Annotated in this window: 49 protein-coding genes and 1 tRNA gene (1 of these 50 running past the window's edge); 18 read left to right on the top strand and 32 right to left on the bottom strand. The window is 41.1% G+C overall.

Annotated features, from left to right (window positions below; genetic code table 11):
- The 3 genes from recJ to xerD form a co-directional block, all read right to left on the bottom strand.
- Positions 1 to 1,362, bottom strand: partial view of a single-stranded-DNA-specific exonuclease RecJ gene (recJ, locus tag BIZ38_RS10495; protein ID WP_054551250.1) — the 5' portion only. Its footprint begins 360 nt before the window's first position; the window shows 1,362 of its 1,722 coding nt (coding positions 1-1,362); the start codon lies at positions 1,360 to 1,362; its stop codon lies beyond the left edge, outside the window.
- Between the two features lie 77 nt (positions 1,363 to 1,439).
- Positions 1,440 to 2,174 (bottom strand): bifunctional protein-disulfide isomerase/oxidoreductase DsbC, encoded by a 735-nt coding sequence (gene dsbC, locus BIZ38_RS10490; RefSeq protein ID WP_054551249.1) that lies wholly within the window; start codon positions 2,172 to 2,174, stop codon positions 1,440 to 1,442.
- Positions 2,175 to 2,233: 59 nt separating this feature from the next.
- Positions 2,234 to 3,121: a site-specific tyrosine recombinase XerD gene (xerD, locus tag BIZ38_RS10485; protein ID WP_229677541.1), complete on the bottom strand. Its 888-nt coding sequence runs from the start codon at positions 3,119 to 3,121 to the stop codon at positions 2,234 to 2,236.
- A 128-nt stretch (positions 3,122 to 3,249) separates the two neighbouring features.
- Between xerD and fldB the strand changes: the two genes are divergently transcribed.
- The gene (fldB, locus tag BIZ38_RS10480) at positions 3,250 to 3,771 is read left to right on the top strand and encodes a flavodoxin FldB (protein ID WP_054551247.1); all 522 of its coding nucleotides are present in this window, start codon (positions 3,250 to 3,252) and stop codon (positions 3,769 to 3,771) included.
- 43 nt (positions 3,772 to 3,814) lie between these two features.
- On the opposite strand, the gene BIZ38_RS10475 is transcribed toward fldB, so the two are convergent.
- Positions 3,815 to 4,243 (bottom strand): DUF2147 domain-containing protein, encoded by a 429-nt coding sequence (locus BIZ38_RS10475; RefSeq protein WP_138619817.1) that lies wholly within the window; start codon positions 4,241 to 4,243, stop codon positions 3,815 to 3,817.
- Between the two features lie 104 nt (positions 4,244 to 4,347).
- Between BIZ38_RS10475 and BIZ38_RS10470 the strand changes: the two genes are divergently transcribed.
- On the top strand, positions 4,348 to 4,782 hold the full coding sequence (locus BIZ38_RS10470; protein ID WP_138619818.1) for a hypothetical protein: 435 nt from the start codon (positions 4,348 to 4,350) through the stop codon (positions 4,780 to 4,782).
- 57 nt (positions 4,783 to 4,839) lie between these two features.
- Entirely contained in the window at positions 4,840 to 5,523 is a 684-nt protein-coding gene (locus BIZ38_RS10465) for a hypothetical protein (RefSeq protein ID WP_187490238.1), read from the top strand.
- A gap of 3 nt (positions 5,524 to 5,526) precedes the next feature.
- Here the strand turns inward: BIZ38_RS10465 and BIZ38_RS10460 are convergent, their stop codons facing one another.
- The gene (locus BIZ38_RS10460; RefSeq protein ID WP_166340642.1) at positions 5,527 to 6,225 is read right to left on the bottom strand and encodes a tRNA1(Val) (adenine(37)-N6)-methyltransferase; all 699 of its coding nucleotides are present in this window, start codon (positions 6,223 to 6,225) and stop codon (positions 5,527 to 5,529) included.
- A gap of 76 nt (positions 6,226 to 6,301) precedes the next feature.
- Between BIZ38_RS10460 and srmB the strand changes: the two genes are divergently transcribed.
- Together srmB and BIZ38_RS10450 are read left to right on the top strand one after the other, a co-directional pair.
- The gene (gene srmB / locus BIZ38_RS10455) at positions 6,302 to 7,534 is read left to right on the top strand and encodes an ATP-dependent RNA helicase SrmB (RefSeq protein ID WP_055198154.1); all 1,233 of its coding nucleotides are present in this window, start codon (positions 6,302 to 6,304) and stop codon (positions 7,532 to 7,534) included.
- 221 nt (positions 7,535 to 7,755) lie between these two features.
- A complete protein-coding gene (locus tag BIZ38_RS10450) occupies positions 7,756 to 8,094 on the top strand; it encodes a BON domain-containing protein (protein ID WP_054551241.1) in 339 nt (112 codons plus the stop codon).
- Positions 8,095 to 8,115: 21 nt separating this feature from the next.
- On the opposite strand, the gene BIZ38_RS10445 is transcribed toward BIZ38_RS10450, so the two are convergent.
- Positions 8,116 to 9,048, bottom strand: a complete 933-nt coding sequence (locus BIZ38_RS10445) for a hypothetical protein (protein ID WP_138619821.1) — start codon at positions 9,046 to 9,048, stop codon at positions 8,116 to 8,118.
- 41 nt (positions 9,049 to 9,089) lie between these two features.
- A complete protein-coding gene (gene radA / locus BIZ38_RS10440) occupies positions 9,090 to 10,475 on the bottom strand; it encodes a DNA repair protein RadA (protein ID WP_054551239.1) in 1,386 nt (461 codons plus the stop codon).
- A 326-nt stretch (positions 10,476 to 10,801) separates the two neighbouring features.
- Here radA and BIZ38_RS10435 point away from each other — a divergent pair, with 326 nt between their 5' ends.
- Positions 10,802 to 13,282: a PilZ domain-containing protein gene (locus tag BIZ38_RS10435; RefSeq protein ID WP_187490237.1), complete on the top strand. Its 2,481-nt coding sequence runs from the start codon at positions 10,802 to 10,804 to the stop codon at positions 13,280 to 13,282.
- Here BIZ38_RS10435 and serB read toward each other — a convergent pair.
- Positions 13,265 to 14,284 carry a phosphoserine phosphatase SerB gene (gene serB / locus BIZ38_RS10430; RefSeq protein WP_054551237.1) on the bottom strand — a complete coding sequence of 340 codons (1,020 nt, stop codon included), beginning with the start codon at positions 14,282 to 14,284 and terminating at the stop codon, positions 13,265 to 13,267. The two genes, BIZ38_RS10435 and serB, sit on opposite strands and share 18 nt — an antisense overlap.
- Positions 14,285 to 14,409: 125 nt before the next feature.
- Here serB and BIZ38_RS10425 point away from each other — a divergent pair, with 125 nt between their 5' ends.
- Positions 14,410 to 15,030, top strand: coding sequence for an AhpA/YtjB family protein (locus tag BIZ38_RS10425; protein ID WP_054551236.1), 621 nt, complete (start codon positions 14,410 to 14,412; stop codon positions 15,028 to 15,030).
- Here the strand turns inward: BIZ38_RS10425 and BIZ38_RS10420 are convergent.
- From BIZ38_RS10420 to prfC, 4 genes are all read right to left on the bottom strand, one after another.
- Positions 14,997 to 15,770 carry a TatD family hydrolase gene (locus BIZ38_RS10420; protein ID WP_138619825.1) on the bottom strand — a complete coding sequence of 258 codons (774 nt, stop codon included), beginning with the start codon at positions 15,768 to 15,770 and terminating at the stop codon, positions 14,997 to 14,999. The genes BIZ38_RS10425 and BIZ38_RS10420 overlap by 34 nt on opposite strands.
- Positions 15,771 to 16,409 (bottom strand): pyridoxamine 5'-phosphate oxidase, encoded by a 639-nt coding sequence (gene pdxH, locus BIZ38_RS10415; RefSeq protein WP_055020972.1) that lies wholly within the window; start codon positions 16,407 to 16,409, stop codon positions 15,771 to 15,773.
- Between the two features lie 429 nt (positions 16,410 to 16,838).
- Positions 16,839 to 18,581, bottom strand: a complete 1,743-nt coding sequence (gene argS, locus BIZ38_RS10410; RefSeq protein WP_138616318.1) for an arginine--tRNA ligase — start codon at positions 18,579 to 18,581, stop codon at positions 16,839 to 16,841.
- A gap of 61 nt (positions 18,582 to 18,642) precedes the next feature.
- A complete protein-coding gene (gene prfC, locus BIZ38_RS10405) occupies positions 18,643 to 20,226 on the bottom strand; it encodes a peptide chain release factor 3 (RefSeq protein WP_054551232.1) in 1,584 nt (527 codons plus the stop codon).
- A 251-nt stretch (positions 20,227 to 20,477) separates the two neighbouring features.
- Here prfC and BIZ38_RS10400 point away from each other — a divergent pair, with 251 nt between their 5' ends.
- A complete protein-coding gene (locus BIZ38_RS10400) occupies positions 20,478 to 23,132 on the top strand; it encodes a hybrid sensor histidine kinase/response regulator (protein ID WP_054551231.1) in 2,655 nt (884 codons plus the stop codon).
- On the opposite strand, the gene rimI is transcribed toward BIZ38_RS10400, so the two are convergent.
- From rimI to BIZ38_RS10380, 4 genes are all read right to left on the bottom strand, one after another.
- Positions 23,129 to 23,575 carry a ribosomal protein S18-alanine N-acetyltransferase gene (rimI, locus tag BIZ38_RS10395; RefSeq protein WP_187490236.1) on the bottom strand — a complete coding sequence of 149 codons (447 nt, stop codon included), beginning with the start codon at positions 23,573 to 23,575 and terminating at the stop codon, positions 23,129 to 23,131. The genes BIZ38_RS10400 and rimI overlap by 4 nt on opposite strands.
- On the bottom strand, positions 23,562 to 23,864 hold the full coding sequence (locus BIZ38_RS10390) for a hypothetical protein (protein ID WP_175080297.1): 303 nt from the start codon (positions 23,862 to 23,864) through the stop codon (positions 23,562 to 23,564). Before BIZ38_RS10390 ends, rimI begins: the two co-directional genes overlap by 14 nt.
- Positions 23,865 to 23,932: 68 nt before the next feature.
- A tRNA-Trp gene (locus BIZ38_RS10385) sits at positions 23,933 to 24,009 on the bottom strand.
- 186 nt (positions 24,010 to 24,195) lie between these two features.
- Complete coding sequence (locus BIZ38_RS10380; RefSeq protein ID WP_187490235.1) at positions 24,196 to 25,098, bottom strand: LysR family transcriptional regulator; 903 nt, start codon at positions 25,096 to 25,098, stop codon at positions 24,196 to 24,198.
- 101 nt (positions 25,099 to 25,199) lie between these two features.
- Between BIZ38_RS10380 and BIZ38_RS10375 the strand changes: the two genes are divergently transcribed.
- Complete coding sequence (locus BIZ38_RS10375) at positions 25,200 to 26,324, top strand: FAD-dependent oxidoreductase (RefSeq protein WP_187490234.1); 1,125 nt, start codon at positions 25,200 to 25,202, stop codon at positions 26,322 to 26,324.
- 89 nt (positions 26,325 to 26,413) lie between these two features.
- Here BIZ38_RS10375 and guaA read toward each other — a convergent pair whose 3' ends face one another.
- Both guaA and guaB read right to left on the bottom strand, forming a co-directional pair.
- A complete protein-coding gene (gene guaA, locus BIZ38_RS10370) occupies positions 26,414 to 27,991 on the bottom strand; it encodes a glutamine-hydrolyzing GMP synthase (protein WP_054551226.1) in 1,578 nt (525 codons plus the stop codon).
- 100 nt (positions 27,992 to 28,091) lie between these two features.
- Positions 28,092 to 29,561, bottom strand: coding sequence for an IMP dehydrogenase (gene guaB / locus BIZ38_RS10365; RefSeq protein WP_054551225.1), 1,470 nt, complete (start codon positions 29,559 to 29,561; stop codon positions 28,092 to 28,094).
- A 134-nt stretch (positions 29,562 to 29,695) separates the two neighbouring features.
- Here guaB and xseA point away from each other — a divergent pair, with 134 nt between their 5' ends.
- Positions 29,696 to 31,030 (top strand): exodeoxyribonuclease VII large subunit, encoded by a 1,335-nt coding sequence (gene xseA / locus BIZ38_RS10360; protein WP_187490233.1) that lies wholly within the window; start codon positions 29,696 to 29,698, stop codon positions 31,028 to 31,030.
- A gap of 2 nt (positions 31,031 to 31,032) precedes the next feature.
- On the opposite strand, the gene BIZ38_RS10355 is transcribed toward xseA, so the two are convergent.
- Both BIZ38_RS10355 and cysE read right to left on the bottom strand, forming a co-directional pair.
- Positions 31,033 to 31,689: a hypothetical protein gene (locus tag BIZ38_RS10355; protein ID WP_187490232.1), complete on the bottom strand. Its 657-nt coding sequence runs from the start codon at positions 31,687 to 31,689 to the stop codon at positions 31,033 to 31,035.
- 20 nt (positions 31,690 to 31,709) lie between these two features.
- A complete protein-coding gene (gene cysE, locus BIZ38_RS10350) occupies positions 31,710 to 32,534 on the bottom strand; it encodes a serine O-acetyltransferase (protein WP_138599624.1) in 825 nt (274 codons plus the stop codon).
- Between the two features lie 341 nt (positions 32,535 to 32,875).
- On the opposite strand from cysE, the gene BIZ38_RS10345 reads away from it, so the two are divergent.
- Entirely contained in the window at positions 32,876 to 33,277 is a 402-nt protein-coding gene (locus BIZ38_RS10345; protein WP_187490231.1) for a hypothetical protein, read from the top strand.
- A gap of 3 nt (positions 33,278 to 33,280) precedes the next feature.
- Complete coding sequence (locus BIZ38_RS10340; RefSeq protein WP_187490230.1) at positions 33,281 to 33,598, top strand: helix-turn-helix transcriptional regulator; 318 nt, start codon at positions 33,281 to 33,283, stop codon at positions 33,596 to 33,598.
- A 159-nt stretch (positions 33,599 to 33,757) separates the two neighbouring features.
- Here BIZ38_RS10340 and BIZ38_RS10335 read toward each other — a convergent pair whose 3' ends face one another.
- The gene (locus BIZ38_RS10335) at positions 33,758 to 33,949 is read right to left on the bottom strand and encodes a hypothetical protein (protein WP_187490229.1); all 192 of its coding nucleotides are present in this window, start codon (positions 33,947 to 33,949) and stop codon (positions 33,758 to 33,760) included.
- A gap of 116 nt (positions 33,950 to 34,065) precedes the next feature.
- Here BIZ38_RS10335 and BIZ38_RS10330 point away from each other — a divergent pair, with 116 nt between their 5' ends.
- Positions 34,066 to 35,007 carry a diguanylate cyclase gene (locus BIZ38_RS10330; RefSeq protein WP_166340633.1) on the top strand — a complete coding sequence of 314 codons (942 nt, stop codon included), beginning with the start codon at positions 34,066 to 34,068 and terminating at the stop codon, positions 35,005 to 35,007.
- A 35-nt stretch (positions 35,008 to 35,042) separates the two neighbouring features.
- Here BIZ38_RS10330 and BIZ38_RS10325 read toward each other — a convergent pair whose 3' ends face one another.
- Positions 35,043 to 37,928, bottom strand: a complete 2,886-nt coding sequence (locus BIZ38_RS10325) for a M16 family metallopeptidase (RefSeq protein WP_187490228.1) — start codon at positions 37,926 to 37,928, stop codon at positions 35,043 to 35,045.
- Positions 37,929 to 38,175: 247 nt separating this feature from the next.
- On the opposite strand from BIZ38_RS10325, the gene BIZ38_RS10320 reads away from it, so the two are divergent.
- Positions 38,176 to 39,132, top strand: a complete 957-nt coding sequence (locus tag BIZ38_RS10320) for a methylenetetrahydrofolate reductase (RefSeq protein WP_054551213.1) — start codon at positions 38,176 to 38,178, stop codon at positions 39,130 to 39,132.
- On the opposite strand, the gene BIZ38_RS10315 is transcribed toward BIZ38_RS10320, so the two are convergent.
- The 3 genes from BIZ38_RS10315 to BIZ38_RS10305 all read right to left on the bottom strand — a co-directional run bounded on the left by BIZ38_RS10315 (position 39,129) and on the right by BIZ38_RS10305 (position 42,177).
- Positions 39,129 to 40,097, bottom strand: a complete 969-nt coding sequence (locus tag BIZ38_RS10315; protein WP_138599617.1) for a sensor domain-containing diguanylate cyclase — start codon at positions 40,095 to 40,097, stop codon at positions 39,129 to 39,131. The genes BIZ38_RS10320 and BIZ38_RS10315 overlap by 4 nt on opposite strands.
- A gap of 41 nt (positions 40,098 to 40,138) precedes the next feature.
- A complete protein-coding gene (locus BIZ38_RS10310) occupies positions 40,139 to 41,380 on the bottom strand; it encodes a DEAD/DEAH box helicase (protein WP_187490227.1) in 1,242 nt (413 codons plus the stop codon).
- Positions 41,381 to 41,475: 95 nt separating this feature from the next.
- Positions 41,476 to 42,177, bottom strand: coding sequence for a DUF3581 domain-containing protein (locus BIZ38_RS10305; RefSeq protein ID WP_138599615.1), 702 nt, complete (start codon positions 42,175 to 42,177; stop codon positions 41,476 to 41,478).
- Between the two features lie 522 nt (positions 42,178 to 42,699).
- Here BIZ38_RS10305 and BIZ38_RS10300 point away from each other — a divergent pair.
- From BIZ38_RS10300 to BIZ38_RS10290, 3 genes are read left to right on the top strand one after another with little or no spacing between them, the layout of a single operon-like run.
- Positions 42,700 to 43,095, top strand: a complete 396-nt coding sequence (locus tag BIZ38_RS10300) for a DUF3019 domain-containing protein (protein ID WP_054551209.1) — start codon at positions 42,700 to 42,702, stop codon at positions 43,093 to 43,095.
- Positions 43,092 to 43,784 carry a response regulator transcription factor gene (locus BIZ38_RS10295; protein ID WP_138616348.1) on the top strand — a complete coding sequence of 231 codons (693 nt, stop codon included), beginning with the start codon at positions 43,092 to 43,094 and terminating at the stop codon, positions 43,782 to 43,784. Before BIZ38_RS10300 ends, BIZ38_RS10295 begins: the two co-directional genes overlap by 4 nt.
- Positions 43,781 to 44,971: an ATP-binding protein gene (locus tag BIZ38_RS10290; protein WP_187490226.1), complete on the top strand. Its 1,191-nt coding sequence runs from the start codon at positions 43,781 to 43,783 to the stop codon at positions 44,969 to 44,971. The genes BIZ38_RS10295 and BIZ38_RS10290 overlap by 4 nt, the downstream gene beginning before the upstream one ends.
- Here the strand turns inward: BIZ38_RS10290 and BIZ38_RS10285 are convergent.
- Both BIZ38_RS10285 and BIZ38_RS10280 read right to left on the bottom strand, forming a co-directional pair.
- Complete coding sequence (locus BIZ38_RS10285) at positions 44,955 to 45,797, bottom strand: MipA/OmpV family protein (protein WP_138599612.1); 843 nt, start codon at positions 45,795 to 45,797, stop codon at positions 44,955 to 44,957. The two genes, BIZ38_RS10290 and BIZ38_RS10285, sit on opposite strands and share 17 nt — an antisense overlap.
- Positions 45,798 to 46,114: 317 nt before the next feature.
- Positions 46,115 to 51,187: a S8 family serine peptidase gene (locus tag BIZ38_RS10280; RefSeq protein ID WP_187490225.1), complete on the bottom strand. Its 5,073-nt coding sequence runs from the start codon at positions 51,185 to 51,187 to the stop codon at positions 46,115 to 46,117.
- A gap of 281 nt (positions 51,188 to 51,468) precedes the next feature.
- Here BIZ38_RS10280 and BIZ38_RS10275 point away from each other — a divergent pair, with 281 nt between their 5' ends.
- Complete coding sequence (locus tag BIZ38_RS10275; RefSeq protein WP_187490224.1) at positions 51,469 to 51,609, top strand: hypothetical protein; 141 nt, start codon at positions 51,469 to 51,471, stop codon at positions 51,607 to 51,609.
- On the opposite strand, the gene BIZ38_RS10270 is transcribed toward BIZ38_RS10275, so the two are convergent.
- The 5 genes from BIZ38_RS10270 to proB all read right to left on the bottom strand — a co-directional run bounded on the left by BIZ38_RS10270 (position 51,606) and on the right by proB (position 57,475).
- Positions 51,606 to 53,132, bottom strand: coding sequence for an arylsulfatase (locus BIZ38_RS10270; RefSeq protein ID WP_187490223.1), 1,527 nt, complete (start codon positions 53,130 to 53,132; stop codon positions 51,606 to 51,608). The two genes, BIZ38_RS10275 and BIZ38_RS10270, sit on opposite strands and share 4 nt — an antisense overlap.
- A 221-nt stretch (positions 53,133 to 53,353) precedes the next feature.
- Positions 53,354 to 54,838, bottom strand: coding sequence for a glutamate--tRNA ligase (gene gltX, locus BIZ38_RS10265; RefSeq protein WP_187490222.1), 1,485 nt, complete (start codon positions 54,836 to 54,838; stop codon positions 53,354 to 53,356).
- A gap of 80 nt (positions 54,839 to 54,918) precedes the next feature.
- A complete protein-coding gene (locus BIZ38_RS10260; RefSeq protein ID WP_187490221.1) occupies positions 54,919 to 55,278 on the bottom strand; it encodes a glutaredoxin domain-containing protein in 360 nt (119 codons plus the stop codon).
- A gap of 67 nt (positions 55,279 to 55,345) precedes the next feature.
- On the bottom strand, positions 55,346 to 56,308 hold the full coding sequence (locus BIZ38_RS10255; RefSeq protein WP_054551201.1) for a GGDEF domain-containing protein: 963 nt from the start codon (positions 56,306 to 56,308) through the stop codon (positions 55,346 to 55,348).
- Positions 56,309 to 56,371: 63 nt separating this feature from the next.
- Positions 56,372 to 57,475: a glutamate 5-kinase gene (gene proB, locus BIZ38_RS10250; RefSeq protein ID WP_054551200.1), complete on the bottom strand. Its 1,104-nt coding sequence runs from the start codon at positions 57,473 to 57,475 to the stop codon at positions 56,372 to 56,374.
- Positions 57,476 to 57,671 lie beyond the last annotated feature (196 nt).

Genomic DNA, 57,671 nt, shown 5'->3' with positions numbered 1-57,671 from the left:
AGTGAGTGTGTCTGTCACCATTTGCTCAAACACGGTTTTAAATTCAGTAAAACACTGCTCATTGATACTCAGCCCCGCTGCCATGGCATGGCCACCAAATTTACTGATCAAATGCGGGTAGAGTGTATTTACTCGCTCAAGCAAATCACGCATATGTAGCCCTTCAATAGAGCGGCAAGAGCCTTTTATTTCGCCGTTATCGCCAGCTGCAAAAATAATCGTCGGGCGGTGATACTTTTCTTTTAAGCGGCCAGCCAAAATACCAATCACACCTTGGTGCCAATCAGCTTGGTATAAACAAATGGCATCAGGCACTGACTCGGTTTTAAATGCTAAACGATCAAGCACCGCTTGTGCTTCAGTTTGCATACCCTGCTCTATTTCACGGCGCTCATGATTGAGGCTGTCGAGCTCACTGGCAATACGGCGAGCTTGGTTTATATCGCTTGATAACAAACAGGCTATACCTAAACTCATATCATCTAAACGCCCAGCTGCATTTAAGCGTGGTGCCAATGAAAAGCCAAAGTCACTGGCACTTAAACGGGCCGCATTGCGATTTGCCACTTCAATGAGAGCACTAATACCAGGGCGTGTTTTACCACTGCGAATACGTGCTAAACCTTGATGAACTAAGGTTCGGTTATTGGCATCAAGCGCGACCACATCGGCAACGGTACCAAGGGCTACAATATCAAGTAACTCAGCCAAATTTGGCATTGGATTTTGCTGAAAGTACCCTTGTTCACGTAAGTGGCTACGTAAAGCAATGAGCAGATAAAAAGCCACCCCAACGCCTGCTATCGATTTCGATGGAAACTGACAGTCATGGCGATTCGGATTCACGATAGCATCTGCATTTGGTAGGGCTTCACCTTGTAAATGATGATCAGTTACCAGCACCTTAATACCTGCTTGCTTTACAATGGCAATGCCATCGATACATGAAATACCGTTATCAACGGTGATCACAAGCTCGGGTTGCATGGTTACTATTTGCTCAGCAAGTGCGGGGCTTAGGCCATAACCTAGGCTGAATCTGTCTGGTACCAAGTAATCAAGGTTCTTTAAGCCGAACATAGCAAGACCTTGCATTAAGGTTGCTGTGCTGGTTGCACCGTCGGCATCAAAGTCACCGACGATTAACACGCGACTTTGATCCGCGAGGGCTTGTTGTAATAGCACAACAGCTTTGTCGATATCTTTAAACAGCTTAAAGTCATGTAATGTTGCAGCGCTATTATCGAGTTCAGTGGCACTTTGCACCTGCCGAGTCGCATATATTTGCTTAATTACAGGATGTAAATGGTGTGGTAAATGCGAATCATCAACATGAGGACGAGCTTGAATTATTTTTTCCATGTCGGAAATGGTACTTCTTTGCTTAAGACAAATAAAAAAGGCCTACGACAAATAGGCCTTTTCGTTAAAAAAATCAGTTATGAAGATGTTTTTGGTAAAGCATCAAGCGCTTGGCTAATTTGCGCAGCTGATTGATAACCAGGGATCATGGTACCATCTTCTAAAATAATTGCCGGTGTGCCCGACATTCCAAAGCTTTGACCTAGTTGGTAGTGCTCTGCAATTGGTGCGTTACAACCAGGCACGACAGCGACTTCTGCACCCGCTTTTGCTTCTGTTAATGCTTCAGCAGGGTCTTTAGCACACCATACATTCATTAAATCTTGGTAACCTTTACCACGTAAACCACCACGTGGGAAAGCAAGGTATTTAACCGTGATACCCGCATCTAAGAAGTCATCAAGTTCACGGTGTAATTTACGACAATAACCACAGGTGATATCGGTAAAGACTGTGATCGAATGCTTTTCGTCTTTCGCTTTGTAAACGATCATTGAGTCTTCGTACTCAGCAACACCTTCTTTACGAACGTCACTTAGAGCATGCTCTGTTAAATTAACTCGATTATTAAGGTCAATCAGTGTTCCTTGCATTAGAAATTGACCGTCAGGGCTTGCGTACAACACACCTTTGTCAGTAATTAGTTCTTTAAGACCTGCCACTGGGCTTGGGTTGATTTGCTTAACGGTTACGCCTAATTCAGCAAACTTAGCAATGATAGGGGCATCAGCAGCGTCTGTTGTTGATACGCCATTGGCAAACACATTTAAGCTTGTGCCTAGTAGTGCTGTGGCTAAAACTAACTTTTTCATAAATATCCTATATCCTGATCATTTTTTATATAGACCGGTACATCTTTAAAAATCTTGCACTAAGCACGTGGATGATGTTGCTCGTGTACCGACTTCAATCTTTCATTCGCTACATGGGTATAAATTTGTGTTGTTGATAAGTCACTGTGACCTAACATCATTTGCACGACTCTAAGGTCCGCCCCATGATTAAGCAAATGCGTTGCAAACGCGTGTCTGAGCGTATGCGGTGATAACGGCGATTCAACTGATGCCAAAATAGCATAGTGTTTGATGCGATGCCAAAAAGTTTGTCGTGTCATGCCAATCCCGCGCTTTGATGGGAACACAAAGTCAGTGGCATGTTTAATCATTTGCGAACGACCCACTTTTAAAAACTGCTCAAGCCAGTACATTGCTTCTTCGCCTAAGGGAACTAAACGCTCTTTATTACCCTTACCTTTTACAAAGACCACCGCTTGGCGCAAATTAATTTGCTCCATTCTGAGTCCTACTAGCTCTGTAACACGAAGCCCAGTAGCATATAACAGCTCAAGCATAGCTTTATCACGAAGCCCCATTGCATCTTCTATGTCTGGGGCTGCAAGCAAAGCTTCGACTTCGGCTTCTGACAGTGTTTTTGGTAATGACTGCCCAGCTTTTGGCTGAGCAATATTGACCATCGGCGAATCGGCAATGGCTTTTTCGCGTACAAAATACTGATAAAAACGCTTAAGTGCACTGATGCTTCGCGCTGTACTGCGCGACTTCAGTCCTAAATCAACACGGTATGCTAAATACGCTTCAATATCATCTGAGCGGACAGCCAGTAGGTCTTTATCTTTTAAAAATTGGCAAAACTTTTCAAGGTCACTGCGATAAGCGGCGAGTGTATTTTCGCTGACTCCCTGCTCAAGATACAGCGTATCTAAAAATAACTCTAAATGTTCGGCGTTATTTGCTGTTATTACACCTTTTTGGGCTTGTGAATTATTATCAGCCACGCGTACTCTCATCCTTATCAAGGTATCAATTGATTATACCTTACGGTAAACTTACGCCTATCATATCAGGCAAATACACAGTGATAAATACGATGCAGATTGGTTTATTTTATGGTTCTACAACCTGCTACACAGAAATAGCGGCAGAGAAAATTCGCGATATTATTGGTCACGACATCGTGAGCCTTCACAATATCAAAGATGAGCCATTAAAAAATGCAGAGCAATTTGATTTCGTGATCTTCGGCATTTCAACTTGGGATTTTGGTGAGTTGCAAGAAGATTGGGAATCAATCTGGGACGACATTAAAGATGTTAACCTAAACGGCAAAACCGTGGCTCTGTTTGGTATGGGCGATCAACAAGGTTATGGTCAGTGGTTCCAAGATGCACTTGGCATGTTACACGATGAAATTTGTGATCAAAGCATTACCTTGTTAGGCAAATGGCCTAACGATGCAAGTTATGAATTTGAGGCTTCAAAAGCACTCACTGAAGATGGCAAACAATTTGTTGGCTTAGCCCTTGATGAGGACAGTCAATACGAGCTTAGCGATGAGCGTATCGCAAGCTGGGTTGAACAAGTCATGACTGAGTACAGCGAAAGCTTGTAAGTCATGAATAAAAAAGCCAAGCATTGCTTGGCTTTTTTAATGGTTATTCAACACGTTGCCAATATTGATTACGATAGAAAAATGCAATATATCCGCGTACTTCAAGCACCTTACCTTGTTCTTTTGGAGTCAGTTTAAGGGTATAGGTTTTACCATTGTTTGGGTCTAGGATTTCCCCCTCTTGCCAGCTACCATCACCGGCATCTTTAGCACCTTCTATAATTTGTAACCCTAAAATTGGCTGATTTTTCTTATCACCTTTACACTCTTCGCAGATTGCATCTTGCTTGGCTGGGTTAAGGATTTTTTCAACACTACCAACCAATACACCATCTTGCTCACTAATACGTACTAAAGATTTCGCTTCATTCGTTTCTTCGTCAATGGTTTTCCAAAGACCCACTGGCGTCAATGCGGCAAAGCTCAACTGAGAAAATAATAAGGTAGATAAAACAATTGATAAACGGAACATAAAAAACTCGTATAAAACTTAAGACTTTGGCACTATATCAGGGCTTAAGCAAACACACCATTTTGCTTAGCTCTGAAATCGACACAACATTGCGAGGGAACACAATGAGTCAATTCACATTAATTACCGGTGATATTGTCAGTTACGACAGTAATCAGGTTGCTACAATTAACGCCACGGGCGAAATAAAAATAAATCGCTTTGCTGAGCCATTATTTATTCCTGATAGCGCTAAAGCCGCCATTGAGCTGGGTCGGCTCGATGATAACTTGTTTAATTTAAAAAAGTTATTACGCTCAGGCTATGCCGATCCCTGCCCTACGACCCGCGTGCTAATTGAAACCACACATCCTTTACCTGACATCGAAGGTCTGCTGGTCAAACGTCGCTTTAGCATTATTGATTTTTGCAGCGCCGAAATAGAAAAGTCGCACAGTAAAGCTGTATTAGATACCCTATTAAAGCTTGAATATGTTCAGCAAATTCAGCTTGATGAAGTCATGCAATTACAACCACCGGTACAATTTAACAATCAATAAAGGTACAATAACTTATAAGTATGCTAAACAGCTCCTTCATTTGTAAAAGGAATAACAATGAAAAGTGCGCTACCAATAATAGCTGCCGCAAGCATTTTGCTCGCAGGGTGTGATGAATTAGAAGTTGAAGAAACTCATAACTTTGGCGACGAAATGTATGAGAACAATTACACGCTCGTAAATACCACTGATTTAGAAGTGGATTATTACATGGCGAACACTGATTTATTTGGTGATGCTCAAGAAGTTAAAGACTCTGAATACTATGTTGATATGCTTGCATCGCAATCACCTCCCGTTGATGTAATACATGCTCACAATGAACGCAGTCGTATTTCCTTTTATGTAGTCGATCACAGCGACACAAGTAACTCAGCCACACAGATGTATCAGGTAGCTCAAGATCAACCTTATCATTTTGTGGCTTGGCAAAATGAAGAAAAGCTCCGTTTAACACTCGTCAAAAAAGCCAATGATAATAAAGATGACTTTTTTGCGATTCGTATTCTCGCAACTGAAAACCTTCGCTTAAAAGTCGAAAAACAACTCGTTAATTTATATCAGAATCAATTAAGTTACTGGTACCACATTGATGACTGCGCTGATGACTTGAAAATATCAAGAATTAACGATGAGGATAAGCGAGTCTATGAACCCGTCTCAATCTGCGACGCATCATATGGGCAGTCATATACCTTGCTCTTAAGTGAAGATGGCCTTGAAGCGAGCATTGCTGAATAACCATTACATCTTTAGGTAAAAAGCTTTACATAGCTCCTTATAATCTTGGCTGTAGCTGCCATCAGCTGCATGTATGGTTAACGACGTTGTTTCGCATTCACCGTTGTTTTGGCTGAATAGCATCAGGCTTCTGCTCGCTTGCTTTTTGTCGGTGGTGCGAACCAAGCAATGGCGGTTTAAGTACCAGCCAGCTTGCTCGGCAACAGCAATGAATTGTTGTGCCTCTACGCAAGGCAAGATCACATTCAAGCGTGTTTTACTGTGACTCAGTCTAGAACATGATGCTATTAATTCGCTGAAGCTAAGGCCATCAGTATGGCGGGCAGTATTTCGAGCATGATTATCACCTTTTAGGCTCGCATTAAAATAAGGTGGGTTAGTGATGATCGCATCAAAAGGCTCTGCTGCACTAAATGACTGCACAGCTCCTTCGAAAAGGTTTATATCAGGCCAAGGGCTAGCCGCAAAGTTGTCTCGAGCATCATTACAGGCATCAGAATCAATTTCAATGGCACTTACTTTTGCATCAGGCATTCTTTGTTTTGCCATTAACGCCAACAACCCTGTGCCTGTACCAATGTCTAAAATGTGCTTAGCACCACTCACATCAGCCCACGCCCCTAACAAAATACCATCGGTCGATACTTTCATCGCTGCGCGCGTTTGCGTTACCGTAAATTGTTTAAACACAAAGCCTGACATTTTTTCACCTTTTCATTCACCACAGCCGCGTTAACGCGTATAATTAGGCTCAATTGTCCTCTATTTATGTCACTCTATGCAATTTTCTGAATTTGATATCGATAACAAGCTGTTAAATGCCATTAATAAAATGGGTTTTGATACGCCAACCAGTATTCAACAACAAGCGATCCCTGAAGCACTTCAAGGTCGTGATATTTTGGCATCTGCCCCTACTGGTACGGGTAAAACAGCCGCGTTTTTGATCCCTGCAATTCAATACTTGCTTGATTTCCCGCGTCGCGATCCTGGCTTTGCACGCGTATTGATCATGACACCAACCCGTGAGCTTGCTTACCAAATTCATGAGCAATGTGAATTACTCGCAGCACAAACTCATCTTAAAATTGGGGTTGTGACAGGTGGTATAAACTACGGGACACACAGAGAAATTTTCGAAAGCAATAACGATATTCTCATTGCCACACCAGGGCGTTTAATGGAGTACCTCGAAACAGAGAACTTCCATGCTGAAAACGTTGAAATGCTTATTCTTGATGAAGCTGACCGCATGCTAGACATGGGTTTTCGTAAAGAAATGCTACGCATTTGTGATGAAGCACGTAACCGCCGTCAATGTTTCTTATTCTCAGCCACCCTTGAAGGTGACAGCGTTGAGTTATTTGCAGAGCGAATCTTAAACGATCCGGCACTGCTTGAAGCCGAATCTTCACGTAAAGAAAAAGGCAAAATCCATCAATGGGTTCACCTTGCGGATGACTACGACCACAAGCTAAAAATGTTGGTTGAAACGTTAAATGGTGACGACATTCATAAAGCAATTGTGTTTGTTAAAACTCGTGAACGCCTTGAGACACTGGTTGGCGAGCTAAATAACGAAGGTCTTCGTGTTGCTTGGTTACGCGGTGAAATGCCACAAGATAAGCGCATGAAAGCGATGGAAAACTTTCACTCTGGCCGCAACAATATCCTAGTTGCAACAGATGTTGCTGCTCGTGGTATTGATGTTGCTGATATCAGCCATGTTATCAACTTTGATATGCCACGCACCGCAGACGTATATGTACACCGTATAGGACGTACTGGCCGTGCTGGTAAAAAAGGCATTGCGATATCATTTATTGAAGCTCATGATGTGGCAATTGTTGGTAAAGTTGAGCGCTACATTGAGCAAAAGCTTAAACGCCGCGTAATTAAAGGGCTTGAGCCACAGCACAAAGAAGCGAAGATCCCATCTAAGAAGAAAAAAGATCCAGTAAAAATGAAGGCAAAGAAAAAAGCCAAAGCTAAAACGAAGAAGAAAAAGTAGTTTTAACTTTAACATCATAAAAGTAAAAATGCCGAGCTTGCCTCGGCATTTTTGTACCCTACCCTTTTTACTTATTTAGTGTGTAATTAGTTCACACTTTCTTACCCATACAGACCGGCAAAAATAGAAAATCAATTAAATTCAAAAACTTAAAAAATGGAATAATAATTGTAACTGGTTCAGCAATAGTTCACAGCAGACTAGAACAACGAGGGAATTGTATGAGCCGCTTCAAATTAACCATAGTAATTACTTTATTAAGCTGTATTTTTTTACTTGCTTGCGCAACGAATGTGAGTGCCAATACTAGCGTGCTAACAACCAGCACATCGGCACAACCTCGCCTACAACAAATGGCCCTGAAAAAGTTAACAAATAATCCGAATTTTAAGATTAAGCATCTTCAGGTGATTATCGATGGCAATACTGTTGAATTAAAAGGAATTGCAGAAACAGGATTTCAACGTGCTTTAGCGCAGAAATTTTTGGAGCACAGTCATGGTGTAACCCAGATCAGAAATAACCTTAAAGTGAACGCATTAAACAACCCGACACTTTAAGGTTAATAATTTAACAGAGGTTTATTTACCGCTTGCTTGTAAATTAATGTAGCTAGCTAATTCTTCTGGCTGCCCCATTAACGCCATAATCTGTTGGTTTATCTCCATCATGGTTTTTCCTTCAGGTAAGCTTGCTGACACAGTCAATTCAGACAATCCACTTACGAAGTTTGTGATAGCAGCTGCTAGCTCTTCACTTACTGGCGCCTGTTGTAACTGCATGGCAACAGTCTGTTGGAACTGCTCGTGGCTCATACCTTGTGCTTCTAAGAAACTATCAACAACTGCTTTAAGCTCACCTTCGTCGGCGATCGACATATTAATGCTACGTGGCTCAAGTTGAGTCATTGCAGCCATCATTTTTGATTGCTGTTGCAGTTGTTGCTCTAAAGTCAGCTCTGCACCTTGCGCTTCATTTTGCATTTTACTTATTGCCATTGATGCTTCCATTAATGGCGTTGAGTTGGCAAGGCCTAAGTTAAAACGCACATCAGCAACTTGGTTTGCAATAACGTTTAAAGCAAAATCACTGCTACCAGTGTCTTTATCATAATCTAGCGATGAATTTACGTCATAGCTTGCAGATGCTAACTTATTGTTCGCATTTTCAGGAAGTTGCGCTAAAAAGTCATCACTAAAACGAAAGCTCTTCATTACAAAACCAGTGTGAGGCGGCACTGCATCGACTTCATATCCTGTCACTTCAATATTGTCGATTGTGGCAATCATCTCATCACCAGTATAGCTTTGTACCTTAATCCCTGAAAGCTGCATGCTGCTAGCAAATACATTTGCTGAAATATCATTGTAAGTAATATCTACACCACTTTGCGCTGATAATGCACTTATTTGCTGATCAACGACCTTTTTTACTTCCTGTGTAGCTGCGTAGTTTGCGTAAAACGCACCGCCAACAGCCGCAGCAACAACCGCTGCTATAATTAACTTTTTCATTTTATTTCCTTTAATTGGTGTAAATTTTTAGCAGTGTATCATTAGTTGATTAACGACAATAGTTCATGCACGGTTTTCACTGGCGTGATCTTAGCGCCAAGCCCTTCCATTGATTTATGGTAATTGCGATGCGGAATAAAAATCTCTGTAAAGCCGTGTTGCGCAGCCTCCTTCACTCGAGGTACGCCGCTGTCGATTGGCCTTACATCACCATTTAAACTAAGTTCGCCCATAATACAGGTGGTGCGTGGTACAACAAATTCGTTCAAGCTGCTTAATAACGCTGCAACCAATGCTAAATCGATACAAGTCTCTGACTCATCGATTTTTAAGCCACCGACAATATTAAAAAAGGTGTCGTGAAAGATTTTTGTCTTTGTGTGTTTACGTAAAATTCCCGTGAGCATCTTAATACGGTTCATGTTCAAACCAACACATACCCGCTGTGGAAACTCAGCTTCGGTTTCTGTAGTTAAACATTGAATTTCGAGTAGTAAGTTACGGTTACCTTTACGTATACAGGTAATAGCTGAGCCTGGGGATTCTGTGCTTGAACCTGATAAAAAGATTTCGCTCGGATTATCAACGCTCAGCATTCCGCGTTCACACATTCTGAAAATACCCACTGTGTCGATATCACCAAAACGGTTTTTATTGGCACGCAATGTTCTGACTTGCCCATCGTTAGTATCAATATGCAGTAAGGCATCAACTATATGTACCAGTGTTTGCGGCCCAGCAATTTCGTTATTTTTGTTTACATGGGCAATGATGAACATAGTTACATCGTTTTGCTTACAGTATTGCGTTAATGCCTGAGCTGCACTTTTTACCTGTGACGGTGAACCTGGACTACCATTTGCCGTTTCTGTCACCACTGCCTGAATTGAATCGATAACTGCAAATTTAATTTTGTTTTTATCGAGTTCTTCAATGATTGCTTCAACACTGGTTTCAGAAAGCAAATAAAGCTCATCTTCGTTATAATCTAAGCGCAAGCGATTCACTCGGTTTTTAAACTGAGATAAAGACTCTTCCGCTGTACAGTATAAAGACGGCATCAGCTTTGACATACGTGCAACTAAATCAGACAACAAAGTCGTTTTACCGGCACCAGGGTCGCCTGAGATAATGTTGACGGAACCTGTCGTTACACCACCGCTTAATACTCTGTCTAACTCACCGATTTCAGTAAGGCGTTTTTCTGCCTCGGTGGTTGCAACTTCGTTGATTTTCTTTGAGCCACCGCTTGCGATACCGGCATAGCCTGCCACTGCAGCACGACTTGCCGCTTGCTTTGATTGCCCTGCCGATGGTTTAAATTCTGCAAGTGTATTCCATGCACCGCACTTACACTGCCCTTGCCAGCGCTGATAGTTCATGCCGCACTCAGTGCAAACAAATTCGATTTTTGCTGATTTTGCCATTCGGCCTTACCTATTGAATTATTCTATTTTGACTAATTAGTAACTTAAAAAACTGACTAGCTAAATATTTCATGTATAGTAGTTTTATGAGCTGAAGCCTTTGAACTTAAATCTGTTCGGCTTTTTTACACAGCTATAAGCGCAATAAAAAGTGCTTTAAGGCACATTTTTTGCTTATAAATAAAACTTTACAAATCTTGCCATTTATTTGGCAGGTACTTATAACAATAACTAATACAATAAAAAAGTAGCGATTACTCAAGTTTTAATAATGTACTGCCTGCAAGTATACCTACTTTTTTAGATAGACGGTGATGGTTTTATAAATGGCTGAAGACATTTTGCTTAAATATGAGAGCCTAGTTGAAGAGCTAAAGGCGCATTTAGGCACTCCTAAGTTTGACAAATTATTTAAATCAAAGACAGCTAGCTTAACGAAGCCAGAGCAGTTTTTGATTAAAATGGAAATGTCACGCTTATCTCAGCCAGTAGCTCGCTTTATTGATTTACGTGGTCAAGTAACTGGTCAAGTCAAACCCTACGAATATGATGGCAAACAACACTTTATGGACGATACCGCCATTGAAGTGTTCGAAGATGCTATAAAACGCCACGGTGGTTATACTCTTGCTGTTTACGAAGCGGTAATGAACACCGAAAACAATCACCGGGTAATGCAGAAAAAAGCCGCTGAGCAAGCTTTAGCTGACGATAGTGCCGCTACAGAGCAGCCAGCTAAGGTTATTAAGTTTGCATCATACGAGAGTCGCCGCGAAGAGCGGATGAATTACTCAATTAAAATCACCGTTGAACTCGATAAAGACAACAAAGTTGCAGCATCAACGTCTGATATTTCTCTGAGCGGCGCTAAAATAAAACTAGCTCCACGTTATCAAGTTAAAAAAGGTCAGTTAATAGGTCTTCGCTTAGTTGGCTTAGAGCAAGATTTTGAGCTTGGTTTAAAAAACGGTATTCAATATGAAATCGTAGCGGTAGAGAAAGTTTCTCGTGAATATAACCATATACGCCTAAAGCGTACCTTTATTGAAAATAACGAAAAATTTGATGAGTTTCTAGAAAGCTTTATCCATGGCAATAAACGTCGCTATAAGGTTAATCTCGACAACACCTTAGATGCTGTTGTTTCAAAAGGCTACGAGCAATACTATATCCCTCGTGTTACCTCACTTTATACCTTTTTAAGCCTACAGGGTGATAAGCTATATCCTAGCCTTGCGCTAACCACAGAAAATAATATTTTTATTCAACGCTATTTTTGTGATGAGCGTAAGTTGTCTTGCCTGTACAGCATCATCAATCAACAACGATTGGGAGACTTACTAAGCTCTCCAGAAGCTGTTAAAGAAGAGTATTTATATACTTTTACTCATACCGTTGCCGGGAAAATTTATTATTATTCTGCAACTCGATCTGAGCTTGATAGCCAACCAAACTTAAAAAATTTATTTTTGGGATTTGGTAGCCAGAAAGATAGCTGGCAATGCTTTAAGCTTCAGTTGATGCCAAGCCATCCGGAAGATTCGTATATTCCACTGTCGCTACCAAGCAGTGCTGGTAAAAACATCGAAAAACTAAATAAGCCACCGACACCTCGTGTGCAAGGGTTGATCAAAGATGTTAAATATCTACTTATTTTGACCTCAATCGGTACTAAGTTTGAACAACAAACGTACCAACAGCTTGATTACAATAAAGATGCGGTAAACCAACTTAAACAGTTTGGTCACAGTAAGCATAAAACGCCCCCTCATTTAGAGCCTGTGGCGCTTGAGTATGTGAACCTTCGTGCTCATAAACGCTATTTATACAAAACAGCTGTAAGTGTAGAACACCATGAGCAAACTATTACAGGCCATACCCGTGACTTATCTGTGATGGGCTTACAAATTGAGTTCGACCAGCCTGTTGAGTTCAAAAAAGGCGATATCATTAAATTAAACTTGCCTGAATTGCAAAAAATCACCAAAAAGCATGATTTAACAAACCTTGCTTATGAAGTCATGGCGGTGAGTAAGTCACTGACGACCGTGAATTTAAAAGTGCATCGAATTACTGACTTACCGCATATGGCAATTAAGTTTTTCACGGTATTAATTGATAACAACAAAGACAAGCTACGTGTTTGTGAAGAATCCCCTAAAATTCCAGGGCTATCAACTGCACTAAGAAATATGGTGACTAAAAGCGTATGCCAGTTTCCGTTTTATTTACATAAAGAAGCAGCGCATTTTAAAACCGGCGCTATTGGCCAAGGCTTATACCCAAGCCCACTGCATGTTTTATTACAAAATTTTGGATTGTTAAATGAAACAACTAGTATCGATGGTTTCTTATCGACAGATCAAATTACAGAAGTGATCACACCGCTGATCAAAGACCGTAGTCGCCAAGACCCACCGTTACCATTCACTTTATTTGTTCGCTTTGACCCACGTAAAACTGTTATAAGAGATGCCATTACTAGTCGTTGTATTAGTGAAGATGACTATAAACCACAAACCTTGTTTGTAAAAAAAGCACTAAAAAGCGATTTAGTATATATTTTCAGGCTGTACATTTCTCGCACAGGGCGGCCTGATATTGATTATTTGGCGAATGAATTGAAATATATTAGCCAGTACGCATTACATAAAGCAAAAGATCTTGAAGAAGCGCTATGGGCAGTAGCTGGCGTAGGCGATATAATTGATATTACCGACGAAGCGCTTACCCATTTTGATATTGACCAAAGGTTGATCAATGAAATGAGTAAACGCAAAGCAACATGGTTAAAGCGAGTAATCTAATGGTAGGCCAAGCAAGTAGGCAACTTGTAGTAATGAGCCTTCATTAATTGCTGTTTGTGCTTGCTCAACTACTTTCTGTTTACCGTGCACAGCAACACCAAGCCCTGCAGCAGCCATCATTTTTAAGTCGTTTGCTCCATCACCCATGGCAACAGTTTGGCGGTTATTTAAGGTAAGCCTTTGTTCGATTCGTTTAAGTACACGGGCTTTTTCCTCAGCATCAACTATCGTGCCTATGACCTTGCCTGTTAAACGATTATCTTTGAACTCAAGGGTATTCGCATGCACTTCATCTAAATCAAGCAGTGACTGCACTTGCTCTGCAAAAGGCACAAAGCCACCTGATGCGATTGCTAAATGCCAATTATGCGCTTTTAGGTATTGGCATAATTCACTCACCCCCGGCATCAGCGGTAAACGCGCTTTCAAGGCATCAATTAAGTCACCATCGATACCTTCAAGCTTAGCAACACGCTGCTTTAAGCTTTGTGCAAAATCTAGTTGACCAGCCATAGCTTGCGCGGTTACCGCTGCAACTTCGTCATAAACATCGGCTAGGCGCGCAATTTCGTCGATACATTCAATAGTAATAGCTGTTGAGTCCATATCCATCAGCAATAAGCCTGGTTCATTTACCGTTGGCGGATCCGTTAATTGCACCAATTGAATACCCAATTGCTTTGCAAATTCCACTAATACTAGTGGACTAAGTACTGTTGTTGTTTCGCTATGAAAGCCCCACGCTACTGGCATGTCTGCGACTGGCTGATAACAACAAAGCGATAAATTACTAAACCCTTGCGCGGCTAAAAAATCACTAATCGCGAGTAATTGCTCAGCATTAAGCTCATTACCAAAAGCAATACTGAACACGCCTTGATTTGCTTTTGGCGTAAAGTCTGTTGTAATAAGGTGTTTATTTTCAATTTTATACCAGCAATTTAGGCTGATTTGTTCAGCTAAATTTGCTGAAGGTGTAGCAGCTAAGCTAAGCTGTGACATAGTGGCTCCACATTAGACTTATGTCTGTCCTTGGAAGTGCTTTTGGCACTCGCACTCAAGGGGCTGTTAAAGTTATCATGTTGTACCATCAAAATTAAATGCTGTCAGTAACGTATACGGTGACTATGAAAAATAACCAACTTAAAATTCCCTTTTCAGCCACTTATCGCCAACGTGTTGTGCGCTTAAGCTTGGCTACAGCCTGTTTTGTGCTGTTAAGTTGGGTTGCCATGAATAGTAGCTTTCAAAGCCACCAATTACTTTATGATAGCGCTGATAGCACAGCGATAAGCTTAACCAAGTTTATGGCACTGAATGCCAAAACGCCGCTACAAGAAAAAAATAAACCTGAATTAAATGCGTTGTGTAATCACATTGCTGAAGATGAGTATGTGTTAGCGGCAACGATTTACGATCAGCAAGGTATTCAAATTGCTGCCAGTGATAATTGGCAAAGCCACCACACCTTTGGTTTATTACCCGATTCAACCCCAGGTATAAGTAAGCTTAAAACCCCATTTGTAGAGCCTGTGATAAGTGATAATGAAAGGCCAATTGGTTTTGTATCGATAACCTATTTAACACAGGCTTCTATTGCAACCAGCCACAGTAATTTCCATGACTTAGGGCGACAAGTGTTATTAATGCTGGTGATCACCTGTATATTCACTTGGCAATTAGGTCGAGGCTTGAAGCTTTGGCAAATAAATCGTTATATCAAGAAAAGTTCAGAGCAAGAATCGTAGAGTTCTGCAGCTAGTTGCAGCTTTGCATCGCCTGTCGCGCCTTTAAGCTCACATAAATGAGTAAATACATCGCGCACCTTTAGCGGCGTATTAACCTGCCCTTGAAAACCTGCCAGCGGCATTGATGGCGAGTCGGTTTCAAGCACTAAATGCTGCAGCTCAATTAAGCTGATAACTTTACGAGTTTTAGCAGCACGCGGGTAACTTATCACACCACCAACACCAAGTTTAAATCCTTGTTTTATATAACTCTGAGCTTGTTGTTCTGAGCCAGAAAAGGCATGAATTACCCCGCCAAACTTTGGTTTGCAGCGCTTAAATGAGCGAGCAATTAAATCATGGCTTTGCCTATGATGCACAATAAGTGGTAAAGCGAGTTGGTTGGCAAGCTCTATCTGTCCTTCAAATAACTGCGTTTGTTTATCGAGGTTATCGATGCTTCGGTCAAGGCCGCACTCACCGATGGCAATAAACTGCCCTGAATGGGTTTTCGCTAATTGCTCTAGTTCAGCGAGATGATGAGTTTGGTGATCAGATAAAAAATAAGGATGTAAACCTAAAGCCACTGAAATACTTGGCTCTGATTTAGTAAACGATAATAGTTTTGTCGATTGTGCCAAGCTCACACCCGGCACAATGAAATGCTCGATCCCTACTTGCTTGCATGCTGTGATGAGCTCTGTGCGAGTCTCATCAAATTCGCTAAAATCAAGGTGACAGTGGGAATCGATAAAACGCATTTACGGATTTAAGCGACCAAACTGCCAACTACCATCGGCTTGGCGTTGATACATAAAGCGGTCATGTAAGCGGTGTGCTCCGCCTTGCCAAAATTCAATTTTAGTAGGCTCAACACAATAGCCTCCCCAAAAATCAGGCAATGGAATTTCACCCTCAGAAAACTTTTGCTTCATTTTCGCAAATGTTTCCATTAATACCTTACGTGATGACACAGGACGACTTTGCTGAGAAGCCCATGCAGCTAACTGGCTTTCTTTAGGACGTGATAAAAAGTACTTAGCCACAGCAGTTGTTGGTAAGGGTTTAGCCTCGCCGTAGACTATGACTTGTCGCTCCATGTGGTGCCATGGGAAATGCAGAGAAATTTTGTTATTACCTTTTAGCTCCTGCGCTTTGCGCGAGCCGGTATTAGTAAAAAACACAAAGCCATTTTCATCAAGATGCTTTAACAGCACAATACGCTGCGAAGGCTGACCATGCTCATCAACCGTTGCAACGACCATCGCCGTAGGATCAGGCAAATTAGTTGCAACAGCTTGCTCAAGCCATTTCTCAAACTGCTTGATTGGAGATGCATCAAGCATGTCTTCAGATAAACCATCCTGTAAATATTCACGGCGAATATCTTCAAGTTTCATAAAATTCCCTCTATCGCTACTATCAGCTAAAGATTAATCAAGGTTATTGAGCTGTCAATTTTGTTGGGTTTCGCTACGCTCTACCCAACCTACGAAGCTAGGTTCTACAAGCTACTCCCCTAGCGCCTAGAGTCTAGGGCCCTCGATTTATGTTGGGTTTCGCTGCGCTCTACCCAACCTACGAAGCACATCATCTGCAAGTGTAGGAGTGCTTTCAAAGCGAACTACACGAAGCAGAATTCACCTAAGTAGTTTAGCCTAAGACAAGGCGGAAAACCGACTTATCCCTACGAGCTCTTAAACGTTCTGCAAGTGTAGGAGTGCTGACAAGGCGAAGTGCTTTTTTATACCAAGGAGCATACGTGTTTTGTATGTGACTTCGGTTAAAAAAGCACGACAACGCAGTCAAAGCGAACTACACGAAGCAGATTACATTTGCTCCATGACTTCGATACCTAAAAGATCCAATCCTGACTTCAGTGTCTTCGCAACCAAATTACACAGTACTAAACGGCTGTCACGAACATTTGGCTCTACGCCTTCTTTTAGAACTGGGCATGCTTCGTAGAACGTCATGTATAGGCTTGCTAGTTCGTATAGGTATCCACATAATACGTGCGGTGTCGCTTCGCTGATCATTAGATCGAGTACTTCTTCTAGCTGAAGAAGTTTAAGTGCCAGCGCTTTTTCTTGCGGCTCGTTGATTGCAACGTCTGCTGTTAATGACGCCGCATCAATACCTGATTTACGGAAGATACTGCGAACACGTGTATATGCATATTGTAAGTAAGGCGCTGTCGCACCTTCAAAGCTCAGCATTGTGTCCCAGTTGAAGATATAGTCGCTAGTACGGTGCTTAGAAAGATCCGCATATTTTACTGCGCCAATACCTACTTTACGGGCAATTTCGCTACGCTCTTCGTCGCTTAAGTCTGACTCACGCTCAGCTAGTTTAGCTGCGGCACGAGTGATTGACTCTTCAAGTAAATCAGCAAGCTTAACGGTACCACCAGTACGTGTTTTGAATGGCTTACCGTCTTCACCCATCATGGTGCCGAATGGGCAGAACTCATAACTTGTTTCATCACGTAATAAACCTGCTTTACGTGCGGTTAGCTCAACTTGATTGAAGTGTAAGCTTTGACGTGCATCTACAAAGATTAAGATGCGATCAGCACCCAATTTATTTGAACGGTAATCACAAGCAGCTAAGTCAGTTGTCGCATATAAGAAACCACCACCTGATTTCTGTACGATAAACACTGAAGGCTCGCCGTCTTTGTTAGCAAGCTCGTCTAAGAACACGACTTGTGCGCCATCAGACTCAACGGCAATATTTTTGTCTTTCAATAGTGCGATGATGTTTGCAAGTTCACTGTTGTAAGCACTTTCTGCCATGATGTCATCTTGCGTAAGTGTTACGTTTAGACGCTTATAAACTTCTTCAGAGTGCTTAACAGAAGTGGCGATGAATAACTTCCACAGTTTTTCACAGTGTGCGTCACCACTTTGTAATTTAACAACGTAATTACGGGCTTTATCGGCAAACCCTTCTTCATCATCAAAGCGTTTTTTCGCATCACGGTAGAAGGTTTCAAGATCAGCCAGCGCTACAGACTCTAAGTCTACACCTTGGTTGATTTGATCTTCTAAGTGCGCGATTAACATACCAAACTGAGTACCCCAGTCACCCATGTGGTTTTGACGAACAACTTCATCACCACGGAACTCAAGGGCACGAACAACCGCATCACCAATGATGGTTGAACGTAAATGACCTACGTGCATTTCTTTAGCAAGGTTAGGTGATGAGTAATCAACAACTACTTTTTGTGCTGTTGCATGTGGCGCAACTGCTAGCTTTTCGTCTTCGTTTGCTGCTTTTAAGCTAGCTGATAAGAACTCAGGCTTTAAGTGAATGTTGATAAAACCAGGACCCGCGATTTCTGTTTTTTCTGCGATATCTGCAAGGTCTAGGTTATCAATAATTTTTTGTGCAAGTTCACGCGGGTTTGATTTTAATTTTTTAGCCGCGCCCATTGCGCCATTGATTTGATAATCACCAAACTGTGGACGTGTGCTTTGTGTTACCGCTGGATTAGTGTCTTCAGGTAACCCTGCTGCAACCATAGCAGCAATTGCTTTGTCGATTAAAAGAGTACGAATATTCATTGTAATTTTTACCTTTATGGCCCGCTGTACGGGCACTTAAATTTGAAGCAGACTTAGCGTATTAGTTTTCGCGCGTGTGGTTAAACTTGATGTCTGGATAGCGTTCCATCGACAAGTTTAGGTTTACACGGCTTGGCGCGATATAAGTAAGGTTATCGCCACCATCAAGCGCTAAGTTGCTTTCGCACTTACGCTTAAACTCTTCAAGCTTTTTGGTATCGTCTGAGCTTACCCAACGTGCAGTGTTAACACTCACACCTTCGTAAATCGCATCAACGTTGTATTCAGCTTTTAAGCGCGCAACAACTACGTCAAACTGTAGTACACCGACCGCACCAACGATAAGGTCGTTATTAATAAGCGGTCTAAATACTTGCACAGCACCTTCTTCAGATAGCTGAACTAAGCCTTTTAATAATTGCTTTTGTTTTAATGGATCTTTTAAGCGAATACGACGGAATAATTCTGGCGCGAAGTTAGGAATACCACCAAACTTCATTTTTTCACCTTGCGTGAAGGTATCACCAATTTGAATTGTACCGTGGTTATGTAAACCAATGATGTCACCTGCGTAAGCATCTTGCGCTCGCTCACGATCACCAGCCATAAAGGTTACCGCATCAGAAATACTCACTTGCTTACCAATACGCACATGGTTCATCTTCATACCTTGGCTATATTTGCCAGATACAATACGCATAAAGGCGATACGGTCACGGTGTTTAGGGTCCATGTTCGCTTGGATTTTAAATACGAAGCCAGAGAAGTTATCTTCTGTTGCAGCAACTTGGCGGTCTTCTGTTTCGCGTGGTAATGGCGCAGGAGCCCACTCAGTTAAGCCATCAAGAACATGGTCAACACCAAAGTTACCAAGTGCTGTACCAAAGTAGACTGGTGATAGTTCGCCCGCTAAGAACAGATCTAAATCAAACTCGTGTGATGCACCAATTACCAACTCTAGCTCTTCACGAAGCTGCTCAGCAAGTTCGCTACCAATCGCAGTATCAAGCTCAGGGTTATCTAAACCTTTGATAACGCGCACTTCTTGAATTGTGTGGCCTTGACCTGTGCTATACAAAATCGTTTCTTCACGGTGGATGTGATACACACCTTTAAACTCTTTACCACAACCAATCGGCCAAGTTACCGGCGCACAGGCAATGTTTAGCTCAGTTTCAACTTCGTCTAATAACTCCATTGGATCACGAATATCACGGTCACACTTATTCATGAAAGTTACGATAGGTGTGGTACGTAAGCGTGTTACTTCCATTAATTTACGAGTACGATCCTCAACACCTTTCGCTGCGTCGATGACCATTAGGCATGAGTCAACCGCAGTCAGTGTACGATAAGTATCTTCAGAGAAGTCTTCGTGTCCCGGAGTATCAAGTAAGTTAACTAGACGCTCATTGTAAGGAAATTGCATAACAGACGTAGTTACCGAGATACCACGTTCTTTTTCCATTTCCATCCAGTCTGATTTTGCGTGCTGGTTTGAGCCACGACCCTTTACGGTACCCGCTTTTTGAATCGCTTGTCCGAATAACAGAACTTTTTCTGTAATCGTGGTTTTACCCGCATCCGGGTGCGAGATGATCGCAAAGGTGCGTCGTTTATTAATTTCGGTAGTTAAATTAGACATGTAAGCTGCTTTTAGTCATAACAAAGCGCACTTAACTGCCTTATAAATTATAAAGCTCGGTGCGCACTGTAAAAATAAAATAGAATTGCCGAGCATTATACCTTGTTTGTCTTAGCCAAAAAAGCAGCGATTGCGAGTAATTACTCCCTTTTAGTTGGGTATTTTCGTTGTTCACTTTTTTGCTAGGCTTGTGTAATCAAGTTGTAACGCATACTATTGATAAATTGCACGGAGGGATGTCAATTTAGGTCATGAAAACCAGTAAGCTCAGTATTCGATTATTGTGGTATATCACACCATTAGTGATCTTACCTTTGTTGTTTTTAGGTGGCTTTACATTAACAAATGTGACCAATTCAACAAAAAAACAAGCTGAACTTATTGTCAGTCGCTTTGTTGAGCAACAGCAACAAAAAATCTTTAATTACATTGACTCATTTCACTCGATTACTAAGCTACTCTCAACCTCTCCTGTATTAGCAGACTTTTTAGCCCGCGAACCTGACTCAAAAAACCAATACATTGAACGTCTTGGCGAGCTGATGAATGTATTTGCAAGCTATTCAGAAGCTTACCCAGATATTGTTAGCATTAATTATGTTGCCCCAGACGGTAAAAGCGATGCATTTTATTCAAGTCAATTAACTCCAGCACCTAAAAGTTACCCGTTTTTTGAGCAAGTGCTACAATCGAATTTACGCCAGCAACAATTCATGATCCCCAAAGAAGATGGCTCTACTAGCCTCTACTTTGTGCACCCCATTTATAATATTGATTACTACTTAAAACAGCCGCAGCAACTGGGGTTTATTGTTGTGCATGTAGAACCATCAATATTGAATGCTAGTATTCTAGAAGCACCATTTAATAACACGCTAAATTTATTTTTAACGACTAAGGGGCAGATTTTATTTAGCTCCGACTATGACTTACGCGGCAATTATTTAAGTGAATATGAGCTTGAGCAAATTAAACAACTCGCTAACTACGGCAAACTTGCCAATATCGAACTTTCAAGTATTGATAAAGAAGAACGCATAATTTACGCAGTTGAAATGACTGATGGCGATTATTTGATCTCAACCACCCCTAAAGATTTACTTTACCAGTCAGGTAAAGCCATTAGTTTAATCACAGCACTTATAGTTATTATTTCTGTGATTTCGCTGCCTATTCTTATCTATATTGTGGTACGCAACTTACTGCTAACCCCAGTTGAACTATTAGGTGCGGCAAGTCATCGGGTTGGTGATGGTGATTTATCTGTGTACTTGCCAGCCCACACAAACGATGAAGTAGGCGTGCTTTTCAACGATTTTAATCACATGGTGAACCAAATTCGTCATTACCAAGACGAGCTTGAAGAATATAAACATCACCTAGAAGAAAAAGTAGAGAGCAGAACGAAAGCACTCGAAGCAATGAACAGCAAGCTAGAAGTAGCCATTGCGCAAGCTGAACAAGCAAACCAACTGAAAAGTCGCTTTTTAGCGAATATGAGTCATGAAATTCGTACTCCACTTACCGCAATTATGGGCTTTACAGAGCAACTTCTGCACAACAAAGATGCGGTGAATGATGAGCAGCATTTAAGCACAATTTTACGTAACTCTAAGCACTTGCTTGAGCTTATTAACAACATTCTTGATTTATCAAAAATAGAAGCTGAAAAACTCGCCGTTGAACGCGGACCATGTAATGTAGTGCAGCTTATACATGATATTGATTCAATTATTCGCCCACTGGCTAATGAAAAACAACTTACATTTAATATTAACTACCAACTACCAGTACCCAAAACCATTAATAGCGATACCACACGCTTAAAACAAATCTTGATCAATATTGCCAGCAACGCAGTTAAGTTCACTGAGAAAGGCAGCATCTCGATTGATATTAGCTACAACAGCAATAAACAACATTTAGAGTTTGCGATTCAAGACACAGGTATTGGTATGTCAGAGCGTGAGGTTGAAAGGGTATTCAAACCGTTTGAACAAGCCGATGCGACGACAACTCGCCGCTTTGGCGGTACAGGTCTTGGTTTGTGTATTTCAAAGAACTTAGCCCAGTTGCTAGGCGGTGATGTACAGCTTATTAGTGAACCTGGAAACGGCAGTTGTTTTACCATACAAGTTGCTGCTCATTTAAACGCCGAGCAGTTACAAGCAGAGGCGTTTATTCATAGCTACGAGCAACTCTCACCAAGTAAAGACGTTCAGCTTTCATTCGCAGCGAATAGCTTTGATGCCAATATACTAGTGGCCGAAGATAACCCAGATAACCAGTTGCTAATAAAACTGCTGTTACAAACTTGGGGGCTTGAGCCAGACATCGCGAAAAACGGTGCTGAAGCAGTAGAAATGGCATTAGTTAATGATTATCAGCTGATCATCATGGATATGCAGATGCCAGTAATGGGTGGCTTAGAAGCAACGCAAATGCTACGTCACGCAGCCTATGATGGCCCTATTATTGCGCTTACGGCCAATGTAATGAAAACCGATGTTGACACCTACATTGAAGCGGGCTGTGATGAAGCACTCGCCAAACCAATCGACAAAGATGCTCTAGAGCAAGTGCTTGTAAGCTACTTACACATTGAAAAAGACAGTCAAAACAAGTGGGAAAACTTACTAAAAAGTGAGAAGTTCCAACAAATTAACGACAACTATCGCTCAAAACTACCTGATTATTTAAGCCAAGTCGTGCAGTTGTATCGTGCTAAAGAATGGGAGGCGCTACGTTCATTAGCACACAGCTTAAAAGGCAGTGCGGGATGTTTTAGTTTTGAAGCTATTCACAAGACTGCGGGTCAGCTTGAAAATGCGCTACGCAGTAATCAAACTGATCAGGTAGAGCAATGCTACGATGCACTTATCAATGCCCTTGAAGAAGCATCTTAAAGACTAAAGCTCATCCCCATCAAAATAGCGTCTTCGTTGCCTGTCGCGGTTGGATAGTAGTTCTTGCGCACCGACATATGTGAAAAGCCAGCACTTTCATACAGGCCAATAGCGGGTGCATTCGACTCACGCACTTCTAAAAATAGGTTTTCGGCTTGGTGCTGCTCGCCGTGCTCAATAAAGGCATTTAACAACTTCTTAGCAATGCCCTGCCCTTGGTAATTCGGCGCAACACAAATATCCATTAAAGTGTAATCTGGGCCCGCTTGTTCACCAATATAAAAACCTAGCATCTCATCACCTTGAAAAGCGGCCAGGTTAAAATAACGCCCAGCTAAACACGACAGCATGGTTTTCTCTGTCCAAGGGTGACTATGGCAGGCGTTTTCGATAGCCATTAACTGGCTAATATAGGTTGCATCTACAGGTTTAAAGCTTATCAAGTTGTTCACCGATTAAAGACCAAAGTTGTTTTTTCTGTTCGCCATTCAGCTTATCGCTTGGTAAGCCTAAGCAGCCCTCTTGCCAGCTAATATTTGCTGTTTTAACGATTTGAGTAATAACTAACGGCGCAAATGCCTTTTCGAGGTCTTGGTGAAACTGTAACGGTAGCGTCAGTGTTTCTTGTTGAGTGTTTGGTATCTGTTCGCCAGAAGTATCAGGCGCAGTTCGATAGTGTTGATTTAACTCTAAAGATTGTACAGAGAATATCGCAGCGTAACTTGGATTCATAACAACTCAATCATGATTAAGAGCAAGTAATATAGGAAGATTTGCGATTAAAGTAAAGAAGGAAGAAATGGCAGGGGCGGAGAGATTCGAACTCCCAACCGTCGGTTTTGGAGACCGCTGTTCTACCAATTGGAACTACGCCCCTGCAATGACGACGAATTATATAGAGCTTTTTTCAAAGGTAAAGTAAAAAAACACAGTTTTTAGTTTAACTGCTTCTTAAATAAACAAAGCGGCGAATTAGCAAGCTATCAAAGCTCATTTTAAACATACCCAAGTTATCTGCGGATAATTAAAAGAGCCAAACACAGTTATAATAATTTAAATAGCTTCACTCATCTGAAAGATAGTGTTGCTGAATCACAAGTTGCAGGTACGCAAGAAATGCTTTTACTTTTTTGAACGGATATCGACGCCCAGAATAAAAAGCGTACAAAACTAAATCTTCAGGCTCATCAGCTAGGGAATCTATTTTTATTAACAGTCCTTCCTCTAACTCTTGTCTGCACGCGTCATAAGGGAGTATCGCAAAACCTAACCCTTTAAGGGCAGCTGACTTTGCCATATGTCCACTATTTACTTTATAACGAGATGAAACGTTAACCGTGCCAGCTCGTTTGAATTTCCATGGCATGCCTTGTAGAACTGATAGGCTTGTAATACAGGGAAGCTTAACGAGTTCAGTCATTGAATTTGGTTTAGGATGTTTATCTAGTAAACTAGGAGAAGCTACGACACAACTTGGCCAACGAACGAGCTCTTTTGCAACCCATCCAGAATCCTCCACTGGGCCTCGCCCAAAACGTATTACTATATCAAATCCTTCTAATAGCCCCTCTTCGGGATTAAGCTGAGTATCACAACTTAACTGAATGTTAGGGTATTTATGACAAAACTCAGCTATAGCGTCCGCCAAAAACGGCAAATCAGGCGTAATGACTTTTAAGTGGCCGGAAACTAAATCATTACTTTGATAGCTTTCTTGTAAAACATCCCCCATCGCAACAAGCAACGGAGTTAAGTTCTGGTAAAGAAGTTCCCCCGCTTCTGTTGCAACCATTTTTCGTGTCGTACGTTCCAATAATCTTACATTCAACGCTTGTTCTAAAAGTGCAACATGACGACTCACATTTGATTTTGGAATTTGGCTGAGCTCAGCGGCCCGCTTAATACTTAATTGTTCATATACTTTTTGGAAGCTTAGAAGCCACTGTAATTCAATATTGCTTATCAAAACTATCTCATCAAATGGGATTTACAAACCAAAATTACCATATTTATCCTATTTAGTAGATCAGTAACAATCATTTTTTTCTTAGCAACTAGGATATTTAAATGAGTTCAGTTAAACATATAGCCATTATAGGTGCGGGAGTTGCAGGCCTTGCTTTAGCGATATTTGCAAGAAAACAAGGTATCAAGGTCACATTATTCGAAAGAAACAATAGCTTTTCTACAATCGGTGCCGGTGTTACGTTATGGCCTAATGCGACCTTTGTGCTTAAACAATTGGGTCTATTAGATGATTTCACCCAATATGGTGGTCTGCCAGTTGCTATACGACAGTACGATAAACAAGCCACTCAACGGGGTGAGTTTAACATTCAAACACTAAACTCTCTGTGTGGCTTCCCAACTATTAGCATATTACGTCGTGACTTAATAAAGATACTCGCTGAGCGACTAGAGAAACTGGATGCCACTATTCACTTCAATCAAACCATCAATACTCAAGACATTGCGCAATTAAAAGATAAGTTTGATCTTGTGGTGGGCTGCGATGGACGAATGAATTCGAAAGCACGAGAGTATATGTATAAAGTACCTATACCAACTAAATACCACGGCTTCATAAATATAATAGGCACCTGTGAAATTGATCTGAATCCTTTTGAGCAGACAATTCATGATTTTAGAGATAATAATGAGCGCTTTGGTATAGTACCCGTTGCAAATCAATGTTGTTACTGGGCTGCGGCATGGCCTAGTGACCTTGATAATACAAGACCAATAGAGCAGTGGTTTGAAGAAATGCATGAGCGTTTTCAGGATTGGCCTAAAACAGTTCAGCAGGTACTTAATAACTATAACCCACGCAGTTTAAAACGCATATTTGTACATGATATTGACCCACTCCCCTATTGGCACAAGGAGAATCTCATTATTATTGGAGATGCTGCACATGCTTCCTTACCCACATCGGGGCAAGGTGCTAGCCAAGCGCTTGAAGATGTTTGGCACCTAGCTCAACTATTTAAGACCGAATATAGCCTCAATGTTATGTTACAAAAGCTTTATGAAACTCGAATTCATAAAACCTCCAGCGCCCAAAACATTGGTAGACTAATAGCTCAGCATATCTTTCAACCACCTCATTCAACCACAGATGCACCAAGTATATCCGCGGATCAACTCAGTCAACTCTATATGCAAGGACTAGACTTAACTCAAACCAAATGATAACCGTCTAAATAACAAAAACCCGCTTCAAAAAAGCGGGCTTTTGTGTCTTTATAAATATTCAGTACAAGTGACTAGCTTACAGTGGATTATTCCCACTCGATTGTTGCCGGTGGCTTACCTGAAATATCGTAAACAACACGTGAGATACCATCGATTTCGTTGATGATACGGTTAGAAACCACACCTAAGAACTCATAAGGTAAATGTGACCAACGTGCCGTCATAAAGTCGATTGTTTCTACACAACGTAGTGATACAACCCAGTCGTATTTACGCGCATCACCCATTACACCTACCGATTTAACTGGTAAGAATACCGTGAAGGCTTGACTTACTTTGTGGTAAAGCTCAGCTTTGTGTAGCTCTTCAATGAAGATAGCATCTGCGCGACGTAGTAAGTCACAGTACTCTTTCTTGATTTCACCAAGTACACGAACACCTAAACCAGGACCCGGGAATGGGTGACGGTAAAGCATGTCGTATGGTAGGCCAAGCTCAAGACCAATTTTGCGTACTTCATCTTTGAATAGCTCACGTAAAGGCTCAACAAGACCCATTTCCATATCGTCTGGTAAACCACCTACGTTGTGGTGAGACTTGATTACATGTGCTTTACCTGTTGCTGATGCAGCAGATTCGATTACGTCTGGGTAGATAGTACCTTGACCTAACCATTTAGCACTTTTCAGCTTTTTAGCTTGCTCGTCAAAAACTTTAATGAAGGTATGACCAATCGCTTTACGCTTATCTTCTGGGTCTGACTTACCTGCTAAGTCTGCTAAGAATTGATCTTCAGCATCTACTTTAACAATGTTTAGGCCAAACTTGTTGCCGAACATATCCATAACTTGCTGACCTTCGTTTAAACGAAGAAGACCGTTATCAACGAATACACACGTTAGCTTGTCGCCGATTGCACGGTGAATAAGCATGGCAACAACAGATGAATCAACACCACCTGATAAGCCTAAGATAACTTCGTCATCACCTACAGTTTCCTTGATACGCTCAATCGCATCGTCGATGATTTTTGCTGGTGTCCATAGCTTTTCACAGCCACAGATATCAATCGCGAAGCGCTCAAGTAAGCGTAAACCTTGGTGAGTATGAGTTACTTCTGGGTGGAACTGTACGCCGTAAAAACGTTTTTCTTCCCAAGACATTGCCGCATGTGGACATGTTGAAGTTTTAGCCGTTGTTTTGAAAGTCTCAGGTACTTCCATCACTTTATCGCCATGGCTCATCCAAACGTCTAGTACGCCTGCACCGCCGTCAGTAATGTGGTCTTCGATAGCATCGAATAACGCACAGTTACCTACTTTTTCAACTTGTGCATAACCAAACTCTTTCTTATCAGAGCTGTGTACGCTACCACCTAGTTGCGTTGCCATTGTTTGCATGCCGTAACAGATACCAAGTACTGGAACGCCTGCGTTAAATACATACTCAGGAGCACGTGGGCTGTTTTCAAGTGTTGTAGACTCAGGGCCACCCGACAAAATAATACCTTGTGGATTAAATTCGCGGATTTGCTCTTCAGTTACATCCCATGCCCATAGCTCACAGTAAACACCAATCTCACGTATACGACGTGCGATTAACTGTGTGTATTGCGAACCAAAATCTAAAATGAGAATTCGTGAATCGTGAATGTCTTTGCTCATGGAGTATCTCGTTAGTCAGGAACTGCTCTCCCAAAGGGAGATGATCAATAAATTAGGGCTAGCAAATGCTAGCCCATGTAATTTCAATACCTTAAGGTAATTAACCTAAGCGGTAGTTTGGCGCTTCTTTAGTGATTTGCACGTCGTGAACGTGTGACTCACCCATACCCGCTGAAGTAACGCGAACAAATTGAGGTTTAGTATTTAACTCTTCAATTGTTGCACAGCCTGTTAAGCCCATTGCACTGCGTAGACCACCCACTTGTTGGTGAATGATTGTCGCGATAGGACCTTTATAAGCAACACGGCCTTCGATACCTTCAGGAACAAGTTTGTCTGCTTCGTTCGATTTTTGGAAGTAACGGTCTGATGAACCTTCTTTTTGGTCCATCGCACCAAGGCTACCCATACCACGGTATGATTTGTAGTAACGACCTTGGTATAGCTCAACTTCACCCGGTGCTTCTTCAGTACCGGCTAACATTGAACCCACCATTACACATGATGCACCGGCAACAAGTGCTTTTACGATGTCACCAGAGAAACGAATACCACCGTCAGCAATAACAGGAATATCACGGCCTTTTAAGCCTTCAACTGCGTCAGAAATAGCAGTAATTTGTGGAACACCACACCCTGTTACGATACGAGTAGTACAGATAGAACCAGGACCGATACCAACTTTAACAGCATCAACACCCGCATCAGCAAGGGCAATCGCGCCTTCAGCTGTTGCAACGTTACCTGCTACGATTTGTAGGTCTGGGTATGCTTGACGTGTTTGTGCAACACGGTCGATAACACCTTGTGAGTGGCCATGTGATGTATCGATAAGTAATACGTCAACACCTGCTTCAACTAGGGCTGCGATACGCTCATCAGTACCTGCGCCAACACCAACAGCTGCACCTACACGTAAACGACCTTGCTCGTCTTTACATGCATGCGGCTTATCTTGTGCTTTTTGATAGTCTTTTACAGTGATCATGCCTTTTAGTTTAAATGCATCATCAACTACGAGAATTTTTTCGATACGGTGCTCGTGCATTAGACCTAAGATTTCATCACGGTCTGCACCTTCTTTAACAGTCACTAACGATTCTTTTTTCGTCATTACTGTAGAAACAGGTTGCTCAAGTTTCGTTTCAAAACGCATATCACGGCTTGTCACAATACCAACAAGGTTATTGTCAGCGTCGGTTACAGGGAAACCTGAAAAACCTTTGTCTTCTGAAAGCGCGATAGCATCAGCAATTGTAAGATCCGCAGTCACAGTAACAGGGAAAGAAACAATGCCCGCTTCGTAAGTTTTAACTTTACGAACGTTTTTAGCTTGCTCTTCGATTGTCATGTTTTTGTGGATGAAACCTAAACCGCCCTCTTGCGCTAGAGCAATCGCTAAGCGTGCTTCTGTTACAGTATCCATAGATGCTGAAACTAGCGGCAAGTTAAGATTGATACCACGCGTTAAGCGAGTTGAAATATTTGCCGTGTGTGGCAAAACAGTAGAATGACCTGGTACTAAAAGTACGTCGTCAAAGGTAAGAGCTTCTTTAGCGATTCTTAGCATAGTGCAACTTCTCACATGTGGATCTGAGTATAAGGAATTGCGGCCAAATTTTATCAGCGTTATGAGCATGAGTAAATAAAATTATTCATTTATTTGTGTTAAAGTACGCAGAGAATTTTTTACTGGGGTTTTTAATGGCTTTTACGCACTCAACACAGCCTGTTTACACGGTCTCGCGCCTAAATAAGGAAATTCGCCATGTTCTTGAACAAGGCTTCTCATCGCTTATCTTAAATGGTGAAATTTCTAACTTTATAGCCCCTGCATCTGGACACTGGTACTTTACGTTAAAAGACGACCGAGCACAGGTAAAAGCAGCAATGTGGCGCGGCAATAATCGCGGCCAAACTTTTCGCCCAAGCAATGGTGCACAAGTAACCGTGCGTGCCCGCGTATCTTTATATGAACCTCGTGGTGATTATCAGCTGATTGTTGAGCATATGACCCCTGCTGGCGAAGGCTTATTAAAACAAGAATTCGATGCGCTTAAAATGCGTTTAGCTGCCGAAGGCCTATTTAGCTCAGCCCACAAAAAACCATTACCAACCAATATTAATCGCGTTGGGGTGATCACCTCAGCCACAGGTGCGGCTATACGCGATATTCTAACGGTACTTAAACGCCGTGCTCCGCAGCTTGAAGTCGTGATTTACCCAGCGATGGTGCAAGGTGCAGATGCACACAGTCAATTAATAGAAAAAATAAACATCGCCAATCAACGCAACGAAGTAGATGTGCTTATATTAGGTCGCGGTGGTGGCTCACTCGAAGATTTGTGGTGTTTTAACCATGAGCAATTAGCTCGCGCTATTTTTGAAAGTCGCTTACCTATTGTTAGCGCCGTTGGTCACGAGGTCGATACCACTATTAGTGATTATGTTGCCGATATTCGCGCCGCAACCCCTTCTGCAGCCGCAGAGCTAGTTAGTCCAAATACCGAAGAGCTATATAACAAAGTTACGCTGTTAGTTAGGCACTTAAATCATGCCTTTAAACACGCTTTAGCTGTAAAACGCAGTACTGCCACTCAATTTGAGCATCGCTTGCAGCTATGCCATCCCCGTAATCAACTCAATCAACAAGCGCAAAAGTTAGATGAGCTTAGTTTGGCCTTACATGGCGCGATGAGTAGTAAAATCCAGCGATATGAGCGAGTACTTGCTAACTTAACACCACGCTTAATGCAACGCTCACCCGAAAAGCAGTTAGCGAAAAGCGAGCATCAACTGGCGCAATTACATGCAAGGCTTACACAGGCGATGCAACAGCAACTTTCAAGTTCTCGAAACCAGCTTTCTTTACAAGCGAACCGTTTAGATTCTGTGAGTCCGCTTAGTGTGTTAGCGCGTGGTTACAGCATTACTAAAAATCAGCACGGTGGCGTTGTAAAATCAGTTAACGATGTAAGCTCTGGTGAGCTTATAACTACCGAGCTTGCTGATGGTCAACTGCAATCAAAAGTTGTATAAAATTACTCCGTGCTTGCAATAATGGTTAGACTATCGTCACTTGAGGTGGTGGAGGTAAATTTAAATTGCTTCCACCAGCTTTGTTCCATCATCTTATCGGTCATGTTACGCCAATAATGACTTGGCAAGTCATCACTCCCCTCAGGTTGCAATAGCTTAAACTGACACACAGAGCTTTTGCATGTTGAGACACTCAGCTGTGGTTGCACTGGTAAATCTGCCATAATTAAAAAATCGCTCATGGCTGTTTCAACTTGGTAGGCCCAAGCCTCATCCCGAGATTGCTCTTCTAACAAGGTATAAAGTTCATCTAGGTGTGAGTCAATTTGCTGTGGAGGTATCGCACTTGAACGGTAACTGTCAATCACCGCTTGTTGGTTTTCGACTTGTAACTTTAACTCTGCAACTTGCTGCTCAAGCTCAGTTTTGCTAACAGCTGCTGAACTATTTGAATTCACTTCAGCGACTTGTTTGTTAATAACAGGCGCTACAGCAGTGGCTTGCTGCTCTGGTGCTTGAGCTATGTGTTCTTCAACAAATTGTTGCTGATAAGTTTGCGGCTGTTGTTGTGGGTCTGATTGAAAAAGTGACATAGTGACAGCGCCACAAATAAATGACGCTGCAACAGCTAATCCGAAGGATAATTTAGACAATTCCATTGCTCTTTTAAATTGTAAAACTACAACATAGCACTGGTGTGGGAGGCATTACTAGCGGTAGTGGTACTATCGTCTAAAAAGTTTTGGTTCATGCTTTCGGCAGGACAGGGACAGCTCGGTTTGCCAACCACTTTAGCTGGCACGCCAACCACAGTTGTGTGCGCTGGAACCGCACTTAACACGACAGAGTTTGCACCAATACGTGCCCCCTCTCCTACTTCGATGTTACCCAGTACTTTAGCACCCGCACCAATCAATACACCGGCGCGAATTTTCGGATGGCGGTCACCTTGCTCATTACCTGTACCACCTAAGGTTACAGACTGTAAAATAGAGACGTTATCTTCAATAACTGCTGTTTCACCAATTACAATCCCAGTTGCGTGGTCAAACATAATACCATGACCAACTTTACAAGCAGGATGGATGTCAACGCCAAATACTTCTGAGGTTCTGCTCTGAATGAAGCGAGCAAGCTCTTTGCGGTTTTGTTGCCATAAACAATTTGCGAGTCGGTGTGCTTGTATTGCATGGAAGCCTTTAAGATTCAGAATAACAGTTAAGTAACTATCGGCCGCAGGGTCACGATCTTTAACTGCTTTTATGTCATGAGCCACATGCGTCAGCATTAGGTCACATTTAACAAAGGCTTGGTCAAATAATTCGCGGATTGTAAACGCCGATACTACTGCATCAGCAAGTTTATTAGCGACAATAAAACTGAGCGCCGAACCTAGGCATTCATGATTTAACACACACGAATAAACGTGACTTGCTAAAAGCGGTTCACGGGAAACGACTTCGTTTGCTTCTTCTCGAAGCTTTTGCCAAATTTCATGACGCATAATATTGCCTTTCTGGTTGTACCTAACTGCTAAGCTTTAAGTTTAACGGATTTGTAGCAAGATGTACTAACCCGTTGTTTATTTGTTCTGGTTATATCTAATAACCAGAGTAACTACACCTATTTTTACTCTTTTTGCTGTGCTTTTTAGCCAACCACATATGACAGTAGCAAACTCGTACGCCGCAAGAAAAACCCAGCTAAAGTGCTTATTTTTCAATAACAAAACAGATATGACATCTTATCTGTCATACGCCAAAATAGGCACTGACATATCGCTGACGGCGTAAAAAACAAAAATAATCATTAAATTTACATCATCAACTTAACAAGGAAACGATGATGAAAAACGACGTACTAAACTCACATAAACTAGGTTATAAATTTTACTTTCAAGATGGTGACAACCAAATCGCATGCTTTGGTCACATTATGAGTGGTAAAGAAAAAATATATGTAAACGACGAACTGGTTAGTGAAAAGCGCAGCTTTGGCTTTAAAAGCCATCACGACTTTAACTACCAAGGTAATGCTTATGCAGTCGATTTTGCGATGCAAAATATACTTACCGGCAAGCTTGAATGTTCGTTTTACAAAACTGGCAAATTAGTTAAACAGAGCACACAAACCTCACTTACTGATAATCCAAAACAAGTGGCTTTGGTTACCCTGGGCTGTTTTCTTGGTGGCGCAATATCAGGTTATGCAGTTGTTACTTTTATTGAACCATTTCTTGGGAAGTAAGTAATGCAACTGAACCCCAATACAATAAAAGCACTCAGACTTAAATTCGATTGGACGCAGCAACAATTGGCAGATGCCTGTGATGTAAGCTTACGTACCATTCAACGAGTTGAAAAAGAAGGCGCGGCATCAAAAGAAACTACCATGAGTCTATGTGCAGTGTTTGAAGTACGCCAAGGTGAGCTCATTAAGCTCGATGACGAAGTATCTGAACCAACCACAACACATGCAGTGAGTAAGCAAAATCTCGCTGCAATCGTAGCGGCTTCTTCGTTTGTCAGTTTTGCCCTTGGTATGACAACAGTATTAGTTATTTTTTAGGAGTGAAAGATGACCAAAGAACAACGCGGCCACACTACACTTATCGGCTTTGTAATAACAACCATACTCTTTGCGCTAGCTGTTAAAGTTAGCTCACTACTTTAGTTGATAATAGGTCAATACAGAGCCCAGCTACATCACGGCTGGGCTGTATTCATGTTACTGCTTTAATTGATAGCGATTAAAGGTTGCAGTAGCTAACGCAACAGGTATATCTGGCGCATCAGATTTATAAACATTCGCAATAACCGTGCATAAGGTTCTTCCCTTATGGATCACTTCAGACCCAAATGCTTCTAAAGTTATACTTAACTTACTCACTGATGAGCATGAATAAATTAAACTACACATATATCTTCGTAAGTTATCATCTGTAAAATTTATTCAATCACACTCTTTTTTACTTTTAACCATGCAATCTAATAATTTATTGCTACTCTTTAGAAAAGTGTAAAGCAGGAATTGGTGTGCTTGAGTCAAAGGAATTTTTAAGGTTAATACTCGATACTCTCCCTGAGCATATTGTTGTCATCAACGCCGAAGGCGATATCAAATTTGTAAATCGCAGCTGGCAAACATTTGGCGAACAAAATAACTGTGCGTGCAATGAGCAATGGCAACAACAAAATTACCTCGCAATTTGTAGGTCAGCGGCTTGCCAAAACGATGAGTTTGGAGCAAAAGCGTTTAATGGAATAAAACAAGTAATTAACCATCAGTGCGAAGAGTTCTATCTTGAATATCCATGCCATAGCGACATGGAAAAGCGCTGGTTTTTAATGCGAGCAGCTTCTCTTTTTTATGATAATCAGCGTTTTATCGTTATAAGTCACTTAAATATCACCGAAAGAAAGCTTGCTGAACAACAAGTCCAACAACTTGCTAGAATTGATGGCCTAACACAAATAGCTAATAGACGATTTTTTGATAGTTTTATTTTACAAGAATGGAGTCGTTGCTCGAGATTAAATTTACCTGTTTCGTTAGCTATGATTGACCTTGATAATTTTAAAACGCTAAATGATAAATTTGGTCACTTAGTTGGTGATAGCTGTCTAAAAGAAGTTGCAAAACTACTGCCTGAATTTACTCGCAGGCCCGGTGACTTGTGCGCCAGATACGGTGGTGAAGAGTTTGTACTGGTGCTTGGCAATACACAAAGTAAGCAAGCACAAAGTCTAGTAACACGCTTAATAGATATGATCAGTAAATTACAATTAGCTGAACTTACAGGTCATCCATTAACGGTTAGTATTGGTTTAGCTACTATTTACCCTAGTAGCGATAGTGATGCCATGTTACTCATTGAAATGGCTGATTGCGCGCTTTATCAAGCAAAAGAAGCTGGCCGAAATCAACTTGTGGTTGCTGATAACATCGAGCCATTAAACCTAGAAAAATGCCCCTAATTAGGGGCATTGATTAGAGCTTGTTTATCCAGTTATTACTGAAATACTTTTTTGACATCAAGTACTTTAATATTTTTTGCTGGTATTGCGAGCTTATAGTCTGCAATGACTTTATCTTCAGCAACAAGTTCTGCTGGTTTTTCAGCGTTATACACCATTGGTGATGTTTGCTCTGAAGCTAAGCGTTTTTGCATGTCTTTGCCATCACCAGTAATAAACACATAGTGGATATTCTCTGTTTGCAGGTTATCGCGAATAACACGGTTAACATCATCAAGGGTTAGCTTTTCAAGCTTGCCACGCACATAGTCAACAAAGCTCTCTGTGTTATAGAACTCACTATCAAGGGCATAGCCTAATTGGCGGTCTTGGCTTGCAACCATTTGTGGCACAAAGTTAATTAAGAAGTTACGAGTCGCTTCAAAATCTTCTTTGCTGATGCCATTTTTAATTAGCTTATCAAGTTCAAATAATGCCGTACGTGTTGCAAAGTGCGCATCGTTATTAGAACGAAGCGGACGTAACCATACTTGGAAAATTTGCTCGGAACGGCCTAAGTTAGCATCTGGTTTAGTTTGGAACATACCACGCGGGAAGTACTCAATGTATGCATAGTCACCATAGTTCATACCACGGGTTTGACGAATACGCTGATACAAGAAGCTGTTTGAGCTGCGGTGTTCGCCAAAGTAAGAGCGCACTAACCAAAGCGCAGTCCAGTCATCACTGCTACGAATTGTATCGATTGGGAAACCAAATGACACAGCGGTAGATTGCGCTGATTTTTCAACAATCGTTGCATGATGACCTTTAAGTTCTGGCGCATCAGGGATCGTTAAGCGGCTTTCTTTACCTTGTGGAAGCGATGCTAAATCTTTTAGCATAGTCGATTTAACATCACTCGGAATCGCACCAATTAGACCCACTGTTAATTTAGATTGAGTAAACTGGTTAGCATAAAACGCTTTTACATCGTCAAGTGTCAGTGCTTCAAGATCTGATAAATCACCATAGTTATAGCTTTCATACGGATGGCCTTTATAAAGCTGATGATATAGCACCTCTTTGCCTAGCTCTTCGTCATTAGATGCTTTAAGGCCTGCTTTAATGCTATCAATAAGCTCTTTTTTCAAGCGCTTGAAGTCATCTTCTCTAAAGCCTGGGTTTAACATCTGGTCGCTAACAAGTGCATACCACTGCGCGGCATTGTCTTTATGTACACGGCCGCGTAAAGAAATCATCTCTTTATCGATTTGATAGCCAAAGCTTCCCGCTAGTGGGTATAACGCTTTTTGAATATCTTTGTAGCTCATCGTTTCTGAGCCACCTTGCGCTAGCATTGCAGCTGTTAATGCCGCTAAGCCTTTTTTGCCTTGGGGATCAGCCGCTGCACCGGTATTGAATAACCAGTTCACATCAACCAATGGTGAGCTATTTGTTTTATCAAGTACTTTAAAGTGGCGCTCTGTTGGGGCTTTCTCAATACTGGCAACCAAGGCATTTAAATCAACCTCTTGCTCAAAACCCGCTACTTTATCAAGCGCCGACATTGTCACCGTGGTACGGCTTGAATCAACAAAGTACTTGTTTGCTACCGCTTTGATATCTTCTGGCGTGATGCTATCAGCAGTTGCGTACAGTTGGTTAATAACCTCAGGGTCGCGTTCAAAATGCATGTAGCTTGCAAGCGTTGACGCAATTGACTGCGATGAATCAAGACCATTAATAAAGCTATATTTTAGGTTTGATTTTAAATCAGCTAACTTTTGCGCATCTACTAACTCAGTACGCGCTTGTGCATAGGTACGGTTAATCGCATCACGGGCTTTAGCAAGGTCCGCTTCGTTCTCTACTTTTACAAAAACATGTAATAAACCTGGATCTTTAGTATCTGGGTTATAGGTAAACATTTGGCTGGCAATTTGTTTATCAACAACAAGTTCTTGATAAAGTGCCGAATTATTAGAGAAATACAGCTGTGAGATCAAATCAAGAGCGGCACGGTCCTTTTGAGTAGGATCCCATGCCGTGCCTTTGTATGACACAAGCAACCAGTGGCCTGGTAAACCATCATTTTTCTCATGTACATATTTTGCTGTTTTTTGCTTTGGCTCAACAGGAATGTCTGCTTGGTAATCGCCTTTTTTCCAGTTACCCCAATGCTTTTTCACCATCGCCATGGTTTCTTGTGGATCAACATCACCAACAATGACTAAAGATACATATTCTGGTTTATAAAATTTAGCGAAAAACTCTTTACCGTACGCCATTTGATCAGGCATTGCTTCAATGTCTTCGAAAAAGCCCATTGTAGTGTGCTTATACGTATGCTTTTCGAATGCTTCGTTACGAACTGCAGAAAGTAACTTACGAATTGGGCTAGCATTATTCTTTAAATACTCACCTTTTACAGTCAGCGCTTCGGTGCGGAACTGCTCTTCGCTGTATGTCAGGTTTTGGAAAATATCAGCTTCGATTTCAAGTACTTTATCTAAGTGCTCTTTTGAGAAGTTTAAGTGATAGTTCGTGTAATCGTTGGTCGTATACGCGCGATTATCAACACCCGAGTTCTTTAAAATATCTGAATACACATCTTGCGGGAATTTTTCAGAGCCTTTAAACATCATATGCTCAAAGAAGTGGGCAAAACCGGTTTTACCTGCTTCAACTTCATTACGTGAACCAACCGATACCGGAATTTGCAGTGACACAACATCTGGGTAATCCGTTTTAACGACCATCACGCGAAGGCCGTTTTCAAGCTCTTCTAATAGGTAATCTTGGCTAAATACACGGTTATCACCTTGACTGACTCGCTGCTCAATTTCGACTTCTTTAACCATAGTTGACTGTGAGTTACTTGCGCAGCCACTCAGCGCCAGTGTTACAGCAACACTGGTTGCTAATAATCTAAATTTCATAATGTTCCCTTGTTAGTTATTTTTCTCATAATCATTGCTGCTTGATTATGCATCAAAGCGCCAGAAAATATGAGGGTCAGCGCAATAATTTATGTAAACAGGTGTGTCAATTTTGCGAAACGCTCAGCTTTAAACTTGAGTAAAATTCATAGTCATTGAAAAACTTTCATGAAAAAAATCTATCTAGACGTCTAAATGGCTGCTATATTATTTGTCATAAACATTAGTACGAGCTGGAAAGAGGATTATGGCTTTATCATTACAAGAGAAAATTGAAGACACCAACCAAGGCGTCTACCTGATCGGTACCACACCGCCAAAGTCAGGGACTGATAAAGCACAGCTTGAAACCATTGCCCAAAAGCTACTTGGTCGTTTACACGAAATTGAATACGATGGCGTGATTATTTACGACATTCAAGATGAAAGTAGCCGCATTGCAAAGCCGCGTCCTTTCCCATTTAAAGAAACAGTGGATCCACGTGAATACAGTCAATTACTGCGCAGCTTGTCACAACTAGATGTGATCACATACAAAAGCGTAGCGCAACGAGGTGAAGCTGAATTTACCGAATGGCTAAACGAAACACGTAACGACTTCGAATTAAAAAACTTAGTGTTAGTGGGTAGTCCATCATCTCATGGCGATATCAAACTAAGCCTTCCTGATGCATATAAAACGCTTGCAAAGCAAAGCAGTGATGTGTTTTTAGGTGGCGTTACCATTGCCGAACGTCACGCTAGCAAACGCAATGAACATGAGCGCTTAGTTGAAAAAACAGCACAAGGTTGTAAGTTTTTCATCTCGCAAGCCGTTTACAATGCCCAAGCGACGATTGATTTGATCACCAGCTATGCGCGTAGCTGTAAAGCACAAGGCACAACACCAAAACGCATTATTCTAACGTTTACCCCTTGTGGTGGTGAAAAAACCTTAGAATTTATGGAGTGGTTAGGTATTTCGGTACCAGAAGCAACTAAGTATCGCATGTTAGATTCTGCAAATACATTGAGTGAATCAGTGCGTATTTGCCGTGAGAATCTCGATTTAATTTTACAAAGCTGTGCGCATTTAGATGTACCGCTAGGTTTAAATATTGAGAGCTTAACTAACCGTAAAGAAGAAATTGATGCGTCAATTAACCTTTACCGTTTACTTAAAGCAACCATGGAATTAAACCTAGCTGAAAAGCAAATAGCTTAGCGGGCAAGTTTAGAGGCTTGCTTTTTCTCATACATATCTTCATCAGCCCGCTTTAATAGCTCAGCAAATGTTTCTTTAGGTTGAGCTACAATACCTGAGCCTATACTCAAATTAAGTTCAGGTATTGCCATATGTTTAAGGTTTTCTTTAAACGCTTCATTAAGTTTGTAGCTAATCGCTTCGATACAGTCGTTACTTTTCACTTGCAGAACCGCAATAAATTCATCTCCTCCTAAGCGGCCAATAATATCAGCCTCTCGTAGATATTGCTTCAATGTATCAGCCAGACATATCAGTGCTTTATCTCCTACTTCGTGACCATGCTTATCATTGAGTGGTTTAAAGTTATCTATATCGATAAACAAACAACAGATATTAAAGCCCAACCGGGCGGCAAGATTTAATTTATGTTGACAAAGTAAATTGAGTGCGCGGCGATTATAAATATTTGTGAGGGGGTCTAGCATCGCAATTTCACGCATTTGGGTGAAATTATCAAGTAGAGCTAAATCATCTTCCACCATATCCCTAAGCTGTTCGATGAGTTCTAAAAGACTATGCTGATAATCAGTTTTCTTAAAATCCATTACACAAAAAGTACCAAACGGTTCCCCGCTTGGCCAAGTTATAGGCACACCTAAATAGGATTCAACGCCATCGACAGTAAGTGGACAATCATCCCATTGATTATCTAGACTAACTTGTGGAATGTATAAAGGAGCCATATCTTTTAATACCTTTTTGCAAAAGATATTGTCGTCAATGGCTAACTCGATTCCAGCATGGTAAGGGTTTTCTCGTTGTTCGCTAGAAACAATTATGCGGTATGCTTCATCTGTCTTATGAACAATAAAGCCTGCAGGCGCTGAGAATAACTCGGTCATTAAATCGACTGTTTTTTGCCATTTTTGCAAAGAAAACTGGTTGTCAGGCTGACAAAATGACCATTTATTAACTTCTAACATACTACACACTTATTTTAGTCAGTGGATAGTATAAATATACGTCACTTTTTACGGTGTCTCATACTTTTTTGACCCAAAATACGCTTTTTATCTCGCGAGCGACGAGCTTTATTAGTGTTTTTTCTTATATTTTTAGGCTCTTTCGTTAAATCTGGCTCATACCCCGGTAACCACTGAGGAGTAAGTCTGGTGCCCAGTAAAATGTCTATTTCATCTAATAACCATTGTTCATCAATGCTAACTAGCGACAACGCTAACCCTTTTTCGCCAGCACGACCTGTACGACCTATTCGATGCACATAATCTTCAGCCACATAAGGTAGCTCATAGTTAATGACATATTTTAAAGAGGCAATATCAAGGCCGCGAGCGGCCACATCAGTCGCGACTAATACCCTAGTTACACCAGATTTAAAGTTTTGTAATGCTTTATCTCGCGCCCCTTGGCTTTTATCACCATGAATTGATTCGGTTTTTAAGCCATCTTTAGACATTTCTTTAGCAAGCACATCAGCAGTTTGTTTAGTTCGGGTAAATATCAGTACTTGCTGCCAATTTTTCATGCCAATCATGTGTGACACCAGCTCACGTTTACGGTCTTCATCAACCGCATAAACTAGCTGCTCAACTTCAACCGCTGCCGAGTTGCGTTTATTCACTTCAACTAGTTTAGGATCATCTAGTAACTGCTTACTAAGCTTAAAGATACTGTCATCAAATGTGGCTGAAAAAAGTAAGGTTTGGCGTTCTTTCGGCACATGACGCAAGATACGTTTTATCTCGTCAATAAACCCCATATCAAGCATGCGATCAGCTTCATCAAATACCAAGGCATTAATACTAGAAAGTTTAATACTGCCTTTGATCAGATGATCAAGTAAACGCCCCGGAGTTGCAACAACAACCTGCGCCCCTTTTATGGCTTTAATTTGTGGCCCAATACTAGCGCCGCCATAAGCCAATGCCGCTTTTATTTCAGTATGCGCAGCATAACGCTCTACACTTGCAAAGACTTGCTGTGCGAGCTCTCGGGTTGGCGTTAAAATTAGGACTTTAACAGCATCAGGGAGTACTTCAGCAGATAACAAATTGTGCAGTAGTGGTAAAACAAAGGCAGCAGTTTTACCCGTACCAGTTTGTGCGCTGCCCATTACATCTGCACCCGCTAAAATAAGTGGGATGGTTTGCGCTTGAATTGCTGTGGGTGTGTGATAATTCTCTTCTTGCAAGGCTGTTAGCAATGCAGGTGCAAGATTTAACTCTGAAAAGGTCGCTACTGACATAGTCTGAAGTATATTTAGCTATAAAAACGCTATTGTACGCTGAACATCAGCAACAAAAAAGGCGCAATAAGCGCCCTTTGTCGTAATTGTAAAGATTACGCCGGTTTAAGTGACTCTTTACGGTGATTATAAAAACTAATTAGGTCATCAACCGTTGTTTGGCAGTAATCACGAATGCCAGATACAAGCATGTGCTTTTCACCCGCCCCTACTTTTTCGCCATTTTCTAACAGGTTGAAGCGAAGCGTAATTTTTCCGCGTTTGCCAGTAAACTCAAAATCAGGCTCAGCAAACTCTAATTCAGGTGCACTGATATCAAGGCGGTCAAGGTTAATCAACATTGATTCGTAAATCACCATTGGGCGGGCTGGGTTGATCATCACATCTTGCTTGCCCATTAATGGAATGATGACATGTGGGAAGGTAGTACCAGAAAACTCAACATAGTTTTTTATTAAGCTATTTGTTAACTCAGGACATTGGCTAACAGCCCCTTCACGCTTTACTTTTAGCATCACTTTTTCGCCATCGGTGATAGCAAACTCATCAGCACCTTCAGGAAAAGTCAGCTTTGAATTTTCATCAACCATACCGGCAAAAGTGAACTCCATTTTTTCACTAATACCATAGCGGTTTAAAACCAGCGAAAAAAGTAAATCGCCCGGCACACAAAACTTTTTAGCATCTTTATCGTGTAACGGATTGAAATCATCCGCCACTAACTTAGCAAAGCGACAGCCTTGCTCGCGTGAGATAGAAACGTAATCAGCATGCTGCTGATAATAAGGACTTAACATATTTGTTCACTGCTTAAACTACTTATAACCTATCTATACTATCAGAAAAAAAGCAAACAGAGGTCGAATCTGTTGAGTATCATTTTCTATATTAACTTTGTGAAAGACTAATTACTTTCAGAGCGCGTACCAAATTGTATCAATTTGTACGAAACAATTAACAAATAAGCGTGAATAGTAAAAACTAATAGCGCATTTATATAGTGAAAAATTATTACATAAAAACAAATATAAATTCACTTTATCTTTTAAAACAACAAGCTAATAAAGATCTGAACGAGGCACTACAAAAAACTCTGAAACACAAGCTTTAATGTAAGGCAATTTGTAGCTAATGAAATAAATGAGGTATGATAAACGCGCTTTTTTATCATGAAATAACTCATATAGACTGCATAAATAATAATGATAATAAGCGGTAAATGAATGAATACTCACTATGATTTTGAATGGTTTCATCTGTTTTTAATGGTAAATATTGCTTTGAAATTTAGACGACCAATCGCTCAGGGACTTGGTTAAATGATAAACCGATTAAGCTGGGCGGCTCTGCTTTTTTGTTTTTGCTGTTACTCTCAAGCTGAAGATAAAGCTGAACAGGTCTTTTTTAAAGTTTCGCCAACGGTCTGTGTGACAGAAGCAAAACAAAAAGCCTGCGAGTTTAATGTGCAAGTTCATTTTCGAGTTGCTCCTTATGAAGAACTTTGTTTAGAAGTAACCCAACGCCCTCATTACACTCAGTGCTACACGCAAACAGGATTAATAGCCAAACAGTTTTTAATCAAAACAGAATACCCTCTTACCGTTAAGTTAATTAACCCTTTGAGCAGCAACGTTGTTAAACAGCAGCGTCTCTCAATAGTTAGCTATGAAGCCAAAGATTACCGTATAAAGCGGCGCTTTGGCTGGAGTTTATGATGCAGCATATTTTTTTAATTGAAGATGATGTGAAACTAGCCAATTTAATTCAAACATTTTTATTAAAACACGGCTATACCATTGATGTATTTAATACAGCTGAAGATTACCGTAGTAGTGAAATTACCTTTATTCCCTCATTGATTATCTGTGATGTGATGTTACCTGATGGCAATGGTTTTGAATTAATTTCACAACTAAAAGAAAAATACACCTGTCCTGTTATTTTTTTAACAGCTTTAGACTCAGTGCAATCACAAATTAAAGGCCTAAACTTAGGTGCTTACGACTACTTAATAAAGCCCATTAAACCTGAGCTATTATTAGCGAAAATTAAAACAATCATCGCCCACACTGTAAGCCAAGATAACTTTTCAGATCACAGCGACTGTCTACGCATAGACAGTAAAAAGCGTGATATCTACTTTCATAATACTGCTCTGAACCTAAACGAGAGTGAATTTGATATTATCGCCTATCTAGCGAAGAATATGCCGCAGCCAGTCTCTCGCGAAGTGCTGTTTAAACATGTCATTGGCCGTGAGTATGACGGACTAGACCGCGCTATAGATTTAAAAGTGAGCCGATTACGTAAAAAACTCAAAGATACGATAAGCAGCCACAAAAATTCGTTGGATATTAAATCGGTGCGAGGCAAAGGCTACAGTTTGGATATTTCAAAACTATGAAGCAGCAATTTTTTAAGCTTTACCTGATTATCACAGTAAGCTTAATTGCTTTAGTTCTTGCGTTTGGTCAGCTTTATAATGAGTTTTTTTCTAAGCATGTGCCGAGTATACAAATTAGTGTTGCTGAACTTACACAAATAGCAGAGCAAAAAGACTCGCGGATCAGTAGCCTAAGCATAAGTGAAATTGCATTGCCTGATTCTTTGCTCGACACGTTTAATCAAGATGGTATTATCAGTGTCACTGAGCATAATCAGCAATTTATATATCTCAAGGGCAGTAATGGTAGCATTCAAAAAGTTGGCCCCATTAACCTGATTTCACACGCAAAAACTGACTGGTTTGCTTTTTTCGCCTTTTATTTTTTGCTTGGTGTGATGATTTTATTGTTTATACGCCCAGTGTTTCGTGATTTGAGCTTATTGCAACGTGCAGCCTACCGCTTCAGCAAAAAACCGCAACGAATAGAGCTCGATATAAAGCCAAATTCATCCATTGCACCGCTTGCAAACACCTTTACTGATATGTCAGAGCGTATCAACAAATTTGTGCAGCTTCATAGCGATTTATCCCGCATTATTTCTCATGAAATTCGTACCCCACTCTCGCGTATGCGATTTGCGTTATCAATCGCAGAGCTAGATTCGTTAGAAAGTAGCCAAATAGAGCGTGATATCGATGAGATTGAATTGCGCTTAGAACAATATTTATCGTTTGCTCGTTTAGAGCATCAACAAAGTGTGTTTAACCAGGAAAAAGTTAACTTATCTAAACTGATCAACACGGAAATAGCTAAATTTGATTTATACAAAGAACTCAAATTTATTCCAACTCTTGAGGTTGACGCTGCTTTTTGCGAAACAAGCTTTATGGCAATCGCGGTACAAAACTTACTGATCAACGCCACAAAATACGCAAAACACACTATTTATATAAGCACTGAAGAGAAAGCAGGTAATTACTTGATAAGCGTCACAGATGATGGACCAGGGTTGCCTATAAATGCTGATGCGTTAATTGAACCATTCAAACAAGGTGAAGGAGATAAATTGGCGAGTGGTTATGGATTAGGACTTTATATCGTGCATCGTATTGCTAGCTGGCATGGCGGTAAAATTGGTTTAGCCAATAACCTCGAAACGGGCGGCGCTCAAATCTCAATCAGTTGGCCTAAAAATGGTATGTAATGCCAGTAAAACCTGAGAAATAGCCATTTTTATTAATCATATGTGAGTTAGCTAAATTGCTATCAAGCCAAGTGTGCTTTAGTTTGAAATCAACACTAAAATTATCACTGATCGGATACTCGTAGCTTACTTTTAAATAGTAATTGGTGGCACTTTCTAAATTATAACTTAATAAGCGAGTTTTGCTCTCAGTGGGGCTAACCGTGTAGTAATAGTCAATTAACTCTTCATTTTTGTAGTTTATACCAGCCTCAATGCCAGCAATACCGGAAAACAATGTAAATGCTTGGTAGCCATTGAATAAGATTTCATAGCCATTATGAACATTGGTTATATCGTGCACGTATGCCGCACTCAACCAAATGTCGTCATAAATATTTAAAGCTGATGAAAAGCCAGCCATATAAGAAAGGTTGCGCTCTATCGGTGTTAAGTTAATTGGTGAAGCACTTGGAATTGTAGGTCGACCTGAACTAGAACGTACCACACCTGTCGCGTAGAGTTTATCTACCCCATCTAACTCAAAGAAAAAGCCATCATCATTAAAGCGCCCCAGTAAATCAATATAAAATTTCTCAGATTCAAATAAGCTGTAACCAATAGAAAAATCATCGAAATACCAGCTATCACCATAATAAGCCAAGCTTGGCAGAATTGGCGAAATAACATCATCGGCATCAAGTACTGGGTTCTCAATACCACCGTAGCCTAGCGTAACGCTTGCATGAAAAGTAGACTTTTTAATCAATTGCGGCTGCTTAACATCATCCTGCGCAAATGCAGTTGATGCAGCTAAGCAACACATTGAACCAAACAACCTTTTCATTAACGTAACTCACCTTAATGCCGTAATAAACGACTACTATACTAACTTAATAAACTAAAACTCTTTTAGCCCTTTCTGTGCTGGGGCGATCATAGCGTTTGCATACATTTTTGTATAATTTTTTTGCCACACAACGCAGTAAAATGACTTATTTTATCTACTATCGTCAAACTAACATACTGAAAGAAATATTAAATAGCTTGTACATTTTGCTACATAGGTTTTCAGTTTTAGTTATTAAATTCCATTATTTAATTTACTCAATGACAAAAAAAGGGCCCGAAGGCCCTTTGCTACATAACACACTTAGGGAGTGTTTAGTCTCGTTTCATACGGCGACGAAGACCGGCAAAACCAGCTAATAACACTGTTATCCATGCTAAAGAGCCGCTTGAGCCTCCTTTTTCTTTTGACTCTGGTGTCACAGCAGTTGGTTTATCAACACCATCTGAGTTAACAGTTAAGACAAATGATGTTTCAGCTTTATCAGTTGGGTTTTCTATATCAGAAACCACAACCGTTACATCAATATCGCCATAGAAATATTGTTCAGGGGTGATGGTTACCGTATCACCATCTACTTCATAGCTTGCGTTATCTGCAATTACAGATATTTCATTTCTTGAATTCATCTCATCGATATGCTGAACCTCAAATGAAATAGATGTGTACTCTTCTGTCACCATATCATCAAGTGCAATCACTGTGATGTTACCAGGGATCGCCAGTGTTGCAGTTGAAGTCATGTCATTCAGACCCGAAATTGCTGCTTTAGCTGCAACTTCAAGTGTTTGACCTGTAGCGGTTGGCATAACTTCGGCCCATGCGGTGACTTCAAATTGTGATGACTCTGGACCAACATAGTCCATACATACTACGTATCCATCGCTGATTACTTCATCTAAGTTGTTATAAGCAATCTGAATACCGCGATAGCTTTCAAGAGGACCGTATTGATATTGTGCACCGCGGAAACCTTGTAAACCGATACTTCCAGCAGGACGAGTAGTACCAAAATCTAAATTATCGTATGCATAGTAAATTTCATGCTCGCCTTTACCAAAGCGCGTATTGGCATTAAACAGCACTTGGAAGTCAAATGAGTTATCACGTTTAGTGTAAGTGTATTGACCCGTTTCACGATCATAAACAGGGTTGTCGTAATCTGACGCGTTATCCCACTCAATAATACCCCAACCTGTTGCTGTACTTGCAAGTGAGATCCCTTCGTTAGACGATAAACCCACAGACATTACTGAACGTAATAAGCCGCTCTCTGCAAACTCCCAACCACGCCATAATGGCCCCATATTCTCATAAGGGAATGTTTCATAAGGAAACGGATTATGCACTGGGAAGAAGTAACGACTACCGCTTGTATTCACTGTCCCCATACCACGAATTTGAATTATCGAGTTTTGGATATTTGTATTATCAGCATTGTTATAGAGACTGAATGTGTCAAATGCGCCATTGTAAAAGCTTGCTATTGGTAACGAATAACCACTTCGTGAATTATATAGATTACTTTCATCGAAGCCTGAAAGCATAGGCATAATGCCAAACTCAGATAAGTCGACATAACCGCCTGGGTTTGAGTTACCAAAATCAGGCGTACGACACATTTCATCAGTGATGTTATCAGTGACGATGTAATCTGGCTCTACATCTCGGGTATCCGCTTGTGTGCCCGTTACAATAACTTTACCATCAGCAATTTCAACGTTGATTTCAGATGCTGTTGAAACCATTACATTTTCTGCTTTGATATCAAGACCAGCAGGAATATCAAGTTCTAGTGAGAACTCACGATCTATACCTGAGTTATTCGCTAATACTTCAAATGTGTAAGGCACCATATCGCCCACTTTTGCACCTGTATATGGCGCATCAAGATGAGCAACATCATTGCCACGGTTAAGCTTAAATGGAATAGAGCCTAGGTTGCCATGATTTACGGCCGATGTGCCCACATCAAGCAAAGAGTAGTAAACGCTGTCTGAATCAAATTCCATATCCCAATTAACAGTCATTTCAACTGTGTTTTGGCCATCACTGCTAGGAAGGCTGGCTGTCACACCAGAAGCTACTTGATCAGACACAACCGCTGTAGCAAGTTCAAAGGTTTCTTCAACAGCATCAACAGACGATTTATTCGTATTATAAACTACAACCCAGTACTCACCTTCTTCAGGGTTGTTGATATTACAGAAGTTTTTATAAATTAAATGGTTAGATACACATAAGATCTCGTCTTGTGGCTGAACAATACCATCACCGTTATAATCTTTACCTACATAGATAATTGGGTTACCCACATTCAAGGTACCTTCTAGCTCAGATTCAACACCAACAGTTTCAGCAATAAAACGTTTTGTGTTCGCAGGCACTGTTACAAACTTAGTAAATGTTGCTTCATCTAGAATATCACTTGCATCAACTTCTTCTGTTCGATTCATGGCCCACGGGAAAGTACGCTCATCATCTTTTGGCAAAGTTACTGTAGTGATATCTGCTTTAACCGGCTCATATGCGCGTGCAACAGGTGCTTCAACACTCGGTAATACAATACCTTTAGCAACATAAGTGCCTACATTTGAATGAGCAGTTGTTTCTAATGAAGATGGTAAATTACCGCGATCATATTTAAACGCTACTGGCCAATGTGCATCTGGGATACCAGCTTCTTCAGCTTGGAACACAAGGTTGGTATGAAGCTCAACTTCTGAGTTACTAAACCAATCTTGGGTATCCATGATTGATGCTTTAACAATGATTGTTTGCGTTTCACCTTTTTTCAGTGAGAAAGTTTTCGGGAAGATATCAATATTCACACCATTTTGTGCTGTTTGTGTGTTTACATCAAATGCCCAGTTTTCAACATCTTCGTGGCTTACAGTCCAGGTTCCATCTTCTGTTGCTTTGATAGTTCGAACCCATTGACACTCTGGTGCACAAGAAAAGTTAACCAAATTTGGTAAGTTAAGTTTGTGAGGTGTACCGCCATTATATGGATCAGCCGCTAAGAAGTTGTCGGCTGTTTCGTCCATAACAAAACCAGCTTCAGCTGCTAATGCAACATTGATTCGACCTGCACCAGCACGGTAAATTTTAGCATCAGCAACAACATCATTTTCACTGTTTAAACGATGGTACTTAACTACGTTTTCGGCAGTCATTGATAGTGCAGATTGAATCTCGGCCGCACTCCACTCAGGATGAATCTGACGCAGTAATGCCATTGCACCGGCAACATGAGGTGATGCCATAGACGTGCCGCTAATCGCTGCATAATCTTGACCATGTGGTGCCACAAAAGGATGCTCATCAGAGTATGCCGCATAAATATCAACACCAGGAGCTGCAAGTGTTGGAGCTAGTACTTCAACATTCGAATAAGATGGACCACGCGATGAGAAGGTTGCTAACCAATCAGCATCTTCAGCATCAACACGGCGCTCAATCACTGTTGGCTTAATAGTGATCATATGACCTTTCTCTGATGTGCTATCAACCCAATCTTCTAAACCGTCATCGGGCCACACACCATTCCATTGATCATAGGTAAAATGAACGCCTGGTAATGAGTAAGCCTCAGGTACTGTAGCTTGATCACTGTCACGGTTGAACATAATGAAACCATCAGCGCCACCGGCTTTTACATGATCTACTTTTGCGGTACGGGCATTGGCAGCTGTATCTGTAGCTGAGTGACGTTGACAGATTACAATAACATTCGTGCTGCCATCAGCCGCACCAGCTATTTCTGTCCCATCTTTGTAGAAATTAAACGTATTTTCAGGATAATCGGCAGTACAGTATCCATCAGAGTCTTTAAAGCCATTGACGTCTTCATAGTCTTTAGCCCAGACAACAACACCGGTAATTTCTTCGCTATTAATGGCACCGCCAACTAACCCCATATCTGACCAACTTGGTACTTCAGAACCCATCGTTTCATCAGCAAAGCCCGCATATTCAACTGCAGTTTCAACGACAACAGTACGGCCATGTGTTGTTGCTGCAACTTGCGCAAGCCAAGGCGACGAGTTATCTAAATAGCCAAAACATTCAGCTGCGCCACACCCCTGACCGCTGTTACCTGCTGCCGCGGCAACGTTGATGCCCGCTTCACGCGCTGCTAAGAATGCAAGTTGTACTGGATCGGCCCAAACGTTTGAGTCGGCTCCACCAATTGAGAAGTTGATTACATCAACCCCATCAGAAATTGCATCTTCAATACCAGCAACTAACGCTTCACCAGGACAACCTGCGTATTCTTCACTTGATGGGTAACATACTTGATAAGAAATAATATTTGCATGCGGTGCAACACCTGAGATTTCAGGGAATAAACCCTCTTTCAAGATATTGCCATCAGTATTTTCACCAAAACTAGGTAGCATATATGGAACGTCTTTGACTACGTTACCTGCCGCAGTTGACGCAACATGCGAACCATGACCTTGATAATCTTCACCAATCGCCGGCCAGCCTGGGATCATGGCATCAAACGCATCTGTGATCACATCGTAAGAACGTACACCAATTAGTTTGTTATTACATTGAATCTCTTCTGGCTCTTCAACACAGTCACCAACATAAACGCCCGCACCAAATGGGTTTTCATGCTCATAACCATCAGCACCCACAGCTGCAAATGACGGGTGATCTGAGTTAATACCTGTATCAATAATACCTATGATTTGGCCTTCACCTTTGCCCTTGATCCCACTTGGAACACTTGTTCCATCCCAAATTTGATCAGCACCGATGTGCTTAGGGCCTTCATCTGAAAGTAAATCATAATTTTTAGAACGCATTACTGATACAACAGAGCCAAGCGAAGCGACCTGTAATGCCTCTTGCTCAGTCATTTTTACAGAGAAACCATTTAGCGCTTTAGTGAATTGACGGCGCATCTCTGTACGCCCTGTAACTGCCGTTACGTTTTGCATAACAGCACGTTGTTTCGAATAAAGCTTGTTTTGATATTCTGTAACGGCTGAAATTGCAGCCTGACCTTTTTCAAAAACTTTGGTAATACCTTGAGCTTGCATAGATTTTGATAAAGACGAAGTTAAGTCTCTAGCTTCAAGAGCAACAGAGTTATCACGTAAACGAATAATATAAATATGTTCGCCACCCAGACCTTCTTCTTTAAATTTGCTTGCTTGGCTATTTAATTGAACATTTAAACCATCGTTTTGTAGCATGCTTGAAGAGTTACCTTGCTCGAACTCTTTGGAAAATGCTTTCACTTCTTCAAATGTAATATTTGGTGCTTTTAATTGGTGCTTAACTTGATTGTTCTCAACACCGACTGCATGTGCAGCACTAGCACTATAGAGAGCTGCAGCAACAGCGATCGAAAGTGTTTTGACTTTCATAAAGTATCCCCTGGATAGTTAGTTTGAATAGTTATTCAAGCTTTTTGAATTTCCATTTCAACGCTTGTAGTAACAATATAACCACAGGGAGAATCAAAAATGACGTACATTCGTGTAGCGTTTTGTACACACTGTTAACATTAAAGTTACCAAAGGTGGGCTAATATAGCGTTTCTATATACAATATCTCTGAATACAAAATAGAAGTAGCATATTTTATTTAGGTAAGAAATGAAGGTGAAACTTTTTATTAATCAATTGATTATGATTATGATTATGCAGTGGTAAATCGCATAATTCTTATGCAACTATTACTTGAGCTGGCTCATGGTTTTCAAATTCGAAGCAGTAAAGGCTTTACCAGCGATGAGCAAAACTGTCATTTTGCAACATTGTGTTCTGGTAAAGCCTATCGTTTTTAGCGGTTTAACGCTTGCTGAGAAATCATTTCAGCAACACTACCCACTTGTACTGACATACTCTCTTGACTAGGCGGAAATGCCTTAAAGGTTTTTACAAACTCTGAAATTTGATTACCTGCAGGGCCTAAAATCCAACTACGGTTTTCAGCCCACTCATCATACCCCCTAGCATCAATGAAACGCTCAAATGGATCCATTTTTAAGTTAATAATGTAAGGTGAAGTAAGAGCTTGCTGTGTAGACCTAAACCAATGATTTTGTTCTGTAAAGATTAACTTCCAGTCACCGTAACGCATTCCATGAAAGGTAGTTTCGGTGAAGTAATAGAACTCTTTACGCTTTGTTTTACCATTGTTCAGTAAGATATCACTTTGATCGAAACCATCTAAATGAACCTTATACTTTTGACCGTTGATTTTGGTACCTTTTAATAAATTAGCTTTTAAATCTTTATCGCCAACCCACGACATAATCGTTGGCATCCAATCTTCCATTGTCATGAACTCACCGGTGCTCACGCCGTTAGGAATATGGCCTGGCCATTTAACAACCATAGGTACTCTGAAGCCACCTTCCCAGCCACCAACACCTTTTTCACCATGAAATGGCTGGTTGCCACCGTCAGGCCATGAGTTTGATGCGGCACCGTTATCGGTAGAAAACATCACTATTGTGTTATCAGCGACTTTAAGTTCATCAAGTAAGTTAAGTAATTCACCTACATCATCATCCATTTCGGCCATACCATCAGCATATAAACCAAAGCCAGTTTTACCGTCATAAGCTTTATTAAGGTTAGTTTGGTAATGCATTCGAGTTGTGTTATGCCACACGAAGAAAGGTTTATTCTGTTTTACTGCATCACGGATAAAGCGTTTTGACTCTACAAGTACTTCTTGGTCTAAATTGCGCTGACGCTCTTTCCCAAATGGACCAAGATCTTTAATCTCTTGTTTGCCATTTCCAAGCGCTTTTGAATGAATGACTCCACGCATTTTTAAGCCTAACTTTTCTTGTGTTTTAGCGTCTTGAGGATAATCTTGCTGCTCTGGATACTCACCCGCATTGAGGTGATATAAGATACCAAAAAATTCATCAAAGCCATGATTTGTAGGTAAGTGTTCATCACGATCACCTAAGTGATTTTTACCGAATTGGCCTGTAACATAACCTTTTGATTTGAGCATGGTTGCTAAGGTTGGATCTTTCTCTTGCAAACCTTGTGGTGCGCCAGGAAGACCTACGGTACTGAGACCTGTACGCATAGGATACTGACCAGTAATAAATGCAGCGCGGCCAGCAGTGCACGAGGCCTGTGCGTAATGATCCATAAATATCATGCCATCATTCGCAATGCTATCAATGTTCGGTGTACTGCCTCCCATCATACCTCGATGGTAAGCACTAATATTCCACATACCAACATCATCGCCCCAAATAACAAGTACATTGGGTTTTTCTGCAGCGACACTTGGTAAACTTAAGCCTAAAATGGCCACACAGGCCAGTATGTATTTAAACATCACTTTCTCCTTGAAAACTGACTAAAGCATTTGCCTTAGCTTCAAAAATCCCTCGCTTGCAGTCACCTTATACTGCTTTCTTAAGATATTCATACAAGTGATAAATTGTGCATGTTTAATACTATTAGAGCAGTCCCTATTTACAAGTTAAATATGGGGTAACTTTGATTTAAATATAAAAAAACCGAGCATAAAGCTCGGTTTATAAAACTAAAGGATGATTAAGCTTGCGGATAATCGCGGTATGCACGCTCAATTTTTTTCGCTTGCTTTTTAGACACACCAAGATGTGCTAAAGCAACACGTAAACGAGCACGCGATAAGTCAGAGCCTAAAATTTCCATCGCATCAAGTACTGATGTTGAAGATGTCTTACCTGTGATAGCCACAAAGATTGGCTCTAGGAAGTCTTTAATCTTCAACTCATGGAAAGTCGCCACTTCTTTTGCGATAGCAAAAATCGCTGGTTTTTCCCAACTACGTAAACCTTCTAATTGCCAGATGAAGAACTGTAATGCTTGACGGATTACATCTTCATCAGCTTTACCTGCTGTTAATAGCGCAGGATCATAACTTGGAATACCACCTACAAAGTGGCCCGCAAGGTCAACCATGTCAGAAAGCGTATTAATACGTGTTTTAGCTTCTGGCAATACTTTAGCGAATAGCTCGGTATTAAATTTCCAATCAACAAAACGCTGCATTAGCTCTGCATCAGATAAGTTTTCACGGATCCACATACCGTTTAACCAACTAAGCTTATCGATATCGAAAATTGGGCCGCCAAGCGACACTCGTTTCATATCAAAGTGTTCAATCATCTGGGCTAAGGTGAACTTTTCACGCTCGTCAGGCATTGACCAACCCATACGGCCTAAATAGTTTAATAGTGCCTCTGGAAGGTAACCCATTTCTTTATAGTAGTTGATTGAAGTTGGGTTTTTACGCTTCGATAATTTTGACTTATCTGGGTTACGCAGTAACGGTAAGTGACCTAGTACTGGCGCTTCCCAACCGAAGTCTTCATATAATTTTAATAGCTTAGGCGCTGAATTGATCCACTCTTCACCACGGAAAATGTGGCTAATTTGCATGTGATGATCATCAACAACGTTGGCAAGGAAGTAAGTTGGGAAACCATCTGCTTTAAGTAGCACTTGCATGTCTACATTTTCCCATGGGATCTCAATTTCGCCACGTAGGTAGTCGTTAAACTTAAACGTGCCTTCGCTTGGGATCTTCATACGGATTACGTAAGGCTTACCCGCTTCAAGGTTTGCTTTAATTTCATCTTCAGAAAGATTTAAACCACGACCATCGTATTTAGGGCGTAGGCCTTCGGCCATTTGCTCTTCACGCATTTGGTCTAGTTCTTCGCTCGTAGCAAAACAGTAAAAAGCTTTACCCTGTTCAACTAACTGATGCGCGAATTTCTTATATAAATCGCTACGCTCAGATTGACGGTATGGACCAAACTCACCGCCTACATCTGGACCGTGATCCCAGTTTAAGCCTAACCATTGTAAGCTATCCATAATAGCTTGCTCTGATTCTGGCGTACTACGAACTTGGTCTGTATCTTCAATACGTAACACAAACTCACCGCCTTGCTGCTTAGCAAAACAGTAGTTAAATAATGCGATATATGCAGTACCTAGGTGCGGGTCGCCAGTCGGTGACGGAGCAACACGGGTGCGAATTGTCATGGTTATATCTCTCAAAAGACAATTAAAAATTTGCCCAAATGCTAGCACAGCACGGGCTATAATCGAAGTGAAAAGCCGCTTTATGCCGCGACTTTATCTAAATAAGCAATGATATCGTTTGATTCATACAACCAAGTCACTTGGCCGTTTTCTTCAATGCGTAAACAAGGAACTTTTACTTTTCCGCCCTGCTCTAATAGCTCTTGGCGAAATTGCTCGTTATCTTTGGCGTCACGGGTTTCAACTGAAAGGCCTTGACGTTTTATGGCACGACGTACTTTCACGCAAAATGGACAGGCTTTAAATTGATATAGTTTAAATTGTGATGTCACTGAATCAAGCGCGGCTTGCTCTGCTCCCGGGCGCTTTTTACTACGTGGCGTGAATACAAAATCAAAAAACAAAATGATGCGGCCTAACAACCAACGAACAAACTTCATCTTACCTTCTCATAGGGTTCAAAAAAATAGTGAGCAATTTTAACACAGCTAAGCGCGCTGCAACACCTTAAAACAGCTCAATTGAATCATCTTGAGGTTGGCTTTGTTGAATATCTAGTTCGGAATAGGCAGTGACACAATTACGACCGCTGTTTTTAGAATGGTATAAGGCCTGATCGGCTTTTTGCACAAGGCTGGCAACCATTTCAAACTCGTAGATTGGCATAAAACCACTACTCACTGTTAAGTTGCCTACTTGAGGAAATGGGTATTGGGCAACACAGGAGCGAAAACGATTAAGTGCATTTCGTGCATCTAGCTCGTCACTTGCTTGAAATAACACAGAAAACTCTTCGCCGCCGTAGCGAAAAACGTAATCTTCAATACGAAAGTTATTTTTTAAAAGCTGTGCCACAAGTAAAATAACCTCATCACCAATTACATGACCATAGTTATCATTAACACGTTTAAAATGATCAATATCGACCATAGCAAGGAACCAATGACACTGCTTAGAGTCATGCTCGACCGCTGTATTGGCAGCTATCTCAATCACTTTTTTATCAAATGTTTGCCTGTTAAGAAGTTCAGTAAGTGGATCCTGCTGTGATTTATGTAATAAAGAGAGCTGATTCGCATAGATATTCAGCATATAAATAGCTAGCATACTGCAGCGCTCGGTTAACTCTTTATCAGATTCAACAACAAGTATACCGACAACATTGCCAGTGTAATAAATTGGCACATATGTCGATATCACCCCACAATCACGGCTAATCCGAATTTTATTGCGACTGACTTTTGCCAATAAGTCTAGGACTTCTTGCTCGCTAAGCTCCTCAATGGCTGTGTTCTTATTTAACAGCCGTGCGGGAAGACCAATATTAAAGGTTTTATTAATATAGATTGCAAAACGTGTAAACTCACCTAATTCAGCAACAGCATTTATCAGTGCACTGTCTAACTCAGGCTCTTCTTCCTGTTGCGTTATAGTGACTACCCAGTCATGCCCGCAAGCATTAGAAGCCATTTAGAAGCCCCCAAAATAAAACATAACTTTAGTTTAGTTAAGTTTGCTAGAATTACTAAAAAACTATAACAAAATCATATCATCTCGATGAATGACTTCACTGCTTGGTGCAAATACAAGCAACTCAGTTATTTGCGATGAATGACAGCCTTTTATTTGATCAATTTCTTGATGGTTAAAGTTAACAAGGCCTTTAGCAATACATTGCCCTTGGCAGGTCACCACTTCAATCACATCACCACGCTCAAACTGCCCTTTCACAGTCTTTACGCCTTTTGCCAGTAAGCTTGCGCCACGTTCTCTAAGCGCAAGGCTTGCGCCATCATCAATCACTAATTGCCCCGTGCTTTTAGGCCCTGCAAGTAACCATTTTTTGCGGCCATCTTTTGGTGCGGTGAGTTTTAAAAAGCGTGTACCAGGGAGCTTGTCGGCCATGCAATTTAAAATCACATTTTTGCCTGCGCCTTTGGCAATAATTACCTCAACACCGGCGCGACGTGCAATATCGGCTGCTTGCAGTTTGGTTGCCATACCACCGGTACCTAGGGTGGTGCCACTGCCACCAGCGAGCTCTCTAAGCTCATCATTAATATGCTCAACTTCATTGATAAGTGTTGCATTGGCATCAGAGCGAGGATCGCCTGTAAATAAGCCTTCTTGGTCAGTTAACAATAACAGCTTTTCAGCATTCGCTAATATTGCGACTAAAGCAGATAAGTTATCGTTATCACCGACTTTAATTTCGGCGGTGGCTACAGCGTCGTTCTCGTTGATAATTGGCACCACATTGTGAGCGAGTAGTGCATTTAAAGTATCGCGAGCATTTAAGTAACGTTCACGGTCTTCTACATCGGCGCGGGTCAGTAGCATTTGCCCTACATTCACACCATACAAAGCAAACAGACTCTGCCAAATATGAATAAGCTGCCCTTGGCCAATTGCGGCAAGCATTTGTTTTTCAATCAAAGAACGACCACAGGGGGTAATGAGTTGCTCGCGACCTGCGGCAACCGCGCCGCTTGATACTAAAACAACCTGATAACCCTGTTTTTTTAATTCACAACATTGGCGAACAAGTTCAACCATGTGTGCTTTATCTAATTTGTCGGTACCGCCTGTCAGCACGCTTGTGCCCAGCTTTACAACAACGACGTGTGGCCTTTGCATTTGATTCTTATATTCTGTAATTAAAGTAGAAAGATTATACCCAAGCTACCTCAAGATGCAGAATTCAGCGTTTCACAGGTACTTAATATCAAGGCGTTACTTTGCAAGAATGGCAGTCCCTTTTAAGAAGTAACAACGATGAGAGTAAGTGCCTGTGAAGCGCCCAAAGGGTTGGTTTAAAAGCGATTTATACTGC

The organism is Pseudoalteromonas sp. BZK2 (genome assembly GCF_014349195.1).
Taxonomy (GTDB): domain Bacteria; phylum Pseudomonadota; class Gammaproteobacteria; order Enterobacterales; family Alteromonadaceae; genus Pseudoalteromonas; species Pseudoalteromonas simplex.
Note: the sequence above shows the minus strand (reverse complement) of the source record. Positions and strands in the feature narration are given on the sequence as shown.

Excerpts from the sequence above, each read along its gene's own strand:
- guaA (WP_054551226.1), bottom strand. The coding sequence starts at position 27,991 with ATGAGCAAAGACATTCACGATTCACGAATTCTCATTTTAGATTTTGGT.
- BIZ38_RS10425 (WP_054551236.1), top strand. The coding sequence starts at position 14,410 with ATGAAAAATAACCAACTTAAAATTCCCTTTTCAGCCACTTATCGCCAA.
- serB (WP_054551237.1), bottom strand. The coding sequence starts at position 14,284 with ATGTCACAGCTTAGCTTAGCTGCTACACCTTCAGCAAATTTAGCTGAA.
- BIZ38_RS10340 (WP_187490230.1), top strand. The coding sequence starts at position 33,281 with ATGCAACTGAACCCCAATACAATAAAAGCACTCAGACTTAAATTCGAT.
- fldB (WP_054551247.1), top strand. The coding sequence starts at position 3,250 with ATGCAGATTGGTTTATTTTATGGTTCTACAACCTGCTACACAGAAATA.
- BIZ38_RS10335 (WP_187490229.1), bottom strand. The coding sequence starts at position 33,949 with ATGTGTAGTTTAATTTATTCATGCTCATCAGTGAGTAAGTTAAGTATA.
- BIZ38_RS10315 (WP_138599617.1), bottom strand. The coding sequence starts at position 40,097 with ATGTTAGAAGTTAATAAATGGTCATTTTGTCAGCCTGACAACCAGTTT.
- BIZ38_RS10255 (WP_054551201.1), bottom strand. The coding sequence starts at position 56,308 with ATGGCTTCTAATGCTTGCGGGCATGACTGGGTAGTCACTATAACGCAA.
- BIZ38_RS10445 (WP_138619821.1), bottom strand. The coding sequence starts at position 9,048 with ATGAAAAAGTTAATTATAGCAGCGGTTGTTGCTGCGGCTGTTGGCGGT.
- dsbC (WP_054551249.1), bottom strand. The coding sequence starts at position 2,174 with ATGAAAAAGTTAGTTTTAGCCACAGCACTACTAGGCACAAGCTTAAAT.
- gltX (WP_187490222.1), bottom strand. The coding sequence starts at position 54,838 with ATGACAATTCGCACCCGTGTTGCTCCGTCACCGACTGGCGACCCGCAC.
- BIZ38_RS10375 (WP_187490234.1), top strand. The coding sequence starts at position 25,200 with ATGAGTTCAGTTAAACATATAGCCATTATAGGTGCGGGAGTTGCAGGC.
- BIZ38_RS10435 (WP_187490237.1), top strand. The coding sequence starts at position 10,802 with ATGGCTGAAGACATTTTGCTTAAATATGAGAGCCTAGTTGAAGAGCTA.
- prfC (WP_054551232.1), bottom strand. The coding sequence starts at position 20,226 with ATGTCTAATTTAACTACCGAAATTAATAAACGACGCACCTTTGCGATC.
- BIZ38_RS10390 (WP_175080297.1), bottom strand. The coding sequence starts at position 23,864 with ATGAATCCAAGTTACGCTGCGATATTCTCTGTACAATCTTTAGAGTTA.
- BIZ38_RS10355 (WP_187490232.1), bottom strand. The coding sequence starts at position 31,689 with ATGGAATTGTCTAAATTATCCTTCGGATTAGCTGTTGCAGCGTCATTT.
- BIZ38_RS10345 (WP_187490231.1), top strand. The coding sequence starts at position 32,876 with ATGAAAAACGACGTACTAAACTCACATAAACTAGGTTATAAATTTTAC.
- guaB (WP_054551225.1), bottom strand. The coding sequence starts at position 29,561 with ATGCTAAGAATCGCTAAAGAAGCTCTTACCTTTGACGACGTACTTTTA.
- argS (WP_138616318.1), bottom strand. The coding sequence starts at position 18,581 with ATGAATATTCGTACTCTTTTAATCGACAAAGCAATTGCTGCTATGGTT.
- BIZ38_RS10295 (WP_138616348.1), top strand. The coding sequence starts at position 43,092 with ATGATGCAGCATATTTTTTTAATTGAAGATGATGTGAAACTAGCCAAT.
- BIZ38_RS10400 (WP_054551231.1), top strand. The coding sequence starts at position 20,478 with ATGAAAACCAGTAAGCTCAGTATTCGATTATTGTGGTATATCACACCA.
- cysE (WP_138599624.1), bottom strand. The coding sequence starts at position 32,534 with ATGCGTCATGAAATTTGGCAAAAGCTTCGAGAAGAAGCAAACGAAGTC.
- BIZ38_RS10465 (WP_187490238.1), top strand. The coding sequence starts at position 4,840 with ATGAAAAGTGCGCTACCAATAATAGCTGCCGCAAGCATTTTGCTCGCA.
- BIZ38_RS10420 (WP_138619825.1), bottom strand. The coding sequence starts at position 15,770 with ATGCGTTTTATCGATTCCCACTGTCACCTTGATTTTAGCGAATTTGAT.
- BIZ38_RS10305 (WP_138599615.1), bottom strand. The coding sequence starts at position 42,177 with ATGTTAAGTCCTTATTATCAGCAGCATGCTGATTACGTTTCTATCTCA.
- BIZ38_RS10450 (WP_054551241.1), top strand. The coding sequence starts at position 7,756 with ATGAGCCGCTTCAAATTAACCATAGTAATTACTTTATTAAGCTGTATT.
- BIZ38_RS10260 (WP_187490221.1), bottom strand. The coding sequence starts at position 55,278 with ATGAAGTTTGTTCGTTGGTTGTTAGGCCGCATCATTTTGTTTTTTGAT.
- BIZ38_RS10285 (WP_138599612.1), bottom strand. The coding sequence starts at position 45,797 with ATGAAAAGGTTGTTTGGTTCAATGTGTTGCTTAGCTGCATCAACTGCA.
- BIZ38_RS10460 (WP_166340642.1), bottom strand. The coding sequence starts at position 6,225 with ATGTCAGGCTTTGTGTTTAAACAATTTACGGTAACGCAAACGCGCGCA.
- BIZ38_RS10325 (WP_187490228.1), bottom strand. The coding sequence starts at position 37,928 with ATGAAATTTAGATTATTAGCAACCAGTGTTGCTGTAACACTGGCGCTG.
- BIZ38_RS10270 (WP_187490223.1), bottom strand. The coding sequence starts at position 53,132 with ATGTTTAAATACATACTGGCCTGTGTGGCCATTTTAGGCTTAAGTTTA.
- BIZ38_RS10300 (WP_054551209.1), top strand. The coding sequence starts at position 42,700 with ATGATAAACCGATTAAGCTGGGCGGCTCTGCTTTTTTGTTTTTGCTGT.
- BIZ38_RS10320 (WP_054551213.1), top strand. The coding sequence starts at position 38,176 with ATGGCTTTATCATTACAAGAGAAAATTGAAGACACCAACCAAGGCGTC.
- BIZ38_RS10475 (WP_138619817.1), bottom strand. The coding sequence starts at position 4,243 with ATGTTCCGTTTATCAATTGTTTTATCTACCTTATTATTTTCTCAGTTG.
- xseA (WP_187490233.1), top strand. The coding sequence starts at position 29,696 with ATGGCTTTTACGCACTCAACACAGCCTGTTTACACGGTCTCGCGCCTA.
- BIZ38_RS10310 (WP_187490227.1), bottom strand. The coding sequence starts at position 41,380 with ATGTCAGTAGCGACCTTTTCAGAGTTAAATCTTGCACCTGCATTGCTA.
- pdxH (WP_055020972.1), bottom strand. The coding sequence starts at position 16,409 with ATGAAACTTGAAGATATTCGCCGTGAATATTTACAGGATGGTTTATCT.
- srmB (WP_055198154.1), top strand. The coding sequence starts at position 6,302 with ATGCAATTTTCTGAATTTGATATCGATAACAAGCTGTTAAATGCCATT.
- BIZ38_RS10290 (WP_187490226.1), top strand. The coding sequence starts at position 43,781 with ATGAAGCAGCAATTTTTTAAGCTTTACCTGATTATCACAGTAAGCTTA.
- proB (WP_054551200.1), bottom strand. The coding sequence starts at position 57,475 with ATGCAAAGGCCACACGTCGTTGTTGTAAAGCTGGGCACAAGCGTGCTG.
- BIZ38_RS10470 (WP_138619818.1), top strand. The coding sequence starts at position 4,348 with ATGAGTCAATTCACATTAATTACCGGTGATATTGTCAGTTACGACAGT.
- BIZ38_RS10280 (WP_187490225.1), bottom strand. The coding sequence starts at position 51,187 with ATGAAAGTCAAAACACTTTCGATCGCTGTTGCTGCAGCTCTCTATAGT.
- radA (WP_054551239.1), bottom strand. The coding sequence starts at position 10,475 with ATGGCAAAATCAGCAAAAATCGAATTTGTTTGCACTGAGTGCGGCATG.